Here is a 57,671-nt window from a genome sequence, read left to right as displayed (position 1 = left end):
GGTCGCGATTTGTATCGGCGACATGGCGTTGGAGAACGTGCAGGAAGGCGAATAGAAGCGCAAATATTCTTTCAAGGCGCGGCTGTTGGTAGCAACGAAACCACCGTTAGAACCGAACGTCTTGGAGAACGAGCCCATCACGAGATCGACTTTGCCCAGCATGTTCTGGATGCCAATGTGACCGGAGCCGTCTTCACCGAGATTGCCGAAGTCATGCGCAACATCAACCATCAACGTCGCGTTGTATTCGTTGGCCAATTCTTGAAGACCCTCGATGTCCGGCGTGTCGCTGTCCATCGAGAACAGACCTTCCGTCACTAACATGATGGCGTTTTCAGTGTCCTTGGCGCGGATCGAAGCGAGACGCTCGCGGCAATGTTCAAGGTTGTTGTGGCGATAGAGCAGCACATTGCGCGTCGAAGCCTGCGCGCCTGTTTGCAGGCATGCGTGAGAGAGTGCGTCCATAACGATATAGTCGGACGAGCGCACCAAGCCTTTAATCACGCCGAAGCCGGCGGCCCAGCCCGTTGGGAAAAGGATCGCTTCTTCCATTTGCAGGAAGTCCGCAATGCGACGCTCTAGCATGATCGAAGTTGAGATGTTGCCCACCAGAGCAGGCGAGCCTGCCGAATGAACGCCGAAGTCGCGGATAGCGGCCTGAGCGGCTTCGTGTACAGCTGGATGCGACGACAGGCTCAGATAGTCTTGCGAGGCGAAGTTGACGCCTTCCGCCAAAACGCCGGTATCGTCACGAACAGCACAGCTTGCAGCCGGGCCTTGTTCGGTTGCGCGTGAAAACGGCCATGTGCCGCTTTGACGGCGCGTGTCCTGCCAGTTGAAGAATTGATCACAACGCTCGACAAGATTGTCACCGCTGATTACGCGAAAGTCCCGCATGCTGCCTTCAAGTGCTGCCTGGGGAACGTTTGTTTCTGTAGTCTTTTTCATTGTTATGGTCCCACCCTGTAATTAGGTGAGGGCAATCCACCACGCGGCCTTTAACCATTGGTGAATCACAGCCTTCTGCGGCCAAAGCGTTACAGCTGAGGTTAATACTTTGCTGAAAACCGCCTGTGTTTTAGACATTGTTCAACATACAGCTGCCGTTTGAGGCAATCTGACTACGCAATGAGTGATTTTCGAACCGTCATCATAGGGGCCGGCGTGGTGGGGCTGGCCACTGCGCGGGCGCTTGCCACCGGCGGACGCGATGTTTTGGTGGTCGAACAGCACGGCACGATAGGCAGCGAAACGAGCGCACGAAACAGCGAGGTTATCCATGCGGGAATCTATTACCCGCAGGGCAGCCTAAAGGCGCGTCTGTGTGTCGATGGCAAGCACAAGCTGTATGATTATTGCGCCACCCGTCACGTCGCTCACCGCAATTGCGGCAAACTGATTGTGGGAACGAACGAAAATCAGACTGAGGAATTGAAAGACATCGCGCGCCGGGCCGCCGCGAACGGTGTTGATGATCTGCGCCTGATTGGACCGGACGAAGCGCAAACAATGGAAGCGCAGCTTTCTTGCGTGGCGGCTTTGCACTCCCCTTCCACCGGCATCATCGACAGCCATGGCCTGATGCTTGCGCTGCAGGGCGAAGCACAGGACCACGGATGCCAAATCGCGTTCAACACGCCGGTCGAGCGCATCGACCCGCTGGATGGCGGTGGCTTTTCGCTTGTCTGCGGCGATGCCGATCGGACTGTTGTAACCTGCGATGAGGTCGTCGTTTCGGCTGGACTGCACGTGGCAGACCTGCTGCACAAAAGCGGCTTGGGCGCTTTGATGCCGAAACAGAAGCTCTTTGCGAAAGGCAATTACTTCCGCCTCAACGGCGCTTCGCCCTTCAGCCGCTTGATTTATCCCGTTCCCGAGCCGGGCGGCTTGGGAGTTCATGTGACAATTGATCTTGCCGGACAAGCGCGCTTCGGGCCGGATGTGGAATGGGTGGATGCGCTCGACTACGAGGTAAACCCCCGACGGGCTGACAAGTTCTATGGCGAGGTGCGCAAATATTGGCCTGCATTGGCGGATGGATCACTTGAACCGGACTATTCCGGCATCCGCCCCAAACTTGTGGGCCAGCCCGACCCGAGTGCCGATTTCGCTTTCTTTACGCAGGACCATCACAATCTAGCAGGTCTGACGGTTTTGGCAGGAATTGAATCACCAGGACTCAGTTCCTGCCTCGCCATAGCAGACCATGTGCAGGAATTGATGACTTAAAGGATGTAACGCGACAGGTCGGTATCCTTGGCCATCTCGCCCACATTCTTGCGCACATAGGCTGCATCAATCTCGATCTTCTCGCCGGACTTATCCGGTGCGTCGAACGAAATTTCATCCAGCACACGCTCCATCACCGTCTGCAGCCGCCGCGCACCGATGTTCTCGACTGACGAATTCAACTCCACAGCGATATCGGCCAAGGCCTCAATCGCGTCGTCGGTGAAATTGATCGTCAGTTCTTCCGTGCCCATCAGCGCAACATATTGCTTGATGAGGCTGGCTTCGGTTTCGGTCAAAATCCGCACGAAGTCGTCTTTCTCCAGCGCCCGCAATTCCACACGAATTGGCAAACGACCCTGAAGTTCAGGCAGCAGGTCCGATGGTTTAGCAACATGGAAGGCGCCAGAAGCTATGAACAGAATGTGGTCGGTTTTCACCTGCCCATATTTCGTGGCAACGGTCGTGCCCTCAACCAGCGGCAGCAAGTCGCGTTGCACGCCTTCGCGGGAGACGGACCCGCCGCGAACGTTTTCGCTCACCGCGATTTTGTCGATCTCATCCAAAAACACGATGCCGTTATTCTCCACCGCCTCGATGGCCTCAGCTACGACCTGCTCATCATCGAGCAGCTTGTCGCTCTCTTCCGCGATCAACAGTTCGTAGCTTTCCTTGACCGTGGTCTTGCGCTTTTTCGTGCGTCCGCCCATCGCCTTTGACATCATCTCGCCCAGGTCAATCATGCCCATGCCACCACCGGGCATGCCGGGGATTTCCATCCCACCGAGTGGGGAGCCCGTGTCGGAAACCTCAACCTCAATTTCCTTGTCGTCGAGATCGCCCTCGCGCAGCTTTTTCAGGAATGATTGCCGCGTGGCAGGGCTGGCGGTGTCGCCCACCAACGCATCGAGCACCCGTTCTTCCGCTGCGATATGGGCCTTGGCCTTCACTTTTTCGCGCTTCTGCTCACGCACCAACGCAATGCCGGTTTCCACCAGATCACGGATGATCTGTTCCACATCGCGGCCAACATAACCGACCTCGGTGAATTTGGTCGCTTCGATCTTGATAAAGGGCGCACCGGCGAGTTTCGCCAAACGCCGTGAAATTTCGGTTTTACCGACGCCCGTGGGGCCGATCATCAAAATGTTCTTCGGCATCACCTCTTCGCGCATGGGCGATTCCAATTGCTGACGCCGCCAGCGATTGCGCATAGCAACAGCAACGGCGCGTTTGGCGTCGTTCTGGCCGATAATGTAGCGATCAAGTTCGGAGACGATTTCGCGCGGGGAGAAAGAGGCGCTCAAGGAAAAATCTGTCATGGGGCTTATTTGCTCTTCTTCTTGGTGTCGGTCGCGTCTTCAGCAGCACCGTCAATGGTTTCCACCACCAGATTGCCGTTGGTGAAAACGCAGATATCAGCTGCAATTTCCATCGCCTTGCGGGCTACTTTTTCCGCGTCGTGTTTTTCATCAAACAATGCGCGAGCCGCCGCGAGCGCGAAGTTGCCGCCAGATCCAATCGCTGCAACGTTGTGTTCGGGTTCAAACACGTCGCCCACGCCAGTGATGACAAGCGAGACGTCTTTGTCGGCCACCAGCATCATCGCTTCCAAACGGCGCAGATAGCGGTCTGTGCGCCAATCCTTGGCAAGCTCAACGGCAGCGCGGGTCAATTGGCCCGGATATTGTTCCAGTTTGGCTTCCAGCCGCTCCAACAGGGTGAAAGCGTCAGCGGTTGCGCCAGCGAAGCCTGCAATGACGTGCCCGTCTTTACCAAGGCGGCGCACTTTCTTGGCGTTGCCCTTCATCACGGTGTTGCCCATTGAGGCTTGGCCGTCTCCGGCGATCACCACTTTGCCGCCCTTGCGGACCATAACGATGGTGGTTGCGTGCACTTCCGGCACGAAAGAAGATCGTTGTTCGCTCACTTTGTAACTCCAAACGTGAAGGCGGGCCGTCTTCCTTTCGTCAGGCAAGACGACCCTCGTTGCGCCAATATGTATGGCACAAATTCTCGATTACAAATGCCCGATGCGCACACCCCGATCAGCAAGCCTGTTGGCAAGGGTGACAAGCGCCTGTATGACAGCCCGCGTCGGGCCAGAGTCCGGCGCTTTGCAGCCCTTGCCAAAGAGAAATTACATGCAACGCACGGCCAGCATTACCCGCACCACAAACGAAACCGATATTGCGGTGGAAATTTCCATCGACGGCACCGGGACGTTCGATATCCACACTGGCGTTGGCTTTTTTGATCACATGCTGGAGCAACTCTCCAAGCACTCGCTGATCGACATGAAGGTGAAAGCCAAGGGCGATCTGCATATTGACGATCATCATACGGTCGAAGATTGCGGCTGGGCGCTGGGGCAGGCTTTGAACGAGGCGCTGGGCGAGCGACGCGGTATCCGCCGCTATGCAAGCCAAGACCTGCCGATGGACGAAGCGAAGACGAGCGCGTCCATCGACGTTTCCGGACGCCCGTTTCTCGTGTGGCATGTGGATTTTCCGCGTGAGAAAATTGGCACGTTCGACACTGAATTGGTGCGCGAGTTCTTCCAGGCCTTTGCACAAGGTGCGCGCATTACGCTGCACGTGAAAAATCACTATGGCGAAAACGCCCACCACATTGCTGAGACGTGCTTCAAGGCTGTCGCCCGCGCACTTCGTGCCGCTTGCGAAAGCGACCCGCGCACGGGCGATGCGGTGCCTTCCACAAAAGGCACGTTAAGCGGCTAAAGCCATGCGCATCTACACATTTCACAAACCAATCGGAACACAGATTGCGCCTGAGCGGGAAGATGGCTTCGACGCGGTGGAAGTCTTGCCCGACAGCCTTTCGTTCTGGGCCATCGTCTTTCCGCTGCCGTGGTTGGTCTGGCATAAGCTCTGGCTGGAACTCGGCTTTTACCTTTTCGCCATGATGCTGATTGGCGGCTTGCTGGCAACGCCCTACGCCGCCGCTGGCCTCGCACTTTCGGGCCTGCCAGGGCTATACCTCTGGCTGGAAGGTCACGATCTGCGCCGCGCGAAACTGCGTCGCAAGGGCTATGAGTTGGTGGATGTGGTTGAGGCCAAGGACAAGCAGACGGCCTTCGCGCGTTTCGTGGCAAAGCAAATGCAGGCGCGGCGCGACGCCGTGGCGCGGCTGCCACAGATCGGTATGCCAGCGGCGGATCCGACCCCATGACCGAACGCGTCGCTATCATCGACTACGGCTCCGGCAATTTACGCTCGGCCACGAAAGCGTTTGAGCGCGCCGCACGTGAGGCTGGGCTTGATACTGCAATCATTCTCACCAGCGAAGCGGAAACCGTGCGTGCTGCTGACAGGATCGTGCTACCGGGCGTCGGTGCCTATGCCGATTGCCGCGCGGGGCTGGATGCCGTGCCGGGAATGGTAGACGTACTGCATGAGAAAGTGCGCGATGGCGACACGCCGTTTCTCGGCATTTGCGTGGGGATGCAATTGATGAGCGTCCGCGGGCTGGAAAAGGTCACCACCGATGGGCTGGGCTGGATCGACGGTGACGTCGTGCTGATGGAGCCGAACGATGCAGCGCTGAAAATTCCTCAGATCGGCTGGAACACTCTGGAGCCTGTGCGTCCACACCCGTTGCTGGACGGCATCGCGCTGGGCGCAGATGGCTTACATGCGTATTTCGTTCATTCCTACCACATGGCTCTGCGCGATGAAGCCGCCTTGCTGGCGACCGCCCATTACGGACAGGCCGTGACGGCCATCGTTGCAAAAGACAACATGGTGGGCACGCAGTTCCACCCAGAGAAGAGCCAGACGTTGGGCCTTGCGCTGATCACGAATTTTTTGAAATGGACGCCCGCATGATCCTGTTTCCCGCAATTGATCTGAAGGGCAGCCAATGCGTTCGGCTGAAGCTGGGCGATATGAATCAGGCAACCGTCTACAACGAAGACCCAGGCGCGCAGGCACGAGCTTTCGAAGACCAAGGTTTTCGCTGGCTGCATGTTGTCGATCTGGACGGGGCGTTCGCGGGCGAGGCTGTGAATGGCACAGCGGTGGAAGCGATATTGGCGAACACGACCAACCCCGTGCAACTGGGCGGCGGCATCCGCACGCTCGACCACATCGCCTATTGGCTGGACAAGGGCATTGCCCGCGTCATCCTCGGCACGATAGCAGTGCGCGACCCTGCTTTGGTGCGCGAGGCTTGTGCTAAATTTCCGGGCCAAGTCGCCGTCGGCATCGACGCCAAGGGCGGCAAGGTAGCGGTGGAAGGCTGGGCGGAAACATCGGAACTGACCGTCAAGGACATGGCTGCCCGCTTCGAAGACGCTGGCGTGAGCGCGATCATCTACACCGACATTGACCGCGACGGCGTGTTGGCCGGCATCAATTGGGACAGCACGCTGGACCTCGCCCGCGCAACACAAATCCCCGTCATCGCATCCGGTGGCCTTGCCGGCATGGACGATATAATGCGCATGATGCGGCCCGATGCGCAGGTGCTTGAAGGTGCCATCTCGGGCCGTGCGCTTTACGATGGCCGCATTAACCCGACAGAGGCGCTAGCGGTTTTGGGAGCAGGTGCATGACCCTGAAAACCCGCATTATACCTTGCCTCGACGTGAAGGACGGGCGTGTCGTCAAAGGCGTGAACTTTGTCGATCTCGTCGACGCAGGCGATCCCGTTGAGGCTGCGAAAGCGTACGATGCGGCTGGTGCAGACGAGCTTTGCTTTCTCGATATCACGGCTTCATCTGACAACCGCGAGACGATTTACGATGTGGTTTCCCGCACGGCGGAACATTGCTTCATGCCGCTGACTGTCGGCGGGGGCGTGCGCACGCCGGAGGATGTTCGCAAGCTGCTGTTGGCAGGTGCAGACAAGGTTTCGTTCAACACCGCAGCCGTGAACGATCCGGACGTGATCGCCCGCGCCGCGGACAAGTTTGGCAATCAGTGCATCGTGGCTTCGCTGGATGCCAAGCAGGTATCTGAAGGTCGTTTTGAAATATTTACCCATGGGGGGCGTACGCCAACAGGCATCGACGCGGTCGAATTCGCTATGCTGATGGTGGAAAAAGGTGCGGGCGAAATTCTGCTCACTTCAATGGACCGCGACGGAACGAAAGACGGCTACAACCTGCCGCTTACCCGCGCCATTGCAGATGCCGTCTCCGTTCCCGTCATCGCATCAGGCGGCGCAGGCAACCTGGACCATCTGGTTGAGGCGGTAACAGACGGCCACGCAAGTGCCGTGCTTGCGGCGTCGATTTTTCATTTTGGCACCTATACGATAGGGGAAGCCAAGGCTCATATGGCGCGCGCGGGCATTCCCGTTCGCACCGTCATCTAAGCTGCACACGCCAATGGGTGAGGAGCCGCATTGACCAATTTCTCTCTGCAAGATCTGGAAGCCATTATCGCTACGCGTGCAACGTCTGGTGACGCCTCGTCTTGGACGGCAACGCTTGTTGGCTCTGGCATCAACAAAGCGGCAGAAAAGCTGGGCGAAGAGGCGGTGGAAACCGTCATCGCCGCGATTGCCGAAGACAGCACCAAGACCCGCGATGAAGCCGCTGATCTACTGTTTCACCTGCTGGTCGTTCTGCATATGAAGGAGGTGAGCGTGGGGGATGTGATGGACGAATTGGAACGGCGCACGGGCCAATCCGGCATCACTGAAAAAGCATCACGCGGCGGCTGACCCGATGGTTTCGAAAAACAGGCGTGCGAAAATCGAGAAGATATTTGGCGACGTTAATCTGTCGCCCTATCTGGTTTTCGGCATAGACGAATGGGCAGAGTTCCGCGCCGACACACCGCTCACGCTTTCCGAAGCCGAAGTCGAGCGGCTGCGCGCAATGAACGACCCGATTGCTCTGGATGAGGTGCAACGCATCTATCTTTCGTTATCGCGCTTGTTGTCGAGCCATGTAGAAGCAGCGCAAAATCTCTATCAACAACGCCGGCAATTCCTGAACACAAAGGGTCACAAAACGCCCTTTGTTATCGGCATTGCGGGCTCGGTGGCCGTTGGCAAATCGACAACCGCCCGCATCTTGCGTGAATTGATGGCGCGGTGGCCTTCAAGTCCGAAGGTGGATCTGATTACCACGGATGGATTTCTTCTGCCGAATGAGGAATTACGCAGCAGAAATTTGATGGATCGCAAGGGCTTCCCTGAGAGTTTCGACCGGCGGCGGATTTTGGAGTTTCTCACCGACATTAAATCCGGTCATCGCAACGTAAAGGCACCGCTTTATTCGCACATGGTCTATGATGTGCTGGAGGGAAAACACGCAATCGTTGATCGACCGGACATTCTGATCTTCGAAGGCATCAACGTGCTGCAAACCAGCGAGTTGCCGAGAGACGGACAGGGCGTGCCCTTCGTATCGGATTTCTTCGATTTTTCGATCTACATTGATGCCGACGCTGAAGTCATCCGCCGCTGGTATATTGATCGTTTCATGCGTCTTCGCGATACAGCTTTTCGCGACCCTCAGAGTTTCTTCCACCGCTATGCAGAAATTTCACCCGATGCGGCGATGGCGATTGCCATTGATCTTTGGGAAAACATCAACCTGCGCAATCTGAAAGAAAATATTCTGCCGACGCGGCTGCGCGCAGACCTTGTGCTTCACAAGGGGGCGGATCACGGCGTCGATATGGTGGCGCTTCGCAGGATGTAGATAAGCCTATTCGCCTTCGCCGAAACGGTCTGCAACAAGCTCTTCCAAGGCATCAAGCGCCTCACCAGCCTGTTTGCCTGAAGCAGACACTTCGATGCTGCAACCCGGCGCAGCTGCCAGCATCATCAAGCCCATGATCGAAGTTGCACTGACCGTGCTTCCGTCTTTAGAGACTTGAATATCAGCATTGAACTCTTCCGCCGTTCGGACAAATTTTGCTGAAGCGCGCGCATGCAGGCCGCGCATGTTGCAGATGTCGAACCGGCGAATTTCGACCCCGTTTTTCACTTTACTCTCAGATTTCAAGCCACCACCCTGGTTGCTGTTGTCATTGGCGCTCTGCGCTGCCTGCCCACTCATCTTCTGGTCCCTGCTTCCACCCTTGGTTGCCCATGACATCGCAACCCGCTTGCCCCGTTGTTTCAAGACTGCCCCGCTAATACCTGGCTGGCCACATTGATATACCGACGCCCCGATTCCAATGCGGCATCCAGCGCTGCCTGCATATCGTCGTTGGCGCGAACACCTGCAAGTTTGATGAGCATCGGCAAATTGACGCCGGCCACGACCTCAATCATTCCTGGCTCCATGATGGATATGGAAAGATTCGAAGGCGTGCCGCCGAACATATCGGTAAGAATAATCGCGCCCATGCCCTTGTTGACCCTACCGACGCTGTCGAGAATATCGCGGCGGCGCTGCTCCATGTCGTCATCGGGCCCGATGGAAACCGTCTCGACCTGCTCCTGGGGACCAACAACATGCTCCAGCGCGAGTTGAAACTCGTTTGCCAGACCACCATGAGTTACGAGCACCAGTCCGATCATCAGACCGCGTATCCTGTTTGGACGCATTACGAGGCATATGTTTGCACGCCTGTTGAGACTTGCAAGCAAAAACTAGCCGATTTGGCGCAAACGGGCCTGAACAAGCGGCACAGACACGGAAAGTGCCCGTTGTGGCACGAAAAGCAGCGGCAATCCGTAGCGGCTTTCAGTGGTAAACGGCATGCGCTCCAGAGGATCGGACGGCAGCAGGCGTACAACGAGATCGATTTTCGCCGATTCCAGATGAGGTGTATCAACAATTCCCAGAAAGGCGTGCTCGGCCTGTCCGGCAATTACTGGCGGGGCGCTGGCAGTACACCTGCTTCCTTCGCCGCTGATCACAACCCGATCATCCGCTACCCAACGGGCAAATTGGTTTTTTTGATGGGCGGCTTCAATGAGCGCATCGGCAAGACGGCTTTTGCCGCTCCCAGATGCGCCTTCAATCAACACACCGAAACGGCCCAAAACGACAGCGCAAGCGTGAACGGTGGGCGTAAGCCTATCATCAGCCATTGACGCCACTCGCTTTAAGATTCAGCGGCAGTGAAACCGTGAAAATCGCACCCAGTCGTGTATCATTGTTCATGATGTTACCGGCTTTGATGGTGCCGTTGTGGGCATCAATAATCTGACGTGTGATAGACAGGCCAAGCCCGGAATTCTGACCGAAAGATTCTGCACCCGGACGGTCGGTGTAGAAACGCTCGAAAACCCGCTCGAAGTTTTCAGGGTCTATACCGGGGCCATTATCAGCAACAGTGATGATGGCGCGGTTGCCACGGCGGCGAAGGGTGACGTCGATCTGCCCTCCACGTTCCGGCACAAAGGTGCGGGCGTTCTCGATCAAATTGGCCATCACCTGCCCAAGGCGCCCTTCGTGCCCGGAAACGATCCAGCGCGGGGCGGTTTTGCTTGTGCGACGGGCATCACCTTGATTCTCGATCGTTAGCGATATCTTCGCGGAATTGCCCTTGGTGTTGCGGGCGATGTTTGAATAAGTGTCGTTGATCGATTCCAGCAAAGCGACCAGATCGACATTCGCTGCATCCTCCCGTGCCAACTCAGCATCGAGGCGAGACGCATCGGAAATATCACTGATAAGGCGATCGAGGCGACGCACATCATGCTGGATGATAGCCAGCAGGCTTTCGCGTTGTTCGTCGCGCTTGGCCAGCGGCAACGTCTCCACCGCGCTGCGCAGGCTGGTGAGCGGGTTCTTCAACTCGTGGCTCACATCAGCGGCAAAACGCTCGATGGCCTCAATACGGTTGTAGAGCGAATCCGTCATGTCTCGAAGGGATGTGGAGAGATGCCCGATTTCGTCATGACGGTCGGAAAAATCCGGAATTTCTTCACGCTTGCGCACGCCAAGACGGACACGCTCGGCGGCGGCAGAGAGTTTTTTGAGCGGTTTGGCAATGGTGGAGGCCAGCAGGTAGGAGAGAAGCAACGTTACAAGTAGTGCCACCGCAAACGTGCGGCCAATCGCTTGGCGCTCGCCACGGATGATCTTGTCAATATCGCCCGCCTGCGTGGACAGCAGCAGAACACCCAAAATAGCGCGGGATCGCTGAACAGGAACCGCAACCGAGACAATCGTATCGCCCTCCACTGTGCGGCGGGTCTTGCTCGCAGGAACGCCGGTTAGCGCCGTGACAACTTCGGAATATGCCGTGCCATTGCCATCGGCGGGGTCGGTGTAGATCGGCAAGTTGCTGCGGAAGAAGATGTTGTTAAACGTGTTCTCAACTGTCTGCCAAAGCGAGGCACTACCACCGTCCGGCGGCGGCAAATCAAACCGCAGAATCTGACCTCTGGAATAAAACAGCCGCGCTGAATCGAGCAGGATTTCGCCATCGGGCGCAAAGATGCGGGCGCGGGTGCGAGTTGGCGAAATAAGTCTGCGCAGAACCGGCGCCACCTCTTCGGGATCAATGGGAAAATCGAGGCTTTCCGACACATTGGGTGCGATGCTTTCGCCGGCGCGTAATTCAGCCAGCTTGTCTATATCAATCGCCAGCGCGTCCGTTTCCACTGTGGCACGGGAGCCAATGGCACCGGAAATAATCTCGCCTTGGGTCAGCAGGCTTTCAACCCGCGCTTCGATCAGGCTTTCGCGGAATTGGTTGAGATAGAGAATGCCGGAAACAAGAACCAGCAGACCCAGAATGTTGATCAGCAAAATTCGCTGGCCGAGCGTGGAGAATACGGTTCGGCTGATAAAGTTACGAAGACCCGAACGCTTTCGCCGCTTGGGCGATGCCGGTGGTTCAGAAAAACTTGGAGTCGTAGCGTCGTTGGGAAGCGCAGGTGCCTGCGGTTCGTTGCGCGCCAGCAAGGCGATCAGCCTTCGCGGAAGCGGTAGCCGACGCCGTAAAGCGTTTCGATCATATCAAACGAATCGTCGATGGCTTTGAACTTTTTGCGCAACCGCTTGATGTGGCTGTCGATGGTCCGGTCATCAACATAAACTTGATCGTCGTAGGCAGCATCCATCAGCGAATCGCGGCTTTTGACGACACCGGGGCGTTGGGCGAGTGCGAAGAGAATGAGAAACTCTGTCACGGTGAGCGTTACCGGCTTGCCCTTCCATTCGCTTGTGTGGCGCTCTTGATCCATCGACAGATGCCCACGCTCCAAAACAGACTTCGCGGTTGCTTCTTCATCGCGCACGGCACCTTCGGCGCGAGCGGCAACACGGCGCAGCACAGCTTTGACCCGCTCAACGAGCAGGCGCTGGGAAAACGGCTTGGTGATAAAATCATCCGCACCCATTTTCAGGCCGAACAATTCGTCGATCTCATCGTCCTTCGACGTTAGGAAAATGACTGGAAGGTCGGACTTTTGGCGCAGTCGGCGCAGCAACTCCATGCCGTCCATGCGAGGCATTTTAATATCGAAAATGCCCAAATCGGGCTTGCGGACCATTAAACCATCCAGCGCGGATGCACCGTCTGTGTAGGTCTCAACCTTATAACCCTCCGATTCCAAAGCGATGGAGACGGAGGTGAGGATGTTTCGATCGTCGTCTACGAGAGCAATTGTGGGCATTTAGGACGCTCCAAAAGGCATTATTGAAAATTTGCCTAGCCGGAATCTAGTGCGTTAACGCCAAAGTTCCAACAGGAAGTGCCATGTCACCGGAAATTGGGCGCAAATTGTGGCGCTGACCTTTGGGAAATTAAATCGATTTTCCCAATTTCAATCGTTCAGATCGACTTTCGTTGGCTTGTCACGAATGTGTCATGTCCATAGGGTCCGCCGCAATCAGGGGCTTTTTTGGGCCGAAATTGCACAAAGTCAGAGGATCGCAACCGTGATACAAACCGGGCGACACAATGAAAATTTCGGCGCCGATAAGTTCGGTCTGACCAATCTGGCAAGCCTTTCGTGGAACGACGACGAAGATACGCTGTTCGCCATGGCGCTGGCGCGTGGCGAAGGAGAACGAACCGCTAAAGGCTCCCTTGCCGTCACCACGGGCAAGCATACGGGCCGTTCCGCGACCGACAAGTATCTGGTTCGCGATGCGGAGACAGAAGACACGGCTTGGTGGGACAATAACCAGGCAATGAGCGAAGCACACTTCGATACTCTGTTGGCCGATTTTCAGGCTCATGCTCAGGGCCGAGAATTATTTGCCCAAGATCTCTTTGGTGGTGCTGATCCATCCTACCGCATCGACACGCGGGTTTTCACAGAATTTGCGTGGCACGCCCTTTTTATTCGCCACCTGCTGCGCCGCCCGGACGAGACAGAGCTTGAGGGTTTCGAGCCCGAGTTGACGATCATCAACCTGCCCAGTTTTCGCGCGGACCCTGCCCGTCATGGCTGCAAGTCGGAGACAGTGATTGCCGTCAACGTATCGCGTCGCATCGTGCTCATCGGTGGCACAGAATATGCTGGCGAGACAAAAAAGAGTGTCTTCGGGATGCTCAATTACCTGCTGCCAGCGAAGGGCGTCATGCCGATGCACTGCTCGGCCAACACCCATGAGGGCAACACAGCGCTGTTCTTCGGTCTTTCGGGCACTGGCAAGACCACTCTATCCTCCGACGCTTCACGCACGCTTGTGGGCGACGACGAGCACGGCTGGTCAGACAATGGCATCTTTAACTTCGAAGGCGGTTGCTACGCCAAGGCAATCAAGCTCAGCCAGGAGGCGGAGCCGGAGATTTATTCCACGACGCAACGCCCCGGTGCAGTTTTGGAAAATGTAATCATTGATCCAAAAACCAAAGAGCCAGACTTTGACGATGGTAGCCTGACGGAAAATACCCGTGTGGCTTACCCGATGCACTTTATTCCCAATGCTTCTGAAACAGGCCTCGCACCGCACCCGCAAACGGTGATTATGCTGACTGCGGACGCGTTTGGCGTGTTGCCGCCTATCGCACGGATGACAGCGGAACAGGCCATGTATCACTTCCTTTCTGGCTACACCGCGAAAGTGGCGGGCACGGAAAAAGGCGTGACGGGCGTCCAAGCCACGTTCTCAACCTGTTTTGGCGCACCTTTCATGCCGCGCCATCCAAGTGTCTATGGCAATTTGTTGCGGGAGAAGATCGGTGCTCATAATTCTGTGTGCTGGCTGGTCAATACCGGCTGGACGGGCGGACCCTATGGCGAAGGTTCGCGGATGCCGATCAAGGCAACGCGGGCACTGCTGAAAGGCGCACTCGACGGTTCACTTAACGAAGCCGCCATGCGCGTGGATGAGAATTTTGGCATCGAAGTCCCCGTGCATGTGCCGGGCGTGGATGCGGCTTTGCTGACCCCCCGTGACACGTGGGCGGATCAAGATGCTTATGATGCGCAAGCTGCCAAACTGGTGCAGATGTTCATCGACAACTTCGCCAAATTCGAAGCGCATGTTGATCAATCCGTTATCGGTGCCGCGCCAAAGGCTGCTTAAAGGTCTCAAGCCTTTTCATTTCATCGTCTCCGCTGTAACCCGTCCCTAAATTGCGCCGTCATGCGTGGAAATGTCGGGAACTAGGAGAACGCGGGTTGAAAATTCTTGTCACTGGCGTTGCCGGCTTTGTGGGCGCCCATGTTGCACGCGCTTTGCTGGCGGCAGGTCATGATGTTGTTGGACTGGACGATCTCAACAATTACTACGACCCGACGCTGAAACAGGCGCGGCTTGATCGCCTCATTGGACGCGATGCCATTGAGTTTCACGAAATCTCTATAGCCAACCGCGCAGCCATTGATGCCCTGTTTGCGCAACATCGTTTTGACAGAGTGATCCATCTCGCGGCGCAAGCGGGCGTTCGCTATAGTTTGGAGAATCCACAAGCCTACGGTGATTCCAACCTGACAGGCTTTCTCAACATTGTGGAAGCCTGCCGCCAAGCGCAGGTGGCGCATTTGGTTTTTGCATCTTCCAGCAGCGTATATGGGGCCAATGCAAACCAGCCTTTCAGCCCGCACACTCCCACCGAACACCCCCTGTCGCTCTATGCAGCAACGAAAAAAGCCAACGAGATGATGGCTCATTCCTACGCCCATCTTTATGGCCTGCCGTTAACAGGACTGCGGTTTTTCACGGTCTATGGGCCTTGGGGGCGGCCTGATATGGCCTATTTTTCGTTCACCCAAAAAATTCTGGCGGGCGAGACGATCGACGTGTTCAATCAAGGCCAACACGCTCGCGATTTCACTTATATTGATGACATCGTGGAAGGCGTTGTGCGCGTCGCAGACCATATTCCCCACGGCAATCAAAACTGGGACGCACAAGCGCCAGACACCGCAACATCGACTGCACCCTACCGCATTTTCAACATTGGCAATTCAAAGCCCGTACCGCTCATGGAATTCATCGAAACCTTGGAAGCGGCGCTCGGCAAAAAGGCGATAAAGAATTTTTTGCCAATGCAGCCGGGAGATGTGGAGTCCACAAGCGCGGATGTATCAGACTTGCGCAAGGCTGTAGGGTTTTCGCCCGATACGCCGCTGGCAGACGGCATCGCGCAGTTTGTCGATTGGTATCGCGGCTATTTTAAAGCCTGATCACCAGTCTTTTTCGTCCCACATGCGTTGCAGCGCGGTGCGGTAGTCTGGCCAGCGATATTCCAGACCCAAAACAGCCTTCGATTTAGCGTTGGAGACGCGCTTGTTTTCGCCGTAAAACGACCGCGCCATTGGCGACAAGTCTGCCGTCTCGAAATCGATTTCGGGCGGCGGCTCAACGCCCATCAGTTCGTGGGCGAACGTCACCACGTCTTGCGGCGGTGCAGGCAAATCATCCGTGATATTAAAGATGCCGTCCGCGCGTTTGTCCGCCGCCAAGCAAAGCGCCTGTGCGATGTCACCCACATGGATGCGGTTGAACACTTGGCCTTGCTTCACCAGTCGGCGAGATTTGCCCTTTTCAATCGTGCGAAAGGCGTTGCGGCCGGGGCCGTAGATGCCCGAAAGCCGAAACGTGCCAACGGGCAGACCCGTGGCTTCGCCGACCGCCATCCATTCAGCCTCCGCCCGCACCCGCTGCCGCGAACGTTCGGAGGTCGGTTTGGCCGGCGTTGCTTCATCCACCCAGGCGCCGTCATGGTTGCCGTAGACACCAACGGTCGAAAGATAACCGATCCAGCGCAGGCTTGGTGCGGCTTTAGTGAGGCTCAAATCGCCCAATGCTTGCAAGGTTGGGTCAACGATCGCGTCCGGATCGTCGGCTTCTGCCCGAGGTGGAGCGATGGACACGATCAGATGCGTGACCTTGCCTAATGCCTGTTCCAAAGCAGGGCTCAAATTAGCGCCATCAAACACAATCGGCGTGATGCCAAGCTCTTCCAAACGTGCAGCTTTATCGTCAGACCGGGTCGTGCCGAAAACAGTAGCGCCATGTTTCAATGCCGTTTGAGCGATGGCTGTGCCAGAAAATCCGGCACCCAAAACCAGCATATTCATCGCGTTGTTGCTCATCGCTTTTCCACCATCGCCCATTCGTCCAAGACCTGCTCGTCCCGCTCCATTTCCCGGTGCTTCGCGTAGCGCTGCATTGCATCAGGCACAAGCTCTCCCAACGCCCATACCGCCGCACCGCGCACCAAAGGGTCAGGATCGCTGAGATGCTGCTCCACATGCTTTGAAAACTGCTGGTCTTCAGTATTTCCCGCAGCAATCAGGCAATTGCGGATAAAGCGATCACGCCCAATCCGCTTCACGGGGGAGCCGGAAAACAAGGCACGGAAAGCCGCATCGTCCAGCGCCAAGAAGGCGCTCAACCGGTCATCCTTTTCGACCACCTGTGTCGCCAGTTTTGCTTCGGTCGCGCTGTTAGCAAACTTGTTCCACGGGCAGACGGCCAAGCAATCATCGCAACCGTAAATTCTATTGCCCATCGGTTTGCGAAACTGGTGCGGAATTGGACCTTTGTGCTCGATGGTGAGATAGGAAATGCAACGGCTGGCATTGATTTGGTAGGGGGCCGGGAATGCCTTGGTGGGGCAGATATCAAGGCAATTGTGGCAAGTTCCGCAGTGGTCCTCCTCGGGTTTGTCTTCGCCGAGATCAAGCGTTGTAAAGATCGAACCCAGAAAGAACCATGAGCCCAGTTCGCGGGAAACGAGGTTTGTGTGCTTGCCTTGCCAGCCAAGCCCGGCCTGCTGGGCGAGGGGCTTTTCCATGACGGGGGCGGTGTCTACGAACACTTTAACCTCGCCCGTTTCGCCCAATTCCGTTGCACGGGAAAGGAGTTTTGCCGCAAGCGTCTTCAGTCTGCCCTTCATGACGTCGTGGTAATCACGGTTGCGTGCGTAGACTGAAATCGCGCCGCGCTCTCGCTGATGCAGAATGTCGAGAGGGTTGTGGTCTGGCCCGTAGTTCATCGCCAACACGATGACAGAACGAGCCTCGCTCCAGAGTGTGCGCGGATGAGCGCGACGCTCGAATGTTTTAGCCAGCCAATCCATCGTGCCGTGGTGACCGTTTGCAATGAAAGTCTGAAGGTTGTCGCCAACCTCGGCAGGCAGGTCTGCGGTGGTGAACGCAACGGCATCGAAGCCTGCTGCCGCCGCTTCCTTGCGCAAGGTGGCGCGCAGCTTTTCGCGTGTGGAAGGCTGCGTCAAAAGTCCAGATCGACGTAGTGTGAAACCGGCGGCAGGCCGCGGAGCCGTTCGGCCAGAAGCGGGCGGAAGGATGGGCGCGACTTCATGCGTGCATACCAGTCTTTCAACGGCTCGTTTTCGCTCCACTCTACTTCGCCCATATAATCCAGCACCGATAATGCGCCCGCAATTGCAAGGTCTGCGAACGTCATATGGTCACCAGCCATCCATTTGCGGGTGGACGCCAAATAGCCAAGATACTGAATGTGATATTTCAAGTTGCCCCGTGCAAAGCGCAGTGCAGACGAATCAGGTGCGCCGCCGCCTGCGCTGGCCGGCATTTGGCGTTTCGTCACGCGCTCCTGCACCAGATAGCGGGTCACTTCGTCTTCCAGCTTCGTCAAAGCCCAATCGACCAAACGGCGCATTTCAGCTCGTGCCATCGTGCCCTCTGGCGTAAGGCGTCGGTCCGGCTTCATAACGCCGTGAGTCTCATCAAGATATTCGCCGATCACGGTTGCGCCAACAACGGGCTGCTGATCGTCTTCAACCAAAACGGGAAGTGAACCAGCCGGATTGAGCCGTAAAAACTCCTCGCGACCTTCCCAGATGTTTTCCAAAGCTAAATTCGGCTCCACACCAAGTTCGCCTAGCGCCAAACGGATTGCACGAGAGCCGGACGACATTGGATGGTGATACAGCACTGTCATATGAGGAATTTCCGCAAGGGTTTGTTTGGTTTTCTGCCGTCGATATGTGATGAGCAAAGCCGTCCAATATGAGGCACTTTGGCCGTGCCATCTTGTGCGATTCGGCTTGCCCCTATAGGAGCCTGACAGCGACACAAACACTTGCTACCACTAGCCGTCAAGGCACGCAGCGGTTGGCGGAAGCATCGGGAACACGCGATGAGCATCGAACAGATTCTCATATTGGCTATCGTGCAGGGGCTTACGGAATTTTTGCCCGTTTCATCCTCCGGCCATCTCATCCTCATTCCCGCCTTCACCGGCTGGTCGGATCAAGGGCTGATCACAGATGTCATGGTCCATGTTGGCTCGCTGTTCGCGGTATTGGTTTACTTCCGCAAAGACGTGATGGGGCTGATCAAAGGCTTCTTTGACATTCTGGCCCGACGGCAAACGCGCAATGCGCAGATGGCCGGTTACATCATCATTGCCACCATTCCCGCGCTCATATTCGGCGCGATCTTGAAATTCTCAGGCGCATCCGCAGCCATGCGCGGTGTGGAGATTGTAGCCTGGAACGCAGTTATCTTCGGTATTCTACTTTACGTCGCAGACGTCGTCGGCAAGCGCGTGAAGACAATGGAAGATATGACCATGCGACCCGCTGTAGTTATCGGCATCGCGCAGGCTTTGGCATTAATCCCCGGTACCAGTCGTTCAGGCATCACGATCACGGCAGCGCGGTTCATGGGCTTTGAACGCGGAGAGGCTGCACGCTTCTCGTTCTTGCTGGGCATTCCCGCGATTTCTGTCGCCGGATTGTTCACCGCGCTTGAAGCATGGCAAGCGGGAACCGGCGTGCCGAGCGACGCGCTCTTGGCTGCTTTCTTCACATTCTTTGCCGCTCTCGCGGCCATCGCTATTCTGATGGCTTTGGTGAAGCGCACTTCGTTTTTGATCTTTGTGTTATATCGGCTGGCTTTGGCGCTGTTGTTGTTCGCCATGCTTTACGATTGGTTCCCCGGCGTCCTGCCGAGCCTCGCTTAAGCCCATTAGCCCACGATGGGCGGACGGCCTGCTGCGACCGCCACTATTGTCGCTTCGATAAGCATATCTCGGCCTTCGAAATCCGCGCGTTTCATGGATTGATCCACAGTTACCACGATTTCCTCCGCGCCTGCCTCGCGGCCCAGCCTGTTGGCCTCGATACGAGCATGTTCTTCGGCAGCAGCGAGCGCCTCGGATTCTTGCGCGAAAGGCAGATCGATGCCCGTCACAGAAAAGCGGCCTTCGACGGGTTGAGTAATGGTGATTTCAACGCGCATGGCGATTTGGCCAACAACCGCTCCGATGGCGTTGGCGACATCGGCGTGTTCGGGAACCACAGCCTGCGTCGCCAAAAGACGCGCGGCACCGGGGTGATACTGGAATGCCGATGCACCAAGGCCGATGAGCGGTTTGGACAGAACCATATCAAAGGCGACATTGGCAGCATTTTCCGCCCCCTCCTGACGCCGATCCAGCGTGTCGCGCACCAGTTCGTGACCGACCAAGGCGGAACCATCGCGGCCATCGATAGACCATGCCGTTTCCAGCACCACTTCGGCAGAACGGCGCTCGACGCGCGCTACAATACGATGGGCGAGATCGAGCGGGTCTTGCGCCAGAGATTGGCCAGATCCATCGCGGCGGCGGGCGAAGAGCTGCAGGGTTTTCAGCGCCGCATCCCCGTCCCAAATATCGTTTCTGCCCAGCGCGTGCATGGCGTCCGATGGGGTAAGACCAGCGACCATGACCAAGCCCCGCCCCACCAATCGGGCGAGAGCGGCTGCCTGAGCATTGCCCTCTAGCACCTGATCGAGCGCAATGGGCTCATGGTCCAACTTGTCGAATAGGCGACGTTCACCATCAGACAGACCAGCATCAATGCCGCTGCCCGAGCGAAAGGCAAAACGTGCATCGTGACGTCCGTTGAGGACGGATTTCAACTGCCGGTCGAGCGCGGCATGAACCGCATCTGCGTGCTGACTGGCAGTCAGGCTGACGGGCACCAAACGGCGCGGACCGAGGGTTATCTGAGGAGCCAAGGCAGACCCTCCAGTTCCCACTTCAGAGTCGCCACCAAGACCAAACGTGTGCATCGCAACGGCCTCAACCATTGTGCGGAAGCCGCCAACCGTCGCGCCGCGGTCATCGATCTTGGGGCGACCGTCTTGCAGCAAAGCGATATCAGAAGTTGTGCCGCCAATATCGTTGACGAAGGCATTGTCGAGGCCTGTGAGGAAACGCGCGCCAACAAGGCTCGCAGCAGGGCCGGACAGGATGGTTTCAATGGGACGTCTGGTGGCGAAATCTGCGCCTACCAAAGCACCATCGCCACGCACGACCATAACGGGCGCTGTGACCCCCGCTTCGTCCAGCGTGCGGCGGGTGGCGGCGATGAGGCGGGTTATCATCGGAACAAGCCGAGCGTTCAGAACCGTTGTCAACGCACGTTTTGGGCCGTTCAATTTGGCCGATAATTCGTGAGAGCAGGTGACGGCCTTTCCGGTTCGCTCCGCAATGAAATCGCGCACTGCGCGTTCATGGGCTGGATTGCGCACGGCAAAATATCCTGCGACCGCGAAGCCGGATACACTTTCAGTAAGCACACCGATCTGCGCTTCAAGAGGAGCCAGATCCAGTTCCGCCGCCTGTGCTCCGTGGGTGGTGTGGCCCCCTGCGAGGTGAATCACAGGATCGGAACCCAAGGCCTCTGCCAGTCCTGCTTTGTCTAAGTCACGCGGCTCAAAGCCAATGGCGATAAGCGCAACGCGCCCGCCTTGCCCTTCCACCAACGCATTTGTGGCCAGCGTGGTGGACAGTGACACCAACCCTATTTCGGAGGCGGAACGACCTGACGTTTCAATAGCTTTTTGCGCCGCACCGGCCAAACCAATGGCGAGATCATGCCGCGTCGTGAGAGCCTTGGCTTTGGCGATAACACGAGGCTGGCCTTCGCCGATTTCCAGCAGTGCAGCATCGGTAAAGGTGCCGCCTGTATCCAGCCCCAAAAGCAGCGCCATGGGTCAGGTATCGCTCGTAGCGGGCTGAATTTCAAACGCTTGCAGAACATCCGCCAAGAAAACGTCGAGATCATCGGTGGCAAAGTCGATTGCCGCATCGTTCTCTACCTTATGTTCCCAGTCTTCAGCGGAATGCTCTGATCCACGGGCGGGAACAACCAAGACCGTGCGCATAGAGAGCGTCTTTGGCACATCCAGATTGCGCGGCATGTCTTCGAACATCGCAGCCTTTGTCGGGTCGACCGCATGTTCGGACATGAACTTATGATACGGCTCCACTTCGGGCTTCGGCATTAAATTACTGGCGACGATATCGAACACACCATCGAAATGCTCGGTGATTCCCAGCCTATCGGTTGTGCGCTTTGCATGGGGCACATCACCGTTGGTGAAAATGTGTTTGCGGCCCGGCAAGGCAGCGATCAGTGCGCCCAGAGCTGGATTTGGCTCAACGGGCGAGTAGTCGATGTCATGGACCTTATCGAGGAAGTCATGTGGATCAATGTGATGCTCTTCCATAAGGCCGCGCAGGGTGGTGCCATATTTGCGGTACATATCTTTTTGCACCTTGCGGGCTTCATCCTTGGGCTTGCCAAGAAGTTCGGACACATAGTCCGTCATTTTCCAATCGATCTGCGCAAACAAATCGCAATGGCGGGGATAAAGTGTGTTGTCGAGGTCAAACACCCATTCGCGCACATGGCCGAAGGCAGTTGAGAGTTCTTCAGGCGTATGGGCTTTGTACGGCGCGGTCATCGGACGATCAGCGTCCCTGCGCCGTGGTTGGTGAAGAGTTCCAGCAGCACCGCATGGGGCACTTTGCCGTTGACGATCACCACCCCTTCAACGCCCTTGTTGAGCGCTTCGATGCAGGTTTGCACTTTCGGTATCATGCCGCCGGAAATGGTGCCGTCATCCATAAGGGCTTTCGCTTCCTTTACGGTAAGCTGTGCGATCAACTTGCCGTCTTTATCCAACACACCAGGAACGTCAGTCAGGAACAACAGGCGCTGGGCGTCCATTGCACCGGCAATGGCTCCCGCAAACGTATCGGCGTTGACGTTGTAAGTCTCGTTGTCATCGCCCAGTGCAACGGGTGCAATGACGGGAATGAGGCCGGAATGGGCAACCATTTCCAGCACTGTAATGTCGATGGATTTCGGCTCGCCCACGAACCCCAGATCAATGATCTGTTCAATATTGGAATCTGGATCACGCTGAGTGCGCTTGGCCTTGACGACGCGCACCATGTTGCCGTCCTTGCCGCACAGGCCGATGGCTTTAGCACCTTCGGCGTTGAAATCGGCAACGATGCGCTTGTTGAGCGAACCAGCCAACACCATTTCTACCACCTCAATCGTGGCTTTATCGGTCACGCGCAGGCCGTTTTTGAACTCGCTTTTGATACCCACTTTTTCGAGCATCGCGCCAATTTGCGGGCCGCCACCATGGACGACGATGGGTTCGACGCCCGACTGGCGCAGCAGCGCTACGTCGCGGGCAAAGGCGCGGCCAAGGTCTTGGTCACCCATAGCGTGACCACCGTATTTGATGACAACCGTCTTGCCTTCATAGGCTTGCATGAAAGGCAAAGCCTCGGAGAGCAGAGCAGCTTGCAAATCTCCGTCGACGACGGCGGAAGCGGATTTGGGTTTTTCTGACATCATCGTTCCGGCAGTTTGTGGTGGCGATTGCCTACACCACTACCGGCGGCTTCAAAAGAGGGCAAAACGTGCGATGTGATTTGGCGGTGAAACAAAAAGCCCGGCACAGGGCCGGGCTTTTTATTCGTGCATTTCGCATCCACTTAGATTTCGCTGGAAATCCAGTCAGCGAGCGAGTTCTTAGGGGCTGCACCGACTTTAATCGCCGTTGGCTCGCCGTCTTTGAACATCAGCAGAGTGGGAATCGAGCGCACGCCGAACTGGGCTGCAAGATCAGGGTTCTCGTCCATGTTGATCTTGGCGATCTTCACCTTGTCGCCCATCTCGTTGGAAATTTCTTCCAGGCTTGGCGCAATCATTTTGCATGGTCCGCACCATTCAGCCCAAAAATCCACCACAACGGGAGTGTCTGAGTTGAGCACGTCTGATTCAAAGTTGGCGCTGTCGATTTTTACGGTAGCCATATCGGTCTCCTTCGTATCCGCCCGCGCCACTGTTGGATCGTGACTTTATGCAGAGGGAATCGGTTTGGTATCCTCGTTCGGGCGGAACGTAGGGAGCGCGGTATGGCGGGTCAAGGCGAAGTCGGCATCACAGTGCAGTGAGTATGGCGAGAGCCGCATCCAGCGCGTCGGCGGGCAATTCCATCAGACGCGGTCCTTGCGGCGCATGGGTCCAGATGAGGGCTGCCCGAACGGGCTTTTGAGGGTAAATACGCGAAACCAACGCCCGATAGAGCGCCATTTGGGTGACGTAATCGGGGGAAACATCTTCCACGGTTTGCGGCGGATGGGTGCCGGTCTTGAAATCGAGCAGCATGACGTGATCATCACAAACCGCGAGCCTGTCGATGGTTCCCGATACCGGGCGCGGTCCGGACGCCAAGTCGATACGGCCCATGACGGGCAATTCTGCGCGGCTGCTGCGCGGGTCGAACCATTGGGCGAAATCGGGGTTTTCCACCACGTCTACGATGGTTTTCAGCATGGCATCAGTTTGCACGGGCGTGGCTTCCGGCAAGGCGGCAGCAAGATAGGCGCTGGCTTTCTCGAATCGCCCTTCGGCATCGAGATCAGGCCAGACCTGCAACAATTTGTGGATGGCCGTTCCCCGTCGCCGCGCGAAGGGTGCTTGGGGCGATTCTTCCTGCTCCAGACCTTCCAGCACGGAAGGAAACGCTTCGTCTTGCGCCAGATGCTCTTCGATCAATGCTTGCGCGCCAGACGGGGCAAGAGGACGGGGCAGCGCACGTTCACGCGGCATGCGGTGACCCATCCAGGCCGGAAGTGCGGTACGGGGGATGGCCGATTTCAGCTTTTTCTCGACAATCGTGCTGCTGTCCGCTTTCAAATCAGATGTCATCCGGTAGACCGGAATTTCCGGGTTCAGCCCTTCAACCTCCTCGAGATCATCGGCAAGCGCCTCTTTCACCATCGCGTGCCAGTTGGGCATTGGATTGCGGCCCTTGGATTTATAGCCGCACAGGATCAGGCGGTCTTCGGCGCGGGTCATTCCGACATAGAGCAAGCGACGGTATTCCTGTTCAGCGAGCTCTTTCACGCGAGCTTCTGCAGCGGCGGACATTGCGCCATGATCGCTTTTCGAGGGCGCCCAAACATATGCCCGGCGCGGGTCAGAATCGTCTTCGGAACCAATGCGATAGAGCGCGGGACGGTTTTGAGCGATGTAGGCTTCAGATGATTTATCGACGAGGAAAACGATGGGCGCTTCCTGGCCCTTGGCTGCGTGCACGGTCATCACCCGAACTTCGCCACGCCCTTCGGCCAATTCGCGCTTGAGTTCCGCATTGCCCATTTCGAGCGCTTCAAGAAAACCGTGAAGGCCCGGCAGGCCCGATTGTTCGTGTTTTAGGGCGAGCGCGAGGAAAGCATCCAGAACATCCTCTGCCTCCGGCCCTAACCGAGCATAGAGCTTGCGGCGACCCCGATCATCGCCCAGAATTCTGGCGTAGAATTCATAGACAGGCATGGCGTCCGCCCGTTCCATCCAACGGGTGAGCAGACGGTGCGCCTGTGCGAATGCGGGCTTTGGCCCGTCGGCTCTCGTTGCTTCCATTTCGAGTGATTCAAATAATGTTTGCTCGTCATGCCGATTGAGCGCCAGTTCCATCAGATCATCTTCGGACACGTCAAAAAGCGGACTGCGCAGCAGGGCGGCAAGCGACAGATCGTCTTGCGGCGTGAGCATCACATTGCCGAGCGCGATCATGTCTTTGACCGCGATGTGGTCGGTCACCGCCAGCCTGTCCGTACCTGCAACAGGGATGGCTCGCTCTTTCAAGGCGCGGGAGAGCGCGGGGATGAACGTGTCGCGCGAACGGACCAGAACGATGATGTCGCCGGCCGTAATCGGGCGCGGTTGGTTGTCGGTGTCGCGAGGATAGATCAACTCTTTGCGGGCAATCCAATCGGCGATCTGTTGAGCGACGGCTTCGGCAAGTTGAACCGATTGATGAGGCTTGCCGTCATCGCCCATCGGCGCAGTCCAGTCGGTCGGCACTTCCAGCGTATCGCCTTCAATTCGATCCCAAATCTCGACGCAGCCCGGCGCTTTGCTGCGCAAGGCTGTGTGGCCGTCATAGCTTCCATCGGAGGTCAAACCCTCCCGGTTGGACGGTTCATCAAAAACCTTATCGACAGCATTCAGCACATCCGGAGTGGAACGAAACGACAGATTGAGTTTAGCGGGTTGGAATATCTTTCCCGCACCCGTTGCTTGCTTTTGGAACAGGCGCCGCTGATCAGAGAAACTCTGAGGTCGTGCGCCTTGGAAGGAATATATGGACTGCTTCTCGTCACCCACAGCGAAGATTGTGCGGTGGGGGCCACTTGCACCTTCGCCTGCAAAAAACTCCTCAACAAGTGCATTCACGATCGACCATTGTTGCGGGCTCGTGTCCTGTGCCTCGTCCAGCAAAACATGGTCGATGCCAAGATCGAGTTTATAAAGCACCCAAGCGCGCGCCTCTTTGCGCAGCAGCAGATCAGCAGTGCGGGCAATCAGGTCGTTGAAATCCAGCTGTCCTCGGCTGCGCTTCAGCTGGCGATAGCGTTTCAACATCGCTTCACCAAGAACCATGAGGTTCTTTGTCTCGACGATCTGGGCAAGTGTGCGAAGCAACACATTGCCTTGGCTCAATTGACCGGCAACAGCCAATAATGTCTCGCGAATGTGCGGAATCGCATCACCGATCCGTTTTGAAACAATCGAACCCTTGGCAAAGGGTTCACCGTCTTTTTTGAGAAGAGCGGCGCACAAGGCTCTATAACGGTCCTCTAGGTTGTCAGTGCCTAGATAAGCGCGAATGTTGTTTGCCAAGCGCATTTCGCCCGCAGGCTGTTTGGCATTGTCTGCGGCGGTATTTGCGAGCGAGCGCCATTCGTCGTCACTCAATGGCAAGCCATTCAAAACGCGGCGGCGAACGTCATCAGCCGTCTCATCCGGGCCCACATTCATAGCGCGGCGTGTCGCACGTTCTGCCTGCTGTGCACCGCCCGCAGCGTCAAGCCAACCAAGAATTTCCTCGCGGCGCGAGACCAGTTCATCCATCACATTGCCGATGGCATGGTCGCTGGCAAAAGCCATGATGGCTGCGAACGCATCAGCCAAGTCCGGCGCGTTGCCGCTTTCGGCGCGTAGTATCACCCAGCGCCGTGCCTCTTCCATCAAGGCACTCTCGTCAGCCGGATCAAGCACCGTGAAGTTGCCCGCCACATTGGCCTCCAACGGAAACTGGTGCAGCAGAGCCTCGCAGAAAGCGTGGATGGTTTGGATTTTCAGTCCACCTGGCGTTTCCAGAGAACGGGCAAACAACGTGCGGGCGTAGAGAACATCTGCTGGCCGAATGTCGGGGCCTTGCAGCCGCACCAATTGCTCGCGCAGTTTATCATCATCCATCACCGACCATTCGCCCAACGTTTTGAACACCCTCTTGGCCATTTCGCCAGCGGCGGTCTTGGTAAATGTCAGCGCCAGAATGCGTGACGGATTTACGCCCTGAAGCAACAGCCGCACCACGCGATTGGCCAGAACATGGGTCTTGCCCGAGCCGGCATTGGCGGACACCCAAGCGGACAGATCGGGGTTTGACGCCAGCGCCTGTTGCCTTAGCGTCTCGTCGGGGATGAGCTTGAAAAGTTCGCTCATGCTCCATCCTCGTCGCTCGAATAGGCCCATTCGCGCACACGGGCGACGTGGTCGTAAGAGCTCTCAAATTGACGGCCCTTGTGGATACGGGCTTTAGAAACATAAGGCTTTGCCGGGTCGGCATAGGCTGTGATCAGCGCAAGCAATTGCTCCCATGCCCGTTCGCCAAGTTCGTGTGAGGTCTCATCTTTTCCTTCAAGAAGATCTATCTTCAACTCTTTGGCGGGCCGCAGACGGATATAACCCAGCGATGATGTTTGCCTTGCGCCAACGGCTTTAAAGGCACCGCGCGCGACCATTGCAGCTTCCAACGGCAATTGCGGCGAATAGAGTTTTCGGGCGTTCTCCGCGCTTGGATTGCCGGACGTCTTATAATCGAAAATCGCAAGCGTGCCATCGAGTTTCACATCAATGCGGTCTGCGCGGCCGGACAAGGTGAACCCGTAACCGTCTATCTCCAGCTGAGCGTGGAGCTCAATGTGGAACTTCTTCACGTCCGCACGATAGCTGTTGTGCCAATCAATAAATTGCTCACCGATCACATCAAAGCGGGGCCGCCAGAGTGCAGCGATCTCTAACGGCACGATGCTAGAAGAAAACCGGCGATCAGCAATTTCGCGCAAAGCCTGCTGAGCCTTGAGCGGGTCTTCTATCCGCGGATATTCACGGATGAAGTCTTCAAAGATGGAATGATACAAAGTGCCTTTCTCGCGGGCATCGGCATCACGAGAAAGAGGGTCCAGCGCCTGCAAATGGAGAATTTTCTTCGCGTAGATCGCATAAGGATCGTTCACCCAAGTCTCCACCTCGGTCACGCTCATGCGCTTGGGGCGCTTGGCGAGCGGGGGCACAGGCGCGGGGCGCGGCGCTGGAACGGGTGGGCCAGCGGGTTCGTCAATTTGCATGGTCCAATCGAGGAATGATCGACCTGCCTGGACAACCGCCCGCTCCACCGAATTGCCCCCGACGATTAGTAAGCGTTGAAGCCATCGCGATGCGATGGTTGGTGCGTTGTCGGTGCGAATAGATCGGGTGAGGACCACATCTTCCATGCCCAACAGCATCTGAAAGTCGTGGGCGGCCAAACCGGTACGCCGCTCCGGCGGGGGTAGGCCGAGCTCGGCTTTCATCGGGCGCGAAAGAAACGGGTCGTTTCGTGCGGAAGCCGGCCAAGAGCCTTCGTTCAACCCACCCAAAACCACGCGATCATAGGTCTGTAACCGCGCTTCGAGCGGACCAAGAATCGACACGCGCGGATGCGTTCCGCCATTGGGGCGCACAACACGGCTGGCTAAAAAGGCATCGAAAACATCCGGCCATTCGACAGGGTCCAACTCGGTCGCATCCATCTGATCGGCGAGATCGGTCAAAAAAGCGCACAGCGCAGTTCCCTCTTCATCTTTGTAGAGGTGCTTGAGGCTTTGCTCTTCGTCTGCACCACACGCTTCGATGAGAGCGATTGTGCGCCTTGTATGCTCTGCGAAAGTTGTGGTTGTGAGCGGTGCGAAAATGGTGTCGATCTGCTCCGCCAACCAGCCCGCATCGTCCCAGTCTTCGTCGGTGAACCGGGAGACAGGCCAAGGCGCGCGTTCTTCGTCGTCGCCTTTGTTTTTGTTCTCGTGCAGGTTTTTGATTTTCGCCAGACGGGCGGCAAGTGTTCCCGGCACAGGCGGCTGCACCGCGCCACGCAGAACCGAAAGCTCCAACATACGGGCTGCGTTGCGAGCACGGGCCGTTTCTGCACCAAACAAGGCGAGGGGATGTTTGATAAGGCTGACCAGTGCGCTGGGATCAGCAGGGGTAAAGGCCACCTGCAACACGAGGCGGGCAAACGCTCCGTGGGCACGGTTGCGCAAAGGTTGACCGGCAGAGTCATCCACGTCCAACCCAAAACGACGCAACTCGACAGCAACCCTGCGGGCAAGATTCCTGTCAGGCGTCACCAAAGCGGCGGTGTGCGCGGGATTTTCCACCTTTTCGCGCAAGGCGAGAGCAATCGCCAACGCTTCTTCGCGTTCGCCCGGCGCTTCGACAAGCGCTATGCCTTCGAATGCTCGTTCGCGCTGTTCGTCAGAAAAAGTTTCATGAAGAACCGACCATTTGCCCGTCGCCGTGGAAGGCAGCAGAGCAGCAGAGACGATCTCTTCACGGACACGCGCATAGCCTATGCCGGTGTCGTCCGCCCCGCCGAGATAAACCACATCGGCACGGGTCTTGCCCAAGCGGTCGATTAGCCGTTTCAAACCATATTGCGGATGCCCCGGTGCCGTGCCGCCATCGTCTCGATCGTTGTCGGGCAGATCGACTTTGGCCCAATCTTCGTCATGCATCGTGCGGTCTAGACCCGGCAGGATAACGACGCCGTTGGGCATGTGGGCAATGGTGTCGAGCAAGTCTGCAGTCGCAGGTATTGAACCCGTGGAACCCGCCGCAATCACTGGACCCCGCGAACCCTTAGAGCGATAGATTTCGGCCTGCGCACGCAGCCATGTCGCACGAAGACTTGCGCCATCCACGGCACCGCGCTCGTTCAGATAACTGGGCCAGGCCTTGGTTGCGATTTTGAGAAATTCGAGCGTCAATTTCCACCAATCGGCATAACCGCGCTCATCGGGCACCAGATCATCAAGGGCTTCCCAGTCAACCTCTTCGGTAGAAACCATATCCATCAGTCGCGCGAGATCTTGGGCGAACCATGCGGCATCAGCGAAGGAGGCGGGCATCAGGATTTCTTGACCAGAATAGATTTCCCGCTGGGCGTCGTTGAGCGAATCGCTCCAAGCCGAAATCATTTGTGCCAGAACGGTCTGGCGTTCTAGAGAGCCGATAGGCTCTTGCGCTAACAAGGCTGAATAGTTGGCACCATCACCGTCTCTTTCAAAAAAATAGCCGTCTTCATCCACATCGCCCAAAGCGCGAATAGAAGGCAGCAAAGCGGCTTGGCCGTCCAGACGGCTGACAAATTCCGTTGCCAGCGCCCGTGCGGCGCGACGGGTCGGTACCCAGATCGTAGCGTCAGCCAGAGCAAGCGGGTCGTGGCCGGGGTGGAAGCCGTCGATCAACCGTCCATGGATCAGCGCATCAACCAGCGTGGGAAGAAACGAAGCACCCGGTGGAATGGAAACAACGCTTCGAGACCGTTCGAATTCGCTCATGCTGCCTGTGTGCGGGCAATTGCCGCCTCGGCTTCAGGGATCGCGTCGGGCGTGCCCACATGCAGCCACAAACCGTCGAGCACTTGGCCGAACAGGCGACCACGAGAGAGGGCGTCATCAAATTGGCGGTTGAGGGAAAAGGCCGGTTCGGCGATTCCGTCGAACAATTCAGTCTTCACGATGAAAGCACCAGCATACGCAAAAGGGGCGGTTTCCGCCTCGCCCCGGCGCGTAAGCTGGCCTGCATCGTTTTGGAAGAAATCGCCGGGTCCATCAAAGCCGATAGCGCTTTCGCGCTCTGCCAACAACATGAGCATATCCATGCGCTCCGGATCCCACGTATCGCGCAGCATTGTGAGATTTGAACGTGAATTGTCGACCCAAAACGAGTCTGCGTTCAGCACGAAAATTGTATCGGAAGCGAAATGGTTCAACCCATTTACCACCCCACCACCAGAATCGAGCAGTTCTGCGCGTTCGTCTGAAATGGTGATGCGCGGTGCCGTGCGCTTGGCACAATGAGCCTCAATTTGGTCGGCCAGATAATGGACGTTGACGACGGTGTGGTTCACACCACCTTTATCGAGTGCGTTGAGCGCGTGATCGAGCAGAGTTACGCCCGCAACCTGTACCAAAGGCTTGGGGATCGTGTCCGTGATCGGCTTCATGCGGGTGCCAAGGCCAGCAGCCAACAAAAAGGCTTCATCTATTGGGAACGTTTGGGGCATTAGCTCGGGCGACCTCCGGCCAGTTCTTCATCCACCCACGCTTTCAATTCGGCCAAAGCCGGATGGCGCAGGGTGCGAGCGAGATAATCTTCCATTCGCGGCAGATGGGCAAGGTAGCTGTGCTTCCCGTCGCGCTTCGAAAGGCGAACAAAGATACCCAGAATTTTGGTTACCCGCTGCGCGCCCATAATTGCGTAGGCGGCGCGGAAAGCCCCTTCGTCAAACGCGCCAAGTCTAGTGCGTTCACTGCAATAGCGATCCGCAAGGCTGCTTTCCAATTCTTCGCTCACGTTCACACGGGCATCCAGTGCAAGGGCTGCTACGTCATAGGCACTTGGGCCAATCACCGCGTCTTGGAAATCGATCAAGCCGATGCGATCGCTGCCTTTGGCATCACCGCGCCAGATGATGTTTGGCGAGTGAAAATCGCGCAGGACCAAGTGCTTCTCGGCACTTTCAAGCCGCTCGATCAGGCCAGCCCAAATGGCGGTAAAACGGTTATAGGCTGCCGCAGATAAGGGTTTGCCGAGAGCGTGCTCAGCATACCATTGCGGCAACAGATCAACCTCGATCGCAAGAGCTTCGCCATCGTAGGGCGGTACGGAATATTTCGTGCCATCCGGCAATCCTGCTTCGTGGGCAATGGCGTTGGCATGGAATGCAACCAGCATGTCGATTGACGCTTCATAGCGCTCGGAGATCGGATTGCGGTTTTCGTCTACAATCGCGCCTACACCCAAATTTTCGATCAGCAGAATTCCGGCTTCCAGATCGGCAACATGGATTTGTGGTGCCCGAAATCCGGCGTCGGTGAGGATTTTCTGAACGCCATAAAAGGCCGTCATATCCTCCGCCAAATGGGCTATCTGGCTGTAGGGTTTGCCATCGCGAATGGGCGGACCATCGGGCTGCGGCGGGGCGTTCATCAGGATGATTGATGGGCCATCACCATGGCGTATCGTCTCGTAAGAACGGGTGGACGCATCACCGGTCAGAAAGCGCCGCTGGGCTGCGGGTCTATCATTTGCATCAAGGAAATGACGAATTTCAAGAGAGCGTCCAAGACGTTCCAGTGCCGCCGCATTGCCGCTGATCGTGCAAAGTCTGCTGTCGTCGTCCCGCACTTCCAAGCGAATTGCAAGCGTGGCGTCGCTGTTGGCAATCGCGCCCTTATCGGGCCATTCAACCAGCGCGACGCCCTTGGCGAGGGCGTCGTCGAGGCCGAGTTCATCCAACTCTCGCGGATCGACCAAACGGTAGAGATCAAAATGGGCCAGCGCGCCAAAATGGAGATTTTCATAGGGTTGCATCAGCGTGAATGTTGGACTTGGCACTTCCAGTTCGGCATCGTCCGCAGCAGCACGGATGAGGGCGCGGGCGAGCGAGGTTTTGCCAGCACCCAAGTCCCCTGACAACGTCACCAGATCACCCAAACGAAGCGCTAGAGCCAAGTCTTCACCAAATTGTGCGGTGGCCCGCTCGTCGGCAAGTTCAATGGTGAGATCAGTCTTTGCCAACACAGAAACTACTCCGCCGCTGCTGCGAGTTCTGCTGGTTTTTTGGGAAAGCGGCACACAAAACTTGCGCCTTCGGTTACGCCCTCATCAAGCTGTATCGTTCCACCATGCAGTTCGGCCAACGAGCGGGCGATGGCAAGACCGAGTCCTGCGCCGCGGCTGGCACCAGAATGAGCCTTTGCTTCAAAGCGCTCAAAAATCGCATCGCGTTTGTCTTCTGGAATGCCCGGTCCTGCATCGCTGATACGGATGGTCACGCTTTCAATATCGTCGCTGGCCTCGAGCTTAATCTCGCTGCCCTCCGGCGAAAAACGCACGGCGTTGTTGAGCAGGTTGAACAAAATTTGCTGAATGCGGGTGGAATCACCAACGAAGCTAACCGGTTCCGGCGGCGCACGCATGTGTAAACGCACACCGGTTTCGCGTAGCAGATCGCGGACGCTTGCAACCGCACCGCGCAAAGTTTCGCGCAAATCTATCGTATCCAGTTCTAACTGCATGATGCCGGCATCCACTGTTGCAAGATCGAGCATGTTATCAACCAGCGAATGGAGCACCGACGATGATGATGCAACGTGGCCGACATATTCTTTTTGCTTATCGTTCAGTGGTCCATGAATTTCTTCTGCAAGCATATCGGTAAAGCCGATGATATTGGTGAGCGGCGCACGAAATTCGTAGGAGACGTGCTCGATGAAAGCATTCTTCAAACGTTCCGCCGCTGTTAACGCCTCGTTGCGCTCGGTCAGTGCGGTTTCCATGTTTACGCTGGCGGTAACGTCAACAAAGCTGATCATGTTTTGACCGTTGGGAAGAGGCACCATCGCATAGTCGAGCGTGTTGCCAAGCGCGTTCATCATGCGCCCTTCAATTGCTGTGCGGCGGTCGTCAACGCCTGTAACTGCTGTGACAAGCCGTTGCCACGCGCCATCATTCGCGCTGGAGCGGATGCAATGGTGGGCGATCTGAGAAATCAGCGTGCCGGCGGCCACTTCTTCATCCGCAAGGTTCCATAAGTTTTGGAACGATGGATTTGACAGCTTCAAGCGCCCATCGGAGGCAAACACAGCGATGGCTTCTGTTAGGTGATCGAGCGTTTCACCCTGAACCTGAGTCAGCGCAATGTAACGGCTTTCCATCTCCAGTTTCTCAGTGATGTTCTCAAACACCCATGTCACGCCGCCTTGCTCATGGGGGTTGGCGATGACGCGCAAGGTGCGGTTGTCGGGCAGATGCCACCAATGCTCTTGCGGTTGCGTGTCGGAATAGACCTTCAGCAGACCATTGCGCCATTTCGACCAATCCGGCTGTTCGGCCAACATGCCTTCGGCGCGCAGGGTATCAAACAAAGTGGCATTGTCCGGTTCGCCGCTCAGTTGGCGGTCGTCGAGCTTCCACAGGTCTTGGAATGCTTGGTTGAAGAATGTCAGTCGACGCTGCTCGTCAAAAATTGCAACGGCGGTCGCCAATTGATTCATTGTCTGCGCATGGCCATCTGTGGTGCGGCGCAGGCTGGATTTGATCTGCTCAACCTCGCTCATGTCCACGGCCATGCCTGCAGACCCATTGCCATATGTCACCTCATTTACATCCACCGTGCGACGATCACCCGAAAGGGTGGCAGGCATACGGCCGTTGAAACGGGCAAAGGCGTGAACTTTATCTTGCTTGCGCTGGCTTGCGATCTCTTCGCGCTGCGCAGCATCGAGAAGTTCAATAGAGTGCTCGCAGACTGTATCAAGGCTTTCTGCATCAACCGCTTGCAAATACGCTCGGTTGGCCCAAGAAATCGTCTCACCGTCCTCGCGCAGCCAAACCGGCATTGGTACAGATTCCAGCAGGGCGCGCATCAAGTCTGTGGTTTGCAACATGCGCGTATGTTGCGCCTCAAGGCTCGCCAAAGCGGCACGGTCGCCGGAAAGGGCGATGAAACGGACAAAGGCGTGCGAGCCGGAAGCACGGCCTTGCACTTCCAGAATACCACCATCACGAGAATCGACCGTCAGATCGAAGCCCTCAGCACGTTCGCGCAACCGCGCAACAGCCTGCATGAACGAGGTAACAGAGGCCGGGTTCATCCAGCTTTCAAAGTCGATGAAGCTAGCGATATCGCGGGGTGTGCCTGCCATTTCAGGCAATGTCCCGCGAGAGACCGGTTGTTCGTCCCAATTGCTCCAGATGATCACGCGTTGGTCTGGCACATCAAGAAGCGCTTGGGCGCGCTCGTGGCGCGATTTTAAGTCGGCCAGCTCAAGGCCGAGTGCCGATTGTTCTTTTTCCAGACGGCGGCGCTCGCGGATCAGCCAAGTGGCCGCCATCATTGCAAAGGAAAATGCGCCGCACACGATGGCAAATGTGATCACGCCACCGGGATCAGCCAGTTTTGGAAACGCTGTGTAGATGGAGAACGGCTCTTGAGGGGCCTGCGCCAAGGAGCTCGTAGTCCAAAGCGACAAGACCGCTGCAGCGGCTAAACTGCGCTTGGGTCGTTTGAAATTTGGACTATCGGTCGCCATTGGTGCCCTTCACCATGTGGCCCGACACATCACTCCCCTGGACCCGTATATCGCTGTATCTTCGAATATGCCGCCTGCTTCCCCAAACAAACGGAAACCGTTGCCGATTCGCGCCCAACTTACCCCAGACAGGAATCCGGCGCGAGGTAAAAGGCACAATCAATTGCACTGTTTACTTTGGGTAAAGAGAGGTTAACGCGCGGTTAACGACATGCGCATCAATGCGCTTTCTCACCCCGACATTCCGCCGGGGTGAGAAAATGGCTGTAGCTTAGTAGCGATAGTGCTCTGGCTTGTAGGGGCCTTCGACAGTGACGCCAATATAATCAGCCTGTTCGGGCGCCAATTCGGTCAGTTTCACGCCGATTTTTTCCAAATGCAGGCGGGCGACTTTCTCATCCAAATGCTTGGGCAGGATGTAGACCTTGTTTTCGTACTCGTCGCCTTTGGTCCAAAGCTCGATTTGAGCGAGCACCTGGTTGGTAAACGATGCCGACATCACAAAAGACGGGTGGCCGGTCGCATTGCCGAGGTTCAGCAGGCGGCCTTGGCTGAGCAGGATCATGCGATTGCCGGATGGCATTTCGTACATGTCTACTTGGTCTTTGATGTTGGTCATTTTCAGGTTGCGCAGATTGGCGACCTGAATTTCGTTGTCGAAATGGCCGATATTGCCGACGATCGCCATATCTTTCATCTCGCGCATGTGTTCGATGCGAATGATGTCTTTGTTGCCTGTCGTTGTGATGAAGATGTCGGCGTCTTTGACGCAATCTTCCAGCGTTGTAACTTCAAAACCATCCATCGCTGCCTGAAGCGCGCAGATCGGGTCGATTTCTGTCACTTTCACGCGAGCACCGGCGCCGCGAAGCGAGGCTGCCGAGCCTTTGCCCACATCGCCATAGCCGCAGACAACTGCGGTCTTACCGGCCATCATGGTGTCGGTCGCGCGGCGGATGCCGTCAACCAGCGATTCCTTACAGCCATATTTGTTGTCGAATTTCGACTTTGTGACGGAGTCATTAACGTTGATCGCGGGGAAGGGCAGCTCGCCCTTTTCGACCAGTTCATACAGACGGTGAACGCCTGTTGTGGTCTCTTCAGAGACACCAACAATCTGGTCGCGTGTCTTGGTAAACCAGCCGGGCGAGGCTTCCATGCGCTTCTTGATCTGTGCCTTGATGGCTTCTTCTTCTTCCGACTGCGGCACGGGGATGATTTCTTCACCGGCCTCTGCGCGGGCGCCGAGCAGAACGTAAAGCGTTGCATCGCCGCCATCGTCGAGGATCAGATTCGGGCCCTCGTCGAACAGGAAGGATTTATCGAGATAGTCCCAATGCTCTTCCAGTGTCTGACCTTTGATTGCAAAAACAGGAACGCCAGCGGCGGCAATCGCAGCGGCTGCGTGGTCTTGCGTTGAATAGATGTTGCACGATGCCCAGCGAACGTCTGCACCCAGTTCCGTCAGCGTTTCGATGAGAACGGCTGTCTGGATGGTCATGTGGAGCGAACCAACAATGCGAGCGCCTTTGAGCGGCTTCTCAGCGCCGAATTCTTCGCGCAAAGCCATCAGGCCCGGCATTTCGGTTTCAGCGATGTCGAGTTCTTTGCGGCCATATTCGGCCAGCGCAATGTCTTTTACGATGTAATCGTTTTCGGCCATTTGGGCCTCCTTGAAACTGGGAAGGGAGAGCCGCGCACACAAACAGCGACCGTTGCCGCCCCTTTAGCAGGGCTTGCCACGGGGCGCAAGGACATAAAGATTGGTTTATGTGAGATGATAGCAGGCGTGCCGAAGCTTACTGCTTCTAGCTCGCCTCCTTCTTCTTACCAGCGAACATTCCCTTGAGATTGTCCCACAATTCGATCTTGGCGCCTTGGCGCTTCATGATCGTGCCTTGCTGGAGAATCGACAGGAAGTTGTTCCACGCCCAATAGATCACCAAACCTGCCGGGAACGTTGCCAGCATGAAGGTGAACAGAACGGGCATCCATTTGAAGATCATTTGCTGTGTGGGGTCCGGTGGGGCGGGGTTCATCTGCATCTGGATGAACATTGTGATGCCCATGAGCAACGGCCACACGCCAATCATCAGGAACAACGGCACGTCGAACGGCAAAAGACCGAAGAGATTGAAAATCGACGTTGGGTCCGGCGCGGAGAGATCGTTGATCCAGCCGAAAAATGGCGCATGGCGCATATCGATGGTGACGTAGATCACCTTATAGAGCGCGAAGAAGACGGGAATCTGAATGAGAACCGGCCAGCAACCGGCGGCTGGATTGATCTTCTCTTTCTTATAAATCTCCATCATCGCTTTCTGCTGCGCGGCTTTGTCGTCGCCGTATTGCTCGCGAATGGCGGTGAGTTGCGGCTGCACTTTCTTCATGTTTGCCATGGACGCGTAGGACTTGTTAGCCAGCGGGAAGAAGGCAATCTTGATCAAGACGGTGACAATCAAAATGGCGACGCCGAAATTGCCAACGATGCCGTAAATCCAGTGCATCACCTGAAAGAGCGGTTTAGTGAGCCAGTAGAACCAGCCCCAGTCAATGATCTTGTCGAAAAGCGGCAGGTTCAGTTGTTCGGCATAAGCGTCGATGGTCGAAACCTTTTTGGCACCTGCAAAGAACCGCGCCGTTGTCGTTGCTTCACCGCCAGCGTTAATGGTCAGCGGCGCTCCGATGTATTCCGTTTGATAGAAGGGTCGCTGATCGACAACATAGCGATAGGCGGCTGTGAACGTGCCCTCTGGAATAAGCGATGTCGCCCAATATTTATCAGTAATGCCGAGCCAACCAACCGTTGCGGGCTGGCGCTGAATCAAGCCTTCTTCTTTGACGTCGTCATAGTCGATTTCGTCCAGACCTTCTTCGCCAACCGCGCCAATCATGCCTTCATGGAGGACATAAATGCCCGCAGTTTCAGGCTCGCCGAAACGCGCGATACGGCCATAGGGCTTCAATGCGACAGCAGCGCCCGTGCCGTTGTTGACCTTATCAGTCACGGTAAACATGTAGTCGTTATCGACCGCAATTATTCGGGTGAACGTCAGGCCCTGCTCGTTTGTCGTGGTCAGCGTGACAGGGTTTTGCGGAGTAAGATCGCCGCTGCCCTGTTGCGCCCAAATGGTTTGCGGCCCCGGCAATGCGCCCAGCGCGGGGTCGGGTGAGAATCCAAATTCGGCGAAATAGCCATTGGGGTTGCTGGAGGGAGCCAGCAAGCGGATTTTTTCAGAATCTTCGTCAATCGTTACGCGGTATTCCATCAACCGCAAATCATCGATGCGGCCACCACGCAGATTGATCGAACCTTCGAGCTTATCGCTTTTCAGCGCTAGGCGGGGAACATCTGCCTGACCAGCCTGTGCTGCGCTGGCACCGGGCACAGCGTTTGCGCCAGAAGAGGCTGGAGGCTGTGCCGCTGGCACACCCGGTGTTGCGCCGTCAGCGGGTGCCACGGGGGTGACTGGCTGGGCTGACTGCGGGTTTTGGGCGGCCAATTGTTCGGCAATAGCCCGCTCACGGTCGATGCGCGGCTGCACAACAAGCGCCTGCCACGTAAAGAGAACGCCGAGCGACAAAACTGCCGCGAGGATGATATTGCGTTGATTGTCCATATGAGAACTCTTCGTCCACCGCTTGCGCACCGGAGCCGCTTCGACACGCATCTTGGTGTCGTCCGGCGGGCTCCCTTGAATTGTGTGCCGTTATTGCCCTTTCACCCGACCTTTTGCAACCAGTCGGGCAGCTCCTTCGCGAACTCCTTTTCGCAGATCGTCCACCAGCTCTTCAAACGGAAAGTCTAACGCTTCAGCGCGAGCGATGATCACGATATCCAGTCCTGCAGCTTCGCCTGCCATTTCAGGCGCTAGTGCGGCAATGGCTGCGCGTAATCGTCGCTTGATGCGGTTTCTAACGACAGCGTTGCCGATGCGTTTGGTGACTGTCAGGCCAAAGCGGATTGGTTCAGTGCTGTCAGGCGAGCGACGAACAACCTGTAGCACGAAGGCGTGGCCATGATAGCGCACGCCAGAGCGAGCCGCGAGGAAATCGCTGCGTTTCTTGATAGTGGAAATAGCAGGAACGGTGGTTCCGGCGCCCGACAAAACGTCGCTGACTATGCGCTCAGCTTTTTGCGGCCGTGGGCGCGGCGCTTCGCGATAACGCGGCGGCCACCGGGTGTCGCCATGCGCGAACGGAAGCCATGGCGGCGTTTGCGGACGAGTCTGCTTGGCTGATAGGTGCGTTTCATGTCTCTTCGCTCCCGTTGCTTGGGAACCCTTCTCTGCACTTTGGCCTTCGCTCATACGGCGACGACAAAACTGAAAACCTGCTGTTCAACTTCTCTTGGCGTAGTGGCAATTAAGGCTGGGTAAATTCCCGAGCAAAATCGCACTCAAAACGGCACAAACCGAAGCGTTGGCGGTCTATAGGCGAGGCAGCGGGAGGGAGTCAATATGAAGAAGCCGCGCAATTGCCCTCAAATGCCCAGACACGTGTCCAGACACGTACCCAGACACGGCTTCACACACTTCCACACAAGTGTGTGAGGCTGGCTTGCTTGTGATAGCGTCCCTGTGGTCTGAAGCTATCTTTAGCAAACGGCAAAACCTGATTTGAATCCGCCTCTCTTTTTGAAAGAATATCCTCCGTCATGGCCAAAACACTTACCCCAGACATTTGCGTTATCGGTGCCGGTTCCGGTGGCCTTTCAGTCGCAGCCGCAGCAAGCGCGTTTGGCGTATCGGTTGTGCTCATTGAAAAGGGCGAGATGGGAGGCGATTGCCTGAACTACGGCTGCATCCCTTCCAAAGCGCTCATCGCGTCGGGCAAACAGGCGCAGACCATCCGCGATGCGAGCAAATTTGGCGTGACGGCTGGCAAGCCGAAGGTGAATTTCAAGAAAGTTCACGACCACGTCCATTCGGTGATCGAGACCATCGCGCCCATGGACAGCCAAGAGCGTTTTGAGGCTTTGGGCGTGACTGTCATTCGCGAAGCAGCGCGCTTTAAAGACAAAAAGACGGTTGTTGCCGGTGATACGGAAATAAAAGCGCGGCGGTTCGTGGTGGCGACAGGTTCATCGCCCTTCGTGCCGCCAATTCCGGGCATCGACAAAGTGCCCCACCATACCAACGAGACGATCTTCACCCGCACGGAAAGTGCCGGACGGCTGATCGTCATCGGTGGCGGACCGATTGGCATGGAAATGGCGCAGGCCCATCAAAGGCTGGGGTGCGACGTCACCGTGATTGAGGGCGACCGGGCGCTTGGCAAGGATGATCCGGAACTCGCAGCGATTGTGCTTGATAAAGTGCGAGAGGAAGGCGTGACAATCTTGGAGAAAACCAAGGTTGTGAAGGTCGAACAGGGCAAAAGCGGCATCGTGGTGCATGTCGAGACAGCCGACGGCACCGACAAGATTGAGGGCGACACGCTGCTGGTTGCAACCGGGCGCAAGGCTAATGTTGCAGGGTTGGATTTGGAAAAAGCGGGCATCGAATACGACCGCTCGATCAAGGTCTCCAACAAGCTGCGCACGACCAATAAGAAGGTCTATGCAATCGGCGACGTAGCGGGGGGGCTGCAATTCACCCACGTAGCCGGCTATCACGCAGGCCTTGTTATCCGCGCCATGCTGTTTCGCCTGCCTGCGAAAAACAAAACCGAGCACATTCCGTGGTCGACCTACACCGTGCCGGAATTGGCAAATGTTGGTCATACTGAGGCCAGTGCACGCAAGGCCCATGGCGAAAAGATCCAGATTTTGCGCTGGCCATTTGCAGAGAACGACCGTGCGCAGGCAGACAAAAAGACGGCTGGCCTTATCAAGATGATTACTGACAAAAAGGGCAAAATCCTCGGCGTTGGCATCGCGGGCGAAAGCGCTGGCGAGATGATGAACATGTGGGCCTTGGCCGTGAGCAAGGGCATGACCGTGAAGGATATTGCAGGCTACGTGTCGCCCTATCCCACCATGACCGAAATCGGCAAACGGGCAGCGACGTCCTATTATACGCCCACCACCCGTAAGCCATTGGTGCGCAGCGTCGTCAATTTTCTGCGCATGTTCGGCTGAATTGGTTCAGAGCCACATTTGCATGCTTATTGCATATAGATGATTTTTAACGCAAAACTCCAACGGGGAACGCCAGTATCTCGTTTTGGAGGCGTTGAAGGTGACGACAGAGGGGCTTCAGCAGCGTTCTACGCTCGTGCTTTCGCTTGCGTCCGAAAACGCTGGGCAAACAGCAACCAGACACTCTTCCTTTGACGCCGCACCACCCGCACCGAAGCCTCTCGATCTGATTCCACCCGAATTGCGGTTTCTGCATCGCTTCGGAATTGGCATGCCACCATTGCGGCAAGCGGTTGAAGACGCGGCATTTCACAGGGTATCGCCTATGCGCGCCTTGATCCGCAGGGGAGCAATCAGTGAAGAGGATTATTATCGCTGTGCGGCGGAAGAGTTGGGGCTTGAATTTGTTCCAACAACGCCGTCCGTTGCAGAACCTTTTCTAACGGCACCACCGATAGAAGCGATGGAACGCATGGCGTTCGCCGTCCCTGTCGGCAACAGTCGCATCCATCACATTGCACCCGACATGGCCAATGCCCAGCGCCTTAAAGACCTTTTGGCCAAAGCACCTGGCTTGCGCAGCCGGCTAAAAGTGACAACCCGCAGCGCCAATCTCGATGCGCTGGAAAAGCGGGCATCATCCGGCCTACTCCACCGCGCCATTGAAGATTTGCGCAACCGCATGCCGGGCTTCAGCGCACGCCAAGTCGTTACCCCTGGGCAAGCCGTGGTGTTGGTGATCGGACTGCAGATTTTGGTGCTCGCTGTGATCTTCGCCTCGGGCGTAGTCACAGCATTGATTCATATCTTTTTCACACTGAGTTTCTTTGCGTGCGGCTCGCTAAGACTGTTTGCAGCGTCGCTAACAAGACCGAAAGACCGCTTACCCCACCCCACTTGGCACAAAACAAACACCTTGCAAGAAGATGAGCGCAACCTTCCCGTCTACAGCGTTCTGGTCGCGCTGTATAAAGAAGCAGGCCAGATTGACGATTTGGTGCGCTCACTGGCCCGGATCGACTGGCCACGGGAAAAACTCGAAATCAAACTGATCTGCGAAGCCGACGACACCGAGACCGTGGATGCGGTCAGGCACGCATTGCGAGGGCCGAACCGCAGTCATATGGCCTTGGTTCAGGTTCCCGTCAGCCTTCCGCGCACCAAGCCTAAAGCGCTGAATTACGCGCTGCCGTTGTGCCGTGGCCGCTGTCTTGTGATCTACGACGCGGAGGACCGCCCGGAACCCAACCAATTGCGGGCGGCTTGGTCGGCGTTTCGCGAGGGCGGAGACGATCTGGTTTGTTTGCAAGCACCGCTGATTATTCACAACCACCGAACATCGTGGTTGCCAAGGTTGTTCGCGATTGAATATTCCGCGCTGTTTGACGGTTTGTTGCCTGCACTTGCCCGTTTGAAACTGCCGCTGCCTTTGGGTGGCACATCCAATCATTTTCGCCGCGCCGCTTTGGAACATGCGGGTGGGTGGGACCCTTACAATGTGACAAAAGACGCGGACCTCGGCATGAGGCTGGCTCGGCTGGGCTATCGCACTGCCACAATCACCCCGCCAACCTATGAAGAAGCGCCAACGGAATGGAAAGTATGGCGCAATCAGCGCACTCGCTGGTTCAAAGGCTGGATGCAGACATGGCTCGTCCACATGCGCCACCCAATCAAGTTGTCGAGGGAATTGGGACTGGGAGGAACGGTGACGTTTCATATTCTGGTCACCGGAATGATCGTGTCAGCGTTGGTACACCCTCTGCTGCTCTATAACGTCGCCAGCGTTGGTTTTCAAATCGTCACCCAAGGCTGGACTGCGGCGACTGCGCGATCGTTCTTCTGGTTTGATTTGATCACCATCATGCTCGGATACACAGCCTTCGCCGCGCTGGCATGGCGGACCTTGCCCATAAGAGGGCTTGGCAAATTGCGAAGAGCGCTGTGGACGGTTCCCGCCTATTGGATGTTGCTGTCAGTGGCCGCCTGGCGTGCCCTGTTTCATTTAATGATCAAACCGCACCACTGCGGCCTTATGTATCAAACTCAAATAGCAGTTTGAACTAAGGCCTCACCAGTGAGGCAAGCGCAATGAGCGCGATTAGAATTTTGGTTTTAGTTGGCGCTATTTTCGCCAGTGCGCCGAATGTCAAATTTAACATTCCTGCGTTGGATCACATAATTCGCAATCAAGTGTTTGATATTGATGGCGTCCAAACCAGAGTAATTTACAGACATCTCGATTCTGAAATGCAGAGTTTCAACAGGAGATGTTCCAACAAGATGGCCTATCATGAGCGTAGCATCCATTACTTCTTGCTCTCCCGCCCCTGGAATGTCCTCCAACACATGAGATGTTCCCTGCATCCAAATTATTCCTTGGCTCGCGACGCGATCGCCATGCAAGTTGGTAACAGTGATATTCCTGCCAACACGAATTGCCGGAGTCGCTCCTCCATTTGTCACGATTATTCGAATCTGAACTGCGTATGGAGAGCCAATAGCGCTATACAAAAATTCAGCGGAGACTTTGCTTACAATCAAATAGGGGCGAAGTTGCTTTTCACCAATATCTCTGGCGGTGGCGATGTCACGCCAAAGCAAAAACACACCGCCGCCAGTAGCAACCGTAGTTACAACGGAAGCAATCAAGAGGTAGAAAGCCCATCTTTCCATGCCTTCTTGAGCATACAAATCGCGGCGTTCGCGAGTGTCTTCCTCGTACTTTTCGTATTGTTGATTGGCACACTCAAGGATAGCCGAGGGCGTTTTCTTACGAAGGCAGAACAGACGCGTCTCGGCCTTATAGTTATCAGCTATGCTCTGTTGAGTGGACTGGCTTTGGCGAGCTGGGAAATATCTTCCAAAATCATAGCCGAAAGCAAAAATTATAGCCGCAGCCAGAAATAAAAATACTAAAGCTGCAATCCCAGTTTGCCAATTACTTTGAGACATTGAGCTACAGACGCCGCGCCAAATTGCTTTGAATGCAGCCTACAGGCGAATCTCACGCTCACCAATAGCGTCGAAACATTCCAGCAAGAACGCCGCTGTAAAGCCGCCTCTGCTGATCTTGTTATTCAGGTTCTTTTCCGTCTCATTCACGCCGATCACTGCCAGCTTTTCCGCTAGCTGCGCATAGGTAATGCCCTTGCGTTTCAACTCACCTTTCAGAAGGTTTTTGGCTTTCAATTCATACTCCTGATTTACAGGGTCCGCTTTGCGTGGGGCTGGCATTTGGCTTGCTCCTAAAATATCCTCATTTATGAGGGTATACACCCTTGACAATGGCTATGCAAGTCAGCATATATGCAGTGTAACACCCGCATATATGAGGATATTATGGCTCAACATTTCAGACTTTCAGCAGCTTCCCGCACCCTTAGCCTGAAAGAGATTTACAAGGGCGGCGAGGAAAAGGCGAAAGCCATGTTCCGCAAGCTGCGTTGGCCTGAGACCGATGGTGAGCCTGTTTGCCCTGTATGCGATCATACGATCTGCAAGCCCGTCAAAAACCGCCCTACGTTCCGTTGCACAGCCTGTAACAAGCAATTCTCGATCACTTCCGGCACGATCTTTGCCAGCCGTAAAATGGATTACACCGATTTGCTGGCAGCTATTGCCATTGTCGTAAACGCTGCCAAGGGCGTGAGCATGGTCCAGCTTTCCCGCGATCTGGACTGCCAATACAAAACGGCTTTCGTTCTCTCCCACAAACTGCGCGAAGCTATGGCGATGGACATTCACACAGGCGTTGAACTGGATGGCGTTGTGGAAATCGACGGAATGTATAACGGCGGCAAAATCCGCCCTGCAAACGAGAAAGCCAAGCGCGTTGACCGCCGCCTCGCCAAACACCAGACAGGCACACGCCGAGTTGTGGTGGCCCTGCGTGAGCGTTTCGGGCGCACATTGCCATTTGTCACCATGAACGAAAGCGAAGGCGTAGCACTCGCAATTGAGAACGTATCGCGCCAAGCCGTTATGGCCGCTGACGAAGCCTCGCATTGGGACGCTCTGCACGATGCATGGGAAGTTGATCGCGTGAACCACAGCGAAGTTTATAGCGATCACGGCAAGCACACGAATATGGTTGAAAGCTTCTTCTCGCGCCTGCGTCGTATGGTGGAAGGCCAGCACCACCACGTTAGCCCGCATTACCTCTATCAGTATGCAAACCAAGCTGCATGGCTTGAAGATCACCGCTTTGAAAGCAACGGCGAATTGGCGGCACGTGCAGTTGGTAACGCAATGAAGTCAGCGGTCAGCCGGAATTGGAAAGGCTATTGGCAGCGTCGAAAATGACGGAATTGTAAGAAACCATTAGCCCATTTGACCTATTGTCAACACGCGTAAAGCCTATATATGCTGGAAGTTCGGACTTAACCCGTCCTTTCAACGGAGTAATGTTATGAGTGCCAACAAAATCCGCGTTATAATTTTTGAAGAGTCAACTCAATGGGTTGCTCAGGGTCTTGAGCACGACATATGCGTCCAAGCTGAAAATTTAGACGATCTTTATGGTCGTTTTGAAGTCGCTGTACGCCTTGAATCTGAGGAGCAAGGTGGCTTGGACCGTATCCCATCTGCCCCAAAGCACTTTCACAACCTTTGGGATAAGAAATCCGGTGGGTTTTTGCCGTCAAACAACGGTGGCGGAAAATATGACTTTGGAATGGCCGCATAAATGTCCGCACCTTTTGGCGGACACCCAAAACTTGGGACTTACCTTGAATGGGCGCGAAATGAACATAACTTTCGCGTCCAAACTGGCTTTGCGCCAGACGGTACGGGCAAAGCCCACACCGTAACGAAGGTCTACAAAGATGGCGGCCCAAGTGCCTTTATAGTCGGTACAGCGCAAGACGAATATCTTGTACCAACAATGGTAAATTATCTTGATCGAAGGCTTGAGATAACGTCGCCGTTCTTCTCAATTGACGATTCAAACTATACACCGTCTTAATTGGCGTAGGTTTACGGTTTTTCGCTTTAACACCACGGATTGCCACGGTTAGGCCACCGCTGCGCCAACCCTTCGCGCATTAAGACCTGCCCTGCGTCCCGCCCGTCTTTCAGGCGCACCCGCACCAGTACCCGCCCATACTTTCCGGTCTTGCCCGTTTTCACTAACCGATAGCCGCCACGCATTAGCTGTATAAGCCGCTTGGTGGCTTCCGTTGACTTCCGGCGCTCTGCTGAACATGCAGCACGTTTGCCGCGCTCTGGCGTGTCTATGCCAGCCATACGCCATTTAACGCCGCGCTCCCAACCAGTGTCACCGTCAACAATGCACGTTACTTGACGGGCTGCACGATTGCCGCCGCTGCATGTGCCGATCTGGGCAGCTTGGGCGGCAATGGGAAGCAAAATGAATGAAGCTGCTAAAGCGGCGCGAAGGACCATGCGAGGTTGCCTTGACGATTCGTGGTTTTGGCAACCCTGCCTTCTCCAGCCATCACCTTCAACACCGCCAGCACGTTGGTCACCCGTGCCTTGTGCTTCCGCGCATAAGACACTTCCACCCCACGTGGTTCCAATACCGCCTTTGCCACTTCTAGCGTTGTCAGCGGCCTATCTGCCTTGCGCAGCACGTCAGCCACAGCGCGGCGCAATTCGCCTCTCCTGAACGTGCTGGTGCGCCGGAAATCACGGCTTTCCTCTGCAATGTTTCCTGTGTAGCCAATCACGTCGATCAACACGCGATCTATGGCTTCTATGTTGGCTTGTGCATTCGGGTCTGTGCCAAGGCGTAGCGCCTGTAACTGGCGACCGCGTAAAGTGAGTAAGCCGTTGGTGCATATCTCATATCTGGTGGACCGCTGGCGGCCTATGTTGTGCTCTGTTCTTGGCATGGTAGAATGATACTGAAAACACAGCGTTTTTGGCAGTCAGATAAATTTGAGTTTGATACATAAGACCGCACCACTGGGAAAAAACTCCCCACGGAGCCGATGCGCCGACCCAAGCTTGCGCGCGATCAGTAAAACAGGAAGCCTTTGTCATCGAGCGTGATGATTGAACTGCCTGCGCATGGGGCGCAGCGGCAGCTAAAAAACGCCTAGTAGAAGATAAAATCACTCTCTTCGATGGTGATGTTGGAACCGCCCAAGCCATCGAGTTCGATTGATTGGTTGGCATCGCTTGCCAATGTTAAAGTGACGTTCGAGGTTCCGTTCCCAGTGATGATGAAGTCGGATACTTGTGTGCCAACGGCGGAGAAAATCTGCAGGAGATCCTGCCCGTCTTCAAAGCCGATGATTTGGTCTTGACCAAAAACATTGCTGACGAACAGAAATTGATCGCTGCCCGACCCGCCATACATCATGTCGTTACCGGTGCCGCCGTCGATTTTGTCGTTGTCGGCGAATCCGTAGAGCGTGTCATTGCCCGCACCGCCTTGCAGGAAATCCGAGGCGCTGCCGCCGACCAGACGATCTTCTCCGCCAAAGCCTGAAAAGCGCACTGCTTGTGAACCGGCGATCATTGTATCGTTAGCAGTGCTTGATCCGAAGAACCGTTCAATATCATTGAACACGTCCTGTTTCAGAATGCCGCCGTGGTTTCCGGTGTCGAGACGCAGCGCCATGCCTGACGTGCTTGAACGGGCATCAAAAGAATCGCTGCCACCGCCGCCATTGTAGGTGTCGCCGTTGCGGTAGTCGAAATCGTAGACGAATTGATCGGTGCCGTTGCCACCAGTGATCTCGTTGGCGAGCAGATTGCCCTTTCCGACGTGGCTCGCGTCATCGGCAAATTGCAGATTTTCCACATTCTGATCCAGAATGTAGGATGCGAGTGTTGTCGACACCGTATCGGTGCCTTCGCCTGCATTTTCCGAAACTGTGTCGCCCCGGTCGTCCACACTGTAGAGGTCGTCACCTGCACCGCCTGCCATCGAGTCGGCTCCACCGCCGCCCATCAGCGTGTCCATGCCATCACCACCGAAAAAGACGTCATTTCCAGCACCGCCGGTGATTGAATTGTCGCCATCATTGCCAACAACCTCGGTTGAATTGATGCCTGTTGTAACCGTAGCGCCGCCGCTTCCCTCTAGTGCAAACTGGGTCACGCTGTCATCAAGCGTAAACGCTGGTGAAAGTCCTGCATTTAAAACAGGAACATTGACGGTAAGACTCTCCACATCGACGGCCACGGTTTCTGGCGTGGTGATAACTGCATTGTATTCGGTCGCAGCTACGGAAATCGTATCTCCCGCGACCGCGATGTCCTCTGCCGCCTGAATGGTCGAAGCGCCTGTTATGAGTTGAGAAACTCCTCCAGTTTCCCGCAACAGATTTACCGGGTCATCGACCGCAACCACGTTGATAGTGCTGGTTGCGATTGTTGAATTGAGCAAACCATCGCTGACACTAACGGTGACAGTTCGGGCTGGTGCTACCGTTGGGGTTTCGCTGGCATGGTTGTAGCGGATCTGCTCGATCGCTGCTTCATAGGCGGCAAGAGATGCCGAGCCCGTCAGGATTATGGTTGTTGTCGTGCTTGCTGGATCAATTGTGATGCCCGTCGGCAACTCTCCTTCAACTGCAAGACTTTCCTGGCCGACATCGACTTCATTTGTGAGTGTGATGGTTGCTGAAGCGATATTGTCGTTTTGCAGGTCAATTATCGTTGTATCTGAATCAGAGATCGCAACGCCGCCATTGTCCTCGATAAATGTTGTTGTAAAGCCTGTTCCAGCTCCGTCTGCATCAAGGTCAAGTTGAGGCGGGGTGTTAGGAAGATCGGCGACCGACAAGGCGATCGTTTCAGTGCCAAACTTCGCGCCTTGTGCCAACAAGGGTCCGTCATGCAAGGGTACCCGACCCCGCAAATCGGGCAGTCCAAAAGTCGTTCGCCCGTCGCCTCCATAAATCGTGCCATAAAGAGAAAACAGTGCTTGGTTTGAGGCAATATCGAGTAGCTGTCCGTTTGCCAGCTCATAGCCGCGTGGGGCGAAGTTTCCGGCAAACAGGGCGACAGACCCAAGAAGCGGATCGGCACCTGAGAGAGGCTCGGGCGCGATGGATCCAATTTCACCGTCCTCGGAAAGAGGACGGGACGGGAACACACCGGTGGTGGCCACGATGTAATTGAGAGCTATGTAAGGCTGAACATTGTTGACGCTGGTGCCAGACCCTCCTCCCGGAACTGGGGGCAGGTTTGCAGTGGTCAGTGTGACATCTTCCTGTCCGCCTCTTTCGCCCAGTCGATAATTTGAAAGTCCAGGGCCGTCACCGGCACCAACAACAACGCGCCCCCGCAAATCAGGCAGGCCAAATGTGCTTCGGCCATCGCCCCCGTAGGTGGTTCCCAGGATTGAGAACAGCGCTGTATTTTGGGCGATGGGGAGCAGCTGCCCGTCTGCCAAGGCAAACCCCCGGGGTGCAAAATTGCCGGCGAACATTCCGATTTCACCGATGAATTGATCGCTCCCAGACGCAGGTTGAGCAGAAACGCCATCTTCTTCGAGGCTTCGCGATGGAAAGATTCCGGTAAGAGCAATAAAATAGTTGATTGCAGTGCTGGGTTGTTCGGTGCTGAATGATGCGCCTGTGCCACCGTAAGAAGCTGGCATGTTGGCCTGAGAAAGAACCACTTCGCTTGTGCCCGTTTCTTCACCCAAAGCGGTAGGATCTAAGCCCGGACCACTTCCTGCATGAATGGCCGCCGCATCGCGTAAGTCTGGCAGCGCGAAAGTGGTGCGGCCATCCCCGCCATACATTGTGCCCAGCACAGAGAAAAGCGCACTGTACTCAGAAATCTGAAGAAGCTGCCCCTCTGCAAAGGCATAACCACGCGGGGCAAAATTGCCGCCAAACAGATCGACTTCACCTAGAAATGGAGAAGTGCTTAGCGGCTGGGCTGTCGCTCCATCATCCAAGGAGCGCGAAGGAAACAAGCCCTCAAGCGCGATCACGTATTTAAGCACCGTTGATGGTTGATAATTGTCGATTGGATCGGGCATCGGATAGTTCCTTTATTTTGACATTCTTGCCTGTCAGCAAACTCAGATTCCGGCCGAAAAACGCGGTCCGAAAATCTATTAGTCTTACGCTAGGGAACTTCGATATTCCCCCACCCCAATGAAACTAAACGCCTATTTCTAAGTGTTTGCAAGGGTTTGGAGGGGCGGTGTGTATGCCACGCATCACGCTTAGTAGAAGAGGAAATCCTGCTCGTCCAAAAAGACAATGGAACCATTGAGCCCCAAGACGCTGATGGTAAGCGCGCTATCTCCGTTGAGTGTGAGCATTGCCAATGACGTGCCATTGTCTGAAATCGTGACGTCAGATATTTGCGTTGCTATGGTTGAATGGATGCGGATGGAGTCCAAACCATCTTCAAAGTCATGGATCGTATCATGACCGAAATTCGCATCAACGAACCGAAACTGATCGGGTCCTTGGCCCCCATAGAGATGGTCGTCACCCTGACCGCCCATCAAAGCATCTGCCCCGGCTCCACCGACCAGCGTGTCGTTTCCGCCATCGCCTCTGAGATAGTCAACTTCATCACCACCGCTAAGGTAATCGTCGCCGCCGCTGCCGGAAAAACGCACGCGACCGGCCCCTGCCAACATCGTATCGGCGTAATCTGCAGAGCCTACGAAAATCTCGATCGAAGCAAACAGGTCCTGATCTGCCGAACCGGCGTTCAGCGATTGATTTTGCAGGTTTAGGTGAAGACCTTCGCTTGCATTGCGGGCATCGAACACATCAAGCCCAAGCCCGCCGGAAAAAATGTCGGCCCCGCCTTCGTCTGCAAGAAAGCGGTCGTTGCCGGCATTGCCATTGAGAATATTGTCCAAGCCATTTCCTCGGCCTGTATTGTCGCCGCCTTCCGTGAAGCGAAGCCGCTCGACGTGGTCGGGTAGCGTGTAGTTCGAGACGCTTGCCCAGACTGCATCATAGCCTGCACCATCCCCTTCAACGACGTCATCTCCCTCATCGTCGACCCAGTATTGATCGTTGCCTTCGCCTCCGATCATCACATCTGATCCAAGGCCACCGTCCAATTGGTCCTTGCCCGTTCCTCCGACAAGCATGTTTTCGCCGGTGCCTGCCAAGAGAACGTCATTCCCCGCATGGCCCATCAGAGTCTCATTGCCCGACAAGGCCGTTGCATCAATTGTGTTGGCAGATGAATTGCCCTCGACCGTGAGGTCTACACCGCTGTGCTGTAGGACGATCTCATCCATGTCGTCCGGCATATAAAATGTCTCGGCTGCAAAATCCTGTTCGCCATAAAGGGCTTGAATTCCCTCAATGTCGTCTGCCTTCAAATCAGCACCATTTGCCAGGCGCAGGGACGAATTCATGATGGCTGTGGTTATGGAAGGCGAAATGTGGGCCAAGCCGAGTGCGTGGCCGATCTCATGCGTTGCCACGATGCGAAAGAAGTCGAAATCGAGCAATTGCAGATTGAGAAAGTCTTGGCTGTCGAAAACAACGTCGCCGCCCATGCCGGTCAGCGGCTGAAACGCCTGGGCGTATATGCCGCCCGGCCCTCCCTGTGAAGCTGCGCCAATGCGGATGGTGGCGTGTTCGCCTCGGCCAAAATCGTCGCCCTGATCTTCAATCTGAATGAATTCTATGTCCCCATAGGCAGACCACGCACCAAAAGCCTCACGCAAAATTTCCGCATAGTTTGGCGGGGTGACCGAAGCGAAGGAAACTGTTTGACCAAAGAAAAAGCCGGGGTCGAGCGTCTGATTGGATAGACCGGGTTCGACTATGCTCCACGTCACAACACCAGCGCTGCCGCCGTTGGTGCCATCAAACCCCGCAAACGCGCCCGAACTTGTTCCGTCGGCATCCGTCCATCGCGTCCCGGCATAATTGGGCATTTTTGCAGTCCTCTTCACGCTCATCGTTGATGCCGAAGAGGTCGCAAGTCAAATCAAATGACTTGCACAGACATCCTCTGCGTTCTGTTGAAAAATTGGTCAGTTTTCTGAACTGCTGGCTTGAGCCAGCAACACCAATGGCAGGTGCCGTGATCCGCTCCCGGCGTGACTGCGCAGTATCTTCAGACCAGATCGGCGAGCGTTGTTTGCTCTAGCTCTTGGCGCATGCTGCGATCTGCGCGTTTGAGCGCGGCCTCCAGACGGGTGTCGAGACGGTTTGCGATCGTGCAACCCCGCGTTGGTTGAGGCTTTGAAGGGGGCGTCGAAAGCGCGGTGTGGATATGACCCAGCGTGATCTCGGTTGGTTGGCGTGTCAGCGTCCAGCCTCCAGATCGCCCGCGTGCCGATGCCACCAAATCCGCTTTTCGCAAAACACCCAAAATACGGCGCACCACAACGGGGTTGGTGCCCGCGCAAGAAGCCAATTGCTCGCTTGTCATGGGATCGCCGCAAGATGCCGCCATATGGCCCAGTGTGTGGAGTGCGACGTTGAGTTGGGAGTTCGTTTTCATCAAAAGGATTTCGCCCGAATATCCATTACGCTGTATTGTAATTCTCTAAGTTACGATTTAACAAGTCTCATCTCCGTCAGTCTTACAGGATCAATCTCATGCGCACACCCCTTACAGTTGGAATCGCTTCGTTGGCTATTTTGGCAACGTCATTTACCCCTGTTCTTGCCACTGAAAAACGTGAGTTGGACAGCCACGAGCATGGGCATGTGAAGCTGGAAATCGCGATTGAAGGCAATGCGATGGAAATCAAACTGGAAGCGCCCGGTGAAAGCATTGTTGGTTTTGAGCACGCGGCGAAAACAGACGATCAAAAAGCTGCGGTAGCCAAGGCGCGTGAGCAGCTGTCAGATGCAAACACACTGTTCGTTATTCCAGCAGACGCCGGTTGCACTGTCCAAGCCAGCAGTGCCGAACTGCATCAGCACGGCAATCACAACGAGTTTGAGGGCGAATACACGTTCAACTGCACCAACACCGCCGCGCTTGCATCTATGGAAACAAAGCTGTTTTCACTCTATCCATCCATTGAAGAGATTGATGTGGACTATGTTTCCGCAAACGGTCAGGGCAGTGTGGAATTGGAAGCTGATTCACCACGCATAACGTTTGCACCGGCGGGCTAGGGCATATTGATGGTTTCGAGATAATGTCGTTTGCCGCAGCGCAAGCCAGCGCCGAGGAAGGCGAAGCCCTCTCCATGCGAGATGTGGCATTTGCTTATCCATCCACCGGTTTTCAAATTCGCATTGAAAGTTTTCGGCTTCACGCCGGAGAGAATATTTTTCTGCGGGGTCCGTCTGGCTCTGGAAAAACAACGTTTCTGTCCTTGGCGACAGGATTGTTGGCGGCGGATGGAGGTGAGATCGTCGTAGCTGGCAAGAAAACGCCGAAGCGTGCCGCTGCCCGTGATGCGTTACGCGCTAAATTTATCGGCATTATTCACCAGCAATTCAATCTGCTGTCTTATCTCGATACACTTTCCAACGTCCTGCTGCCCTTTGCCTTCGGTCGTGGATTTGCTGACGGGGATGAACGCCACAAGGCGAGCGAATTGTTGACCACGCTTGGTGTGCCGCAACACCTTCACAAGGCTCCTGCGCGGGCACTTTCAGTGGGCCAGCAGCAGCGCGTTGCCATTGCGCGGGCATTGATTGGCCGCCCCGCTCTCGTGGTTGCTGACGAACCCACCAGTGCACTGGACGTGGAAACCCGCGACGCCTTTCTTGATATCTTGTTTGATAGCGTCAATGCAGCAGGGTCAACGCTTTTGATGGTCAGTCACGATCCGGTAATCGGTCAACGCTTTGATCATGCCATCGATCTGCGTGATGTCGCTAAAACCGAAATTGGAACAGTTTCGTGAGCCGGCTCTCGCTGCTTGGAAACCTTGTATTCTCGTCGCTGTGGTCACGCCGACTGGCTGTGTTCTTTGTGGTTATGGCGGTCGCTGTTTCAACGGTTCTTTATCTGTCTGTCGAGAGGTTGCGCGTCGGCGCATGGCAAAGTTTCTCTTCCACCGTATCGGGTACGGATTTGATCGTCGGTGCTCGGTCCGGCTCCGTGCAATTGATGTTGTATTCCGTGTTTCGCATCGGCAACGCGACCAACAACATCACGATGGAATCGGTTCGCGATATCGAGGCTCTGCCGGATGTTGCCTGGACCGTTCCGCTGAGCCTTGGAGATTCCCATCGCGGCTATCGCGTGGTTGGCACCAACAAAGAATACTTTGAGCGCTACCGCTACGGGCGCGACCGCCAATTGGCAGTCGAACGAGGCCGCGGATTTGGTGATCTTTTTGATGTTGTGCTTGGCGCGGAAGTTGCTGAGGCGCTGAACTATGAAGTCGGCGACCGCCTGGTCATCGCTCATGGTTTGGGTAGGGCTGGCTTGGTGCGCCATGATGATCTGCCGTTCACCGTTTCAGGCATTCTGGAAGCCACGGGAACACCAGTTGACCGCTCTTTGCACATCTCGCTTGACGCCATCACGGCCATTCACGTCGATTGGTCCACCGGGGCAAGGGCACGCAACACCACGCCAGCAGATATTCTGCGCCAACGCGCAGCGGCGGGTGAGTTAGAGGCTGAAGCTGTCACCGCGCTTTTGGTTGGCACCAAGAGCAAGCTCTCCGTCTTCCGCACAGCACGCGCCATAAACGACTACGAACAAGAGCCGTTGCTGGCTGTTTTGCCCGGTGTGGCGCTGCAGGAGCTATGGTCTGTGATTGGCACCGCCGAACGGGCTCTGTCCGCCGTAGCGTTCATGGTTGTCCTGACCGCGATTGTTGGCTTGGTTGCAACCGTTCTGGCGACGCTGGAGCAGAGACGGCGTGAAATCGCTATACTGAGATCGCTGGGCGCCCGCCCCGGTGTGATCTCTGGCCTGCTGGTCGCAGAAGCCGGTTTGATTACGCTGACTGGATTGGTGCTTGGTGTGGCCATTGTAACAGTAGCAACTCCGCTGGTTTCGGGCTGGCTGCGAAGCACTTACGGCCTCGATTTGCCTTTGACGATTTCGCTTGGCGATCTCGCCGTGCTGACTGCGATCTTATTGGCGGCCCTCATCGCCGCTTTGTTGCCCGCTTGGCGTGCTTATCGTATGAGCTTAAGTGAGGGTTTGGGTGCGTCAGCGTGAGCGAACAATCCTATTTGGAGTGCCACTTATGAAACAGACTGTTGTTGGAACATCATTGGCTTTGGCGATTGCGCTGGGCGGCGGCGCATATTGGTTGAACGCGCAGAGCGTTGCGGAGCAAAGCAAAGTTGCTGCCTCAGCGCAGCAATCATCAGCTTCGAACGAGATTGATAAAGACAATCCAAAGGTCGTCAATTGGGAGGATTTGCTTCCCGAAGGCGAGTTAATGGCGCTACCACAAGATGCTGCTTCGGATTTCTTCGGGACAGACCCTAACCCTTTCTCGTCGTCAGAAACCGGGAATTCCCCAAGTCCCATGATGAGCGTCCCCGTGCCGACTGCTGAACCAAGACAGGATCTGGCGAATACGTTCGTCAAGATTGCGGGTTATATGACACCCTTCAATGTGGAAGCTGGTAAAACCCGCACATTCCTCCTGGTGCCCTATGTGGGTGCCTGTATCCACGTTCCCGCGCCTCCGGCAAACCAGATCGTGCTTGTGGAAACCAGCGAGCCGGTGGAAATCAAGGAAATGTGGGAACCGTTTGAAGCTGTCGGCACTTTGCGGGTTGAGACCATCAGCACAGAGCTTGCAGAAGTGGCCTATACGATGGACCTCGATCGCATCGAACCGTTTGTCTTCGAAGACGAAGCTGATGAAGCGCCACTGACAGACTGACGCACGCGCCAGCCCTTAACTCTGCCAAAGACGGGCGAATATTGCATTGCAGCAAAAAGCTGCCGGGACACAGCTTCGCAAACATTCTTCCATGCTGGAAACCTAAGCGGAAATTCCAACCAAACGATCCAGATTTTAGAGCGCAGAGCAGACCGACGCAGAGACCGCCTAAGCTGCTGAATGATCGATCCAATTATGGATACGGCTAAAGTGGGAGCAAACTGACGGAAAAATGGTGGATGTTTTTTTCTTCAGCTCTGGGGCTCTATCAAAACGAAGTCTGATTGCAGTGGACTTTCAAGGGGTTCGCTAGATTCAAAACAGAGACTCGAGTTCGAAAGCAATAATATCTCGCAATTTCCGGGGATTGGCGGCGTTTTATCAACGGCACGAAAAGTGAACCATTCGAAGAAAACGACAAATCTATGACCTAGCTCAGGATACTGTGACCAGCCCCTAATGGCATGGTATGGCAATTGGTTGGATTACTCATGGGTGGTTGGGGCATCATATTGCACTAATGCAACGAAGAATTGCAGCCACTCGGGATTATGTTGCATTTTGGTGAAATGGAATTGTCGTTGAATGGGATATGACTGCGTCAAAAGCAGGTCAACGTTGACCAGCCCGATTTGATTGGTCCGGCTTGAATGTTAGTTCATGGCGGTCCTTTCTTGCAATGGGACGATGGCCTCGGGTGCTGGAGGTGGGTAGCCCAGTGAGTTGTGGGGTCGTTTGCTGTTGTAGTGGCGCCGCCATTCCTCGATGATCATCTGAGCCTTCTTCAGTGAATAGAAGTTCTCGCCGTTAAGCAGTTCGTCGCGTAGCCGTGCCTTGAAGCTATCGACGTGACCGTTTTCCCATGGGCTCCCTGGCTCAATGTAGGCGGTTTGCGCTCCGACCTTTGTGATCCACTTCCTGACGGCTTCAACAACGAATTCGGGGCCATTATCGGACCGGATGTAAGCGGGAACTCCACGCAGAATGAATAGATCGGTGAGCACGTCGATGACATCAGTTGAGTTGAGATTGCGCTTAAGACGGATCGCCAGACACTCTCGGCTGAACTCGTCCAGCATGTTGAGTGTCCGAGAGTCTGTTCCATCGTCGGTTCAGTGATACGCGAAGTCGTACGACCGGACGTGGTTCATATGCTGTGCTCGAAGACGGATACACGAGACATCATCCAGCCACAGACGTCCTCGCTTGGATTGTTTGCCACGATCCCTCAGCCCCTCACGCCACCATAAGCGTTCAATGCGTCCATCACCAACAGACCATCCCGCATCTCGCAAAAGTGCTGCTATACAACGGGTGCCGTATCGACCGTATTGTCGAGCCAGTTAGATCATGTTAGCGACCAGTCGCTCTTCGTCTTCTCGACCTCGTGGCACATGACGCTTTGTGGAGCGATGTTGACCAAGCACACGACAAGCGCGACGTTCAGAGACGCCCAACTCATCACGTTCCCAGTCAATGCACTTGCGATGACGTGCGGGGCTTGAGACACTTTCCCCGCGCAGCTTCCGCAGGCATCTGCTTGTCTGGCGTCAGAT

General features: G+C 55.8%; 51 protein-coding genes and 1 pseudogene (2 of these 52 running past the window's edge). 20 read left to right on the top strand and 32 right to left on the bottom strand.

The window, feature by feature from the left end; translation table 11 throughout:
- Positions 1–948 carry the 5' portion of an aminotransferase class I/II-fold pyridoxal phosphate-dependent enzyme gene (locus ACFQ14_RS10955; RefSeq protein ID WP_377212769.1) on the bottom strand. The gene continues 402 nt to the left of window position 1, outside the view, so the window shows 948 of its 1,350 coding nt (coding positions 1–948); the start codon lies at positions 946–948; its stop codon lies beyond the left edge, outside the window.
- A 180-nt stretch (positions 949–1,128) separates the two neighbouring features.
- On the opposite strand from ACFQ14_RS10955, the gene ACFQ14_RS10950 reads away from it, so the two are divergent.
- Positions 1,129–2,229: an NAD(P)/FAD-dependent oxidoreductase gene (locus ACFQ14_RS10950; RefSeq protein ID WP_377212768.1), complete on the top strand. Its 1,101-nt coding sequence runs from the start codon at positions 1,129–1,131 to the stop codon at positions 2,227–2,229.
- Here ACFQ14_RS10950 and hslU read toward each other — a convergent pair.
- Together hslU and hslV are read right to left on the bottom strand one after the other, a co-directional pair.
- On the bottom strand, positions 2,226–3,551 hold the full coding sequence (gene hslU, locus ACFQ14_RS10945; RefSeq protein WP_377212767.1) for an ATP-dependent protease ATPase subunit HslU: 1,326 nt from the start codon (positions 3,549–3,551) through the stop codon (positions 2,226–2,228). The two genes, ACFQ14_RS10950 and hslU, sit on opposite strands and share 4 nt — an antisense overlap.
- A 5-nt stretch (positions 3,552–3,556) precedes the next feature.
- Entirely contained in the window at positions 3,557–4,126 is a 570-nt protein-coding gene (hslV, locus tag ACFQ14_RS10940; RefSeq protein WP_377212955.1) for an ATP-dependent protease subunit HslV, read from the bottom strand.
- Positions 4,127–4,373: 247 nt separating this feature from the next.
- Here hslV and hisB point away from each other — a divergent pair, with 247 nt between their 5' ends.
- Genes hisB through coaA form a run of 7 tightly spaced genes read left to right on the top strand, consistent with a single transcriptional unit; the run spans position 4,374 to position 8,908 of the window.
- Positions 4,374–4,970 (top strand): imidazoleglycerol-phosphate dehydratase HisB, encoded by a 597-nt coding sequence (hisB, locus tag ACFQ14_RS10935; RefSeq protein WP_377212766.1) that lies wholly within the window; start codon positions 4,374–4,376, stop codon positions 4,968–4,970.
- Between the two features lie 4 nt (positions 4,971–4,974).
- On the top strand, positions 4,975–5,421 hold the full coding sequence (locus tag ACFQ14_RS10930; RefSeq protein WP_377212765.1) for a DUF2628 domain-containing protein: 447 nt from the start codon (positions 4,975–4,977) through the stop codon (positions 5,419–5,421).
- Positions 5,418–6,077 carry an imidazole glycerol phosphate synthase subunit HisH gene (gene hisH, locus ACFQ14_RS10925; RefSeq protein WP_377212764.1) on the top strand — a complete coding sequence of 220 codons (660 nt, stop codon included), beginning with the start codon at positions 5,418–5,420 and terminating at the stop codon, positions 6,075–6,077. The genes ACFQ14_RS10930 and hisH overlap by 4 nt, the downstream gene beginning before the upstream one ends.
- A complete protein-coding gene (gene hisA, locus ACFQ14_RS10920; protein WP_377212763.1) occupies positions 6,074–6,805 on the top strand; it encodes a 1-(5-phosphoribosyl)-5-[(5-phosphoribosylamino)methylideneamino]imidazole-4-carboxamide isomerase in 732 nt (243 codons plus the stop codon). Before hisH ends, hisA begins: the two co-directional genes overlap by 4 nt.
- Positions 6,802–7,569 carry an imidazole glycerol phosphate synthase subunit HisF gene (gene hisF, locus ACFQ14_RS10915; protein ID WP_377212762.1) on the top strand — a complete coding sequence of 256 codons (768 nt, stop codon included), beginning with the start codon at positions 6,802–6,804 and terminating at the stop codon, positions 7,567–7,569. The genes hisA and hisF overlap by 4 nt, the downstream gene beginning before the upstream one ends.
- Before the next feature lie 30 nt (positions 7,570–7,599).
- Positions 7,600–7,920 carry a phosphoribosyl-ATP diphosphatase gene (locus tag ACFQ14_RS10910; protein ID WP_377212761.1) on the top strand — a complete coding sequence of 107 codons (321 nt, stop codon included), beginning with the start codon at positions 7,600–7,602 and terminating at the stop codon, positions 7,918–7,920.
- A gap of 4 nt (positions 7,921–7,924) precedes the next feature.
- Positions 7,925–8,908 (top strand): type I pantothenate kinase, encoded by a 984-nt coding sequence (gene coaA, locus ACFQ14_RS10905; protein ID WP_377212760.1) that lies wholly within the window; start codon positions 7,925–7,927, stop codon positions 8,906–8,908.
- A 6-nt stretch (positions 8,909–8,914) separates the two neighbouring features.
- Here coaA and ACFQ14_RS10900 read toward each other — a convergent pair whose 3' ends face one another.
- From ACFQ14_RS10900 to ACFQ14_RS10880, 5 genes are all read right to left on the bottom strand, one after another.
- Positions 8,915–9,268, bottom strand: coding sequence for an HPr family phosphocarrier protein (locus ACFQ14_RS10900; RefSeq protein WP_377212759.1), 354 nt, complete (start codon positions 9,266–9,268; stop codon positions 8,915–8,917).
- A gap of 62 nt (positions 9,269–9,330) precedes the next feature.
- Complete coding sequence (locus tag ACFQ14_RS10895) at positions 9,331–9,735, bottom strand: PTS sugar transporter subunit IIA (protein ID WP_377212758.1); 405 nt, start codon at positions 9,733–9,735, stop codon at positions 9,331–9,333.
- Positions 9,736–9,807: 72 nt separating this feature from the next.
- Positions 9,808–10,251: an HPr kinase/phosphatase C-terminal domain-containing protein gene (locus ACFQ14_RS10890; RefSeq protein ID WP_377212757.1), complete on the bottom strand. Its 444-nt coding sequence runs from the start codon at positions 10,249–10,251 to the stop codon at positions 9,808–9,810.
- A complete protein-coding gene (locus tag ACFQ14_RS10885; RefSeq protein WP_377212756.1) occupies positions 10,244–12,076 on the bottom strand; it encodes a stimulus-sensing domain-containing protein in 1,833 nt (610 codons plus the stop codon). The genes ACFQ14_RS10890 and ACFQ14_RS10885 overlap by 8 nt, the downstream gene beginning before the upstream one ends.
- Positions 12,077–12,081: 5 nt before the next feature.
- Positions 12,082–12,789 carry a response regulator gene (locus ACFQ14_RS10880; protein WP_377212755.1) on the bottom strand — a complete coding sequence of 236 codons (708 nt, stop codon included), beginning with the start codon at positions 12,787–12,789 and terminating at the stop codon, positions 12,082–12,084.
- Between the two features lie 265 nt (positions 12,790–13,054).
- Between ACFQ14_RS10880 and ACFQ14_RS10875 the strand changes: the two genes are divergently transcribed.
- Both ACFQ14_RS10875 and ACFQ14_RS10870 read left to right on the top strand, forming a co-directional pair.
- Positions 13,055–14,653, top strand: coding sequence for a phosphoenolpyruvate carboxykinase (locus tag ACFQ14_RS10875; RefSeq protein WP_377212754.1), 1,599 nt, complete (start codon positions 13,055–13,057; stop codon positions 14,651–14,653).
- A 95-nt stretch (positions 14,654–14,748) separates the two neighbouring features.
- Positions 14,749–15,756, top strand: a complete 1,008-nt coding sequence (locus ACFQ14_RS10870; protein ID WP_377212753.1) for an NAD-dependent epimerase — start codon at positions 14,749–14,751, stop codon at positions 15,754–15,756.
- On the opposite strand, the gene ACFQ14_RS10865 is transcribed toward ACFQ14_RS10870, so the two are convergent.
- Genes ACFQ14_RS10865 through ACFQ14_RS10855 form a run of 3 tightly spaced genes read right to left on the bottom strand, consistent with a single transcriptional unit; the run spans position 15,757 to position 18,502 of the window.
- Positions 15,757–16,653, bottom strand: coding sequence for an SDR family oxidoreductase (locus ACFQ14_RS10865; RefSeq protein ID WP_377212954.1), 897 nt, complete (start codon positions 16,651–16,653; stop codon positions 15,757–15,759).
- Positions 16,654–16,664: 11 nt separating this feature from the next.
- Complete coding sequence (gene queG / locus ACFQ14_RS10860; RefSeq protein ID WP_377212752.1) at positions 16,665–17,813, bottom strand: tRNA epoxyqueuosine(34) reductase QueG; 1,149 nt, start codon at positions 17,811–17,813, stop codon at positions 16,665–16,667.
- On the bottom strand, positions 17,810–18,502 hold the full coding sequence (locus tag ACFQ14_RS10855) for a glutathione S-transferase family protein (RefSeq protein WP_377212751.1): 693 nt from the start codon (positions 18,500–18,502) through the stop codon (positions 17,810–17,812). Before ACFQ14_RS10855 ends, queG begins: the two co-directional genes overlap by 4 nt.
- A gap of 198 nt (positions 18,503–18,700) precedes the next feature.
- Between ACFQ14_RS10855 and ACFQ14_RS10850 the strand changes: the two genes are divergently transcribed.
- On the top strand, positions 18,701–19,528 hold the full coding sequence (locus tag ACFQ14_RS10850; protein WP_377212750.1) for an undecaprenyl-diphosphate phosphatase: 828 nt from the start codon (positions 18,701–18,703) through the stop codon (positions 19,526–19,528).
- Between the two features lie 5 nt (positions 19,529–19,533).
- Here the strand turns inward: ACFQ14_RS10850 and ACFQ14_RS10845 are convergent, their stop codons facing one another.
- The 13 genes from ACFQ14_RS10845 to rpmH all read right to left on the bottom strand — a co-directional run bounded on the left by ACFQ14_RS10845 (position 19,534) and on the right by rpmH (position 39,548).
- A complete protein-coding gene (locus ACFQ14_RS10845; protein WP_377212749.1) occupies positions 19,534–21,546 on the bottom strand; it encodes a hydantoinase/oxoprolinase N-terminal domain-containing protein in 2,013 nt (670 codons plus the stop codon).
- A 3-nt stretch (positions 21,547–21,549) separates the two neighbouring features.
- Entirely contained in the window at positions 21,550–22,302 is a 753-nt protein-coding gene (locus ACFQ14_RS10840; protein ID WP_377212748.1) for a pyrimidine 5'-nucleotidase, read from the bottom strand.
- Complete coding sequence (argB, locus tag ACFQ14_RS10835) at positions 22,299–23,210, bottom strand: acetylglutamate kinase (protein ID WP_377212747.1); 912 nt, start codon at positions 23,208–23,210, stop codon at positions 22,299–22,301. Before argB ends, ACFQ14_RS10840 begins: the two co-directional genes overlap by 4 nt.
- 143 nt (positions 23,211–23,353) lie before the next feature.
- Complete coding sequence (gene trxA, locus ACFQ14_RS10830; protein ID WP_377212746.1) at positions 23,354–23,674, bottom strand: thioredoxin; 321 nt, start codon at positions 23,672–23,674, stop codon at positions 23,354–23,356.
- Positions 23,675–23,801: 127 nt separating this feature from the next.
- On the bottom strand, positions 23,802–27,377 hold the full coding sequence (gene addA / locus ACFQ14_RS10825; RefSeq protein WP_377212745.1) for a double-strand break repair helicase AddA: 3,576 nt from the start codon (positions 27,375–27,377) through the stop codon (positions 23,802–23,804).
- Positions 27,374–30,532, bottom strand: a complete 3,159-nt coding sequence (gene addB, locus ACFQ14_RS10820) for a double-strand break repair protein AddB (protein WP_377212744.1) — start codon at positions 30,530–30,532, stop codon at positions 27,374–27,376. The genes addA and addB overlap by 4 nt, the downstream gene beginning before the upstream one ends.
- Positions 30,529–31,260 (bottom strand): nucleotidyltransferase family protein, encoded by a 732-nt coding sequence (locus ACFQ14_RS10815; RefSeq protein ID WP_377212743.1) that lies wholly within the window; start codon positions 31,258–31,260, stop codon positions 30,529–30,531. Before ACFQ14_RS10815 ends, addB begins: the two co-directional genes overlap by 4 nt.
- Complete coding sequence (gene tsaE / locus ACFQ14_RS10810; protein ID WP_377212742.1) at positions 31,260–32,777, bottom strand: tRNA (adenosine(37)-N6)-threonylcarbamoyltransferase complex ATPase subunit type 1 TsaE; 1,518 nt, start codon at positions 32,775–32,777, stop codon at positions 31,260–31,262. The genes ACFQ14_RS10815 and tsaE overlap by 1 nt, the downstream gene beginning before the upstream one ends.
- Positions 32,778–32,785: 8 nt before the next feature.
- A complete protein-coding gene (locus tag ACFQ14_RS10805; RefSeq protein ID WP_377212741.1) occupies positions 32,786–35,209 on the bottom strand; it encodes a sensor histidine kinase in 2,424 nt (807 codons plus the stop codon).
- Positions 35,210–35,564: 355 nt separating this feature from the next.
- Positions 35,565–36,956, bottom strand: a complete 1,392-nt coding sequence (ahcY, locus tag ACFQ14_RS10800) for an adenosylhomocysteinase (protein WP_377212740.1) — start codon at positions 36,954–36,956, stop codon at positions 35,565–35,567.
- A gap of 145 nt (positions 36,957–37,101) precedes the next feature.
- On the bottom strand, positions 37,102–38,913 hold the full coding sequence (gene yidC, locus ACFQ14_RS10795) for a membrane protein insertase YidC (protein WP_377212739.1): 1,812 nt from the start codon (positions 38,911–38,913) through the stop codon (positions 37,102–37,104).
- A gap of 90 nt (positions 38,914–39,003) precedes the next feature.
- The gene (rnpA, locus tag ACFQ14_RS10790) at positions 39,004–39,402 is read right to left on the bottom strand and encodes a ribonuclease P protein component (RefSeq protein WP_377212738.1); all 399 of its coding nucleotides are present in this window, start codon (positions 39,400–39,402) and stop codon (positions 39,004–39,006) included.
- Between the two features lie 11 nt (positions 39,403–39,413).
- Positions 39,414–39,548 (bottom strand): 50S ribosomal protein L34, encoded by a 135-nt coding sequence (gene rpmH, locus ACFQ14_RS10785; protein WP_377212737.1) that lies wholly within the window; start codon positions 39,546–39,548, stop codon positions 39,414–39,416.
- 402 nt (positions 39,549–39,950) lie between these two features.
- Here rpmH and ACFQ14_RS10780 point away from each other — a divergent pair, with 402 nt between their 5' ends.
- Both ACFQ14_RS10780 and ACFQ14_RS10775 read left to right on the top strand, forming a co-directional pair.
- Entirely contained in the window at positions 39,951–41,375 is a 1,425-nt protein-coding gene (locus ACFQ14_RS10780) for a dihydrolipoyl dehydrogenase family protein (protein WP_377212736.1), read from the top strand.
- Positions 41,376–41,700: 325 nt separating this feature from the next.
- Entirely contained in the window at positions 41,701–43,437 is a 1,737-nt protein-coding gene (locus tag ACFQ14_RS10775; protein WP_377212735.1) for a glycosyltransferase, read from the top strand.
- Positions 43,438–43,490: 53 nt separating this feature from the next.
- On the opposite strand, the gene ACFQ14_RS10770 is transcribed toward ACFQ14_RS10775, so the two are convergent.
- Both ACFQ14_RS10770 and ACFQ14_RS10765 read right to left on the bottom strand, forming a co-directional pair.
- Complete coding sequence (locus ACFQ14_RS10770; RefSeq protein ID WP_377212734.1) at positions 43,491–44,330, bottom strand: hypothetical protein; 840 nt, start codon at positions 44,328–44,330, stop codon at positions 43,491–43,493.
- A gap of 39 nt (positions 44,331–44,369) precedes the next feature.
- Positions 44,370–44,612: a DUF6471 domain-containing protein gene (locus ACFQ14_RS10765; RefSeq protein ID WP_377212733.1), complete on the bottom strand. Its 243-nt coding sequence runs from the start codon at positions 44,610–44,612 to the stop codon at positions 44,370–44,372.
- Positions 44,613–44,717: 105 nt separating this feature from the next.
- Here ACFQ14_RS10765 and ACFQ14_RS10760 point away from each other — a divergent pair, with 105 nt between their 5' ends.
- From ACFQ14_RS10760 to ACFQ14_RS10750, 3 genes are all read left to right on the top strand, one after another.
- A complete protein-coding gene (locus ACFQ14_RS10760) occupies positions 44,718–45,680 on the top strand; it encodes an IS1595 family transposase (RefSeq protein WP_377212732.1) in 963 nt (320 codons plus the stop codon).
- Positions 45,681–45,786: 106 nt separating this feature from the next.
- Positions 45,787–46,062: a hypothetical protein gene (locus ACFQ14_RS10755; RefSeq protein WP_377212731.1), complete on the top strand. Its 276-nt coding sequence runs from the start codon at positions 45,787–45,789 to the stop codon at positions 46,060–46,062.
- Positions 46,063–46,341, top strand: coding sequence for a hypothetical protein (locus ACFQ14_RS10750; protein ID WP_377212730.1), 279 nt, complete (start codon positions 46,063–46,065; stop codon positions 46,339–46,341).
- Between the two features lie 26 nt (positions 46,342–46,367).
- On the opposite strand, the gene ACFQ14_RS10745 is transcribed toward ACFQ14_RS10750, so the two are convergent.
- From ACFQ14_RS10745 to ACFQ14_RS10725, 5 genes are all read right to left on the bottom strand, one after another.
- Positions 46,368–46,781: a thermonuclease family protein gene (locus ACFQ14_RS10745; protein ID WP_377212729.1), complete on the bottom strand. Its 414-nt coding sequence runs from the start codon at positions 46,779–46,781 to the stop codon at positions 46,368–46,370.
- Complete coding sequence (locus ACFQ14_RS10740; RefSeq protein ID WP_377212728.1) at positions 46,760–47,230, bottom strand: hypothetical protein; 471 nt, start codon at positions 47,228–47,230, stop codon at positions 46,760–46,762. Before ACFQ14_RS10740 ends, ACFQ14_RS10745 begins: the two co-directional genes overlap by 22 nt.
- 206 nt (positions 47,231–47,436) lie before the next feature.
- Positions 47,437–50,343 carry a tail fiber protein gene (locus tag ACFQ14_RS10735; RefSeq protein ID WP_377212727.1) on the bottom strand — a complete coding sequence of 969 codons (2,907 nt, stop codon included), beginning with the start codon at positions 50,341–50,343 and terminating at the stop codon, positions 47,437–47,439.
- Between the two features lie 189 nt (positions 50,344–50,532).
- Entirely contained in the window at positions 50,533–52,224 is a 1,692-nt protein-coding gene (locus ACFQ14_RS10730) for a matrixin family metalloprotease (protein ID WP_377212726.1), read from the bottom strand.
- Positions 52,225–52,406: 182 nt separating this feature from the next.
- Positions 52,407–52,796: an Rrf2 family transcriptional regulator gene (locus ACFQ14_RS10725; protein ID WP_377212725.1), complete on the bottom strand. Its 390-nt coding sequence runs from the start codon at positions 52,794–52,796 to the stop codon at positions 52,407–52,409.
- A 98-nt stretch (positions 52,797–52,894) separates the two neighbouring features.
- Here ACFQ14_RS10725 and ACFQ14_RS10720 point away from each other — a divergent pair, with 98 nt between their 5' ends.
- The 4 genes from ACFQ14_RS10720 to ACFQ14_RS10705 are packed head-to-tail and all read left to right on the top strand — an operon-like array spanning position 52,895 to position 56,115.
- The gene (locus ACFQ14_RS10720; RefSeq protein WP_377212724.1) at positions 52,895–53,422 is read left to right on the top strand and encodes a DUF2796 domain-containing protein; all 528 of its coding nucleotides are present in this window, start codon (positions 52,895–52,897) and stop codon (positions 53,420–53,422) included.
- A 23-nt stretch (positions 53,423–53,445) separates the two neighbouring features.
- Positions 53,446–54,162 (top strand): ATP-binding cassette domain-containing protein, encoded by a 717-nt coding sequence (locus tag ACFQ14_RS10715; protein ID WP_377212723.1) that lies wholly within the window; start codon positions 53,446–53,448, stop codon positions 54,160–54,162.
- Positions 54,159–55,436, top strand: a complete 1,278-nt coding sequence (locus ACFQ14_RS10710; RefSeq protein WP_377212722.1) for an ABC transporter permease — start codon at positions 54,159–54,161, stop codon at positions 55,434–55,436. Before ACFQ14_RS10715 ends, ACFQ14_RS10710 begins: the two co-directional genes overlap by 4 nt.
- A 28-nt stretch (positions 55,437–55,464) precedes the next feature.
- Positions 55,465–56,115: a DUF3299 domain-containing protein gene (locus tag ACFQ14_RS10705; RefSeq protein ID WP_377212721.1), complete on the top strand. Its 651-nt coding sequence runs from the start codon at positions 55,465–55,467 to the stop codon at positions 56,113–56,115.
- 653 nt (positions 56,116–56,768) lie between these two features.
- Here ACFQ14_RS10705 and ACFQ14_RS10700 read toward each other — a convergent pair.
- Positions 56,769–57,671, bottom strand: a pseudogene (locus ACFQ14_RS10700) (IS3 family transposase) (it continues 226 nt past the right edge of the window).

This window comes from Pseudahrensia aquimaris (assembly GCF_042676045.1).
Taxonomy (GTDB): Bacteria; Pseudomonadota; Alphaproteobacteria; order Rhizobiales; family Rhizobiaceae; genus Pseudahrensia; species Pseudahrensia aquimaris.
The sequence above is the reverse complement of the archived record's forward strand: the minus strand, read 5'-3'. Positions and strand labels throughout refer to the sequence as shown.

Coding starts and splice junctions, on each gene's coding strand:
- ACFQ14_RS10840 (WP_377212748.1), bottom strand. CDS start 22,302: ATGACCGCGCCGTACAAAGCCCATACGCCTGAAGAACTCTCAACTGCC.
- ACFQ14_RS10735 (WP_377212727.1), bottom strand. CDS start 50,343: ATGCCCGATCCAATCGACAATTATCAACCATCAACGGTGCTTAAATAC.
- ACFQ14_RS10775 (WP_377212735.1), top strand. CDS start 41,701: ATGCGCGCCTTGATCCGCAGGGGAGCAATCAGTGAAGAGGATTATTAT.
- ACFQ14_RS10730 (WP_377212726.1), bottom strand. CDS start 52,224: ATGCCCAATTATGCCGGGACGCGATGGACGGATGCCGACGGAACAAGT.
- rpmH (WP_377212737.1), bottom strand. CDS start 39,548: ATGAAACGCACCTATCAGCCAAGCAGACTCGTCCGCAAACGCCGCCAT.
- ACFQ14_RS10755 (WP_377212731.1), top strand. CDS start 45,787: ATGAGTGCCAACAAAATCCGCGTTATAATTTTTGAAGAGTCAACTCAA.
- trxA (WP_377212746.1), bottom strand. CDS start 23,674: ATGGCTACCGTAAAAATCGACAGCGCCAACTTTGAATCAGACGTGCTC.
- addB (WP_377212744.1), bottom strand. CDS start 30,532: ATGAGCGAATTCGAACGGTCTCGAAGCGTTGTTTCCATTCCACCGGGT.
- hslU (WP_377212767.1), bottom strand. CDS start 3,551: ATGACAGATTTTTCCTTGAGCGCCTCTTTCTCCCCGCGCGAAATCGTC.
- ahcY (WP_377212740.1), bottom strand. CDS start 36,956: ATGGCCGAAAACGATTACATCGTAAAAGACATTGCGCTGGCCGAATAT.
- yidC (WP_377212739.1), bottom strand. CDS start 38,913: ATGGACAATCAACGCAATATCATCCTCGCGGCAGTTTTGTCGCTCGGC.
- ACFQ14_RS10950 (WP_377212768.1), top strand. CDS start 1,129: ATGAGTGATTTTCGAACCGTCATCATAGGGGCCGGCGTGGTGGGGCTG.
- ACFQ14_RS10780 (WP_377212736.1), top strand. CDS start 39,951: ATGGCCAAAACACTTACCCCAGACATTTGCGTTATCGGTGCCGGTTCC.
- ACFQ14_RS10720 (WP_377212724.1), top strand. CDS start 52,895: ATGCGCACACCCCTTACAGTTGGAATCGCTTCGTTGGCTATTTTGGCA.
- ACFQ14_RS10765 (WP_377212733.1), bottom strand. CDS start 44,612: ATGCCAGCCCCACGCAAAGCGGACCCTGTAAATCAGGAGTATGAATTG.
- ACFQ14_RS10770 (WP_377212734.1), bottom strand. CDS start 44,330: ATGTCTCAAAGTAATTGGCAAACTGGGATTGCAGCTTTAGTATTTTTA.
- ACFQ14_RS10890 (WP_377212757.1), bottom strand. CDS start 10,251: ATGGCTGATGATAGGCTTACGCCCACCGTTCACGCTTGCGCTGTCGTT.
- hisB (WP_377212766.1), top strand. CDS start 4,374: ATGCAACGCACGGCCAGCATTACCCGCACCACAAACGAAACCGATATT.
- hisH (WP_377212764.1), top strand. CDS start 5,418: ATGACCGAACGCGTCGCTATCATCGACTACGGCTCCGGCAATTTACGC.
- ACFQ14_RS10865 (WP_377212954.1), bottom strand. CDS start 16,653: ATGAATATGCTGGTTTTGGGTGCCGGATTTTCTGGCACAGCCATCGCT.
- ACFQ14_RS10745 (WP_377212729.1), bottom strand. CDS start 46,781: ATGGTCCTTCGCGCCGCTTTAGCAGCTTCATTCATTTTGCTTCCCATT.
- coaA (WP_377212760.1), top strand. CDS start 7,925: ATGGTTTCGAAAAACAGGCGTGCGAAAATCGAGAAGATATTTGGCGAC.
- ACFQ14_RS10845 (WP_377212749.1), bottom strand. CDS start 21,546: ATGGCGCTGCTTTTGGGGCTGGATACAGGCGGCACCTTTACCGATGCT.
- ACFQ14_RS10815 (WP_377212743.1), bottom strand. CDS start 31,260: ATGCCCCAAACGTTCCCAATAGATGAAGCCTTTTTGTTGGCTGCTGGC.
- ACFQ14_RS10750 (WP_377212730.1), top strand. CDS start 46,063: ATGTCCGCACCTTTTGGCGGACACCCAAAACTTGGGACTTACCTTGAA.
- ACFQ14_RS10880 (WP_377212755.1), bottom strand. CDS start 12,789: ATGCCCACAATTGCTCTCGTAGACGACGATCGAAACATCCTCACCTCC.
- argB (WP_377212747.1), bottom strand. CDS start 23,210: ATGTCAGAAAAACCCAAATCCGCTTCCGCCGTCGTCGACGGAGATTTG.
- ACFQ14_RS10900 (WP_377212759.1), bottom strand. CDS start 9,268: ATGAGTGGGCAGGCAGCGCAGAGCGCCAATGACAACAGCAACCAGGGT.
- ACFQ14_RS10705 (WP_377212721.1), top strand. CDS start 55,465: ATGAAACAGACTGTTGTTGGAACATCATTGGCTTTGGCGATTGCGCTG.
- ACFQ14_RS10725 (WP_377212725.1), bottom strand. CDS start 52,796: ATGAAAACGAACTCCCAACTCAACGTCGCACTCCACACACTGGGCCAT.
- ACFQ14_RS10715 (WP_377212723.1), top strand. CDS start 53,446: ATGTCGTTTGCCGCAGCGCAAGCCAGCGCCGAGGAAGGCGAAGCCCTC.
- ACFQ14_RS10850 (WP_377212750.1), top strand. CDS start 18,701: ATGAGCATCGAACAGATTCTCATATTGGCTATCGTGCAGGGGCTTACG.
- ACFQ14_RS10740 (WP_377212728.1), bottom strand. CDS start 47,230: ATGCCAAGAACAGAGCACAACATAGGCCGCCAGCGGTCCACCAGATAT.
- addA (WP_377212745.1), bottom strand. CDS start 27,377: ATGAGCGAACTTTTCAAGCTCATCCCCGACGAGACGCTAAGGCAACAG.
- hisF (WP_377212762.1), top strand. CDS start 6,802: ATGACCCTGAAAACCCGCATTATACCTTGCCTCGACGTGAAGGACGGG.
- ACFQ14_RS10760 (WP_377212732.1), top strand. CDS start 44,718: ATGGCTCAACATTTCAGACTTTCAGCAGCTTCCCGCACCCTTAGCCTG.
- hisA (WP_377212763.1), top strand. CDS start 6,074: ATGATCCTGTTTCCCGCAATTGATCTGAAGGGCAGCCAATGCGTTCGG.
- ACFQ14_RS10895 (WP_377212758.1), bottom strand. CDS start 9,735: ATGATCGGACTGGTGCTCGTAACTCATGGTGGTCTGGCAAACGAGTTT.
- ACFQ14_RS10855 (WP_377212751.1), bottom strand. CDS start 18,502: ATGACAGTGCTGTATCACCATCCAATGTCGTCCGGCTCTCGTGCAATC.
- ACFQ14_RS10930 (WP_377212765.1), top strand. CDS start 4,975: ATGCGCATCTACACATTTCACAAACCAATCGGAACACAGATTGCGCCT.